The sequence below is a fragment of the Arthrobacter sp. P4_F10 genome, from assembly GCF_056401435.1.
In genome coordinates this window covers 1-56,475 of record NZ_JBFUJJ010000012.1, presented here as the reverse complement: position 1 = coordinate 56,475, position 56,475 = coordinate 1, and the positions used below count along the sequence as shown (strand labels likewise).

The 56,475-nt window shown below is 66.8% G+C and carries 54 protein-coding genes, 1 tRNA gene, 1 rRNA gene and 2 pseudogenes (1 of these 58 only partly in view); 25 read left to right on the top strand and 33 right to left on the bottom strand.

Annotated elements, in window-relative coordinates:
• Nucleotides 1–1,730, bottom strand: the 5' portion of a protein-coding gene (locus tag AC1DR1_RS13900) for a pyruvate carboxylase (protein WP_229992554.1). The gene continues 1,666 nt to the left of window position 1, outside the view; the window shows 1,730 of its 3,396 coding nt (coding positions 1–1,730); it begins with the start codon at nt 1,728–1,730; the stop codon falls past the left edge of the window.
• A 318-nt stretch (nt 1,731–2,048) separates the two neighbouring features.
• Between AC1DR1_RS13900 and AC1DR1_RS13895 the strand changes: the two genes are divergently transcribed.
• Nucleotides 2,049–2,924, top strand: coding sequence for a ParA family protein (locus AC1DR1_RS13895; protein ID WP_476992761.1), 876 nt, complete (start codon nt 2,049–2,051; stop codon nt 2,922–2,924).
• Nucleotides 2,925–3,017: 93 nt separating this feature from the next.
• Here the strand turns inward: AC1DR1_RS13895 and AC1DR1_RS13890 are convergent, their stop codons facing one another.
• From AC1DR1_RS13890 to gcvH, 5 genes are all read right to left on the bottom strand, one after another.
• Nucleotides 3,018–3,614, bottom strand: coding sequence for a MerR family transcriptional regulator (locus AC1DR1_RS13890; RefSeq protein ID WP_018772320.1), 597 nt, complete (start codon nt 3,612–3,614; stop codon nt 3,018–3,020).
• A 350-nt stretch (nt 3,615–3,964) separates the two neighbouring features.
• Entirely contained in the window at nt 3,965–4,468 is a 504-nt protein-coding gene (locus AC1DR1_RS13885; protein ID WP_229992552.1) for a bifunctional nuclease family protein, read from the bottom strand.
• Entirely contained in the window at nt 4,468–5,190 is a 723-nt protein-coding gene (gene ftsR / locus AC1DR1_RS13880) for a transcriptional regulator FtsR (protein WP_229992551.1), read from the bottom strand. Before ftsR ends, AC1DR1_RS13885 begins: the two co-directional genes overlap by 1 nt.
• Before the next feature lie 18 nt (nt 5,191–5,208).
• Complete coding sequence (locus tag AC1DR1_RS13875) at nt 5,209–5,685, bottom strand: FHA domain-containing protein (protein ID WP_229992550.1); 477 nt, start codon at nt 5,683–5,685, stop codon at nt 5,209–5,211.
• A gap of 159 nt (nt 5,686–5,844) precedes the next feature.
• A complete protein-coding gene (gene gcvH, locus AC1DR1_RS13870; protein WP_229992549.1) occupies nt 5,845–6,231 on the bottom strand; it encodes a glycine cleavage system protein GcvH in 387 nt (128 codons plus the stop codon).
• A gap of 196 nt (nt 6,232–6,427) precedes the next feature.
• On the opposite strand from gcvH, the gene AC1DR1_RS13865 reads away from it, so the two are divergent.
• Both AC1DR1_RS13865 and AC1DR1_RS13860 read left to right on the top strand, forming a co-directional pair.
• A complete protein-coding gene (locus tag AC1DR1_RS13865; protein WP_229992548.1) occupies nt 6,428–7,297 on the top strand; it encodes an Fpg/Nei family DNA glycosylase in 870 nt (289 codons plus the stop codon).
• Nucleotides 7,298–7,411: 114 nt separating this feature from the next.
• The gene (locus tag AC1DR1_RS13860) at nt 7,412–8,029 is read left to right on the top strand and encodes an adenylate kinase (RefSeq protein WP_229992579.1); all 618 of its coding nucleotides are present in this window, start codon (nt 7,412–7,414) and stop codon (nt 8,027–8,029) included.
• Between the two features lie 62 nt (nt 8,030–8,091).
• On the opposite strand, the gene AC1DR1_RS13855 is transcribed toward AC1DR1_RS13860, so the two are convergent.
• From AC1DR1_RS13855 to AC1DR1_RS13815, 9 genes are all read right to left on the bottom strand, one after another.
• Nucleotides 8,092–8,168 (bottom strand) — tRNA-Pro (locus AC1DR1_RS13855).
• 149 nt (nt 8,169–8,317) lie between these two features.
• Nucleotides 8,318–9,868, bottom strand: a complete 1,551-nt coding sequence (der, locus tag AC1DR1_RS13850) for a ribosome biogenesis GTPase Der (protein WP_229992547.1) — start codon at nt 9,866–9,868, stop codon at nt 8,318–8,320.
• Nucleotides 9,865–10,593: a lysophospholipid acyltransferase family protein gene (locus AC1DR1_RS13845; RefSeq protein WP_364743904.1), complete on the bottom strand. Its 729-nt coding sequence runs from the start codon at nt 10,591–10,593 to the stop codon at nt 9,865–9,867. Before AC1DR1_RS13845 ends, der begins: the two co-directional genes overlap by 4 nt.
• A gap of 25 nt (nt 10,594–10,618) precedes the next feature.
• Nucleotides 10,619–11,362: a (d)CMP kinase gene (cmk, locus tag AC1DR1_RS13840; RefSeq protein WP_229992546.1), complete on the bottom strand. Its 744-nt coding sequence runs from the start codon at nt 11,360–11,362 to the stop codon at nt 10,619–10,621.
• Nucleotides 11,362–12,471 carry a prephenate dehydrogenase gene (locus tag AC1DR1_RS13835; protein WP_476992760.1) on the bottom strand — a complete coding sequence of 370 codons (1,110 nt, stop codon included), beginning with the start codon at nt 12,469–12,471 and terminating at the stop codon, nt 11,362–11,364. The genes cmk and AC1DR1_RS13835 overlap by 1 nt, the downstream gene beginning before the upstream one ends.
• A 2-nt stretch (nt 12,472–12,473) precedes the next feature.
• A complete protein-coding gene (locus tag AC1DR1_RS13830) occupies nt 12,474–13,727 on the bottom strand; it encodes a pseudouridine synthase (RefSeq protein WP_476967220.1) in 1,254 nt (417 codons plus the stop codon).
• Between the two features lie 119 nt (nt 13,728–13,846).
• Nucleotides 13,847–14,452: an SMC-Scp complex subunit ScpB gene (gene scpB / locus AC1DR1_RS13825; RefSeq protein ID WP_229992577.1), complete on the bottom strand. Its 606-nt coding sequence runs from the start codon at nt 14,450–14,452 to the stop codon at nt 13,847–13,849.
• Between the two features lie 101 nt (nt 14,453–14,553).
• Nucleotides 14,554–15,447: a segregation and condensation protein A gene (locus AC1DR1_RS13820; protein ID WP_476967229.1), complete on the bottom strand. Its 894-nt coding sequence runs from the start codon at nt 15,445–15,447 to the stop codon at nt 14,554–14,556.
• 62 nt (nt 15,448–15,509) lie between these two features.
• Complete coding sequence (locus tag AC1DR1_RS13815; protein WP_476967219.1) at nt 15,510–16,409, bottom strand: ParA family protein; 900 nt, start codon at nt 16,407–16,409, stop codon at nt 15,510–15,512.
• Nucleotides 16,410–16,742: 333 nt separating this feature from the next.
• Between AC1DR1_RS13815 and AC1DR1_RS13810 the strand changes: the two genes are divergently transcribed.
• The 11 genes from AC1DR1_RS13810 (at nt 16,743) to AC1DR1_RS13760 (ending at nt 25,710) form a co-directional block, all read left to right on the top strand.
• On the top strand, nt 16,743–17,072 hold the full coding sequence (locus tag AC1DR1_RS13810; protein ID WP_229992541.1) for a hydrogenase maturation nickel metallochaperone HypA/HybF: 330 nt from the start codon (nt 16,743–16,745) through the stop codon (nt 17,070–17,072).
• Nucleotides 17,073–17,137: 65 nt separating this feature from the next.
• Nucleotides 17,138–17,953 (top strand): hydrogenase nickel incorporation protein HypB, encoded by an 816-nt coding sequence (gene hypB / locus AC1DR1_RS13805; protein WP_476992759.1) that lies wholly within the window; start codon nt 17,138–17,140, stop codon nt 17,951–17,953.
• Between the two features lie 57 nt (nt 17,954–18,010).
• Nucleotides 18,011–19,069, top strand: coding sequence for an NADH-quinone oxidoreductase subunit B family protein (locus AC1DR1_RS13800; RefSeq protein ID WP_229992539.1), 1,059 nt, complete (start codon nt 18,011–18,013; stop codon nt 19,067–19,069).
• A gap of 25 nt (nt 19,070–19,094) precedes the next feature.
• Nucleotides 19,095–20,888, top strand: a complete 1,794-nt coding sequence (locus tag AC1DR1_RS13795) for a nickel-dependent hydrogenase large subunit (protein ID WP_476992758.1) — start codon at nt 19,095–19,097, stop codon at nt 20,886–20,888.
• 6 nt (nt 20,889–20,894) lie between these two features.
• Nucleotides 20,895–21,860, top strand: a complete 966-nt coding sequence (locus tag AC1DR1_RS13790; RefSeq protein ID WP_476992757.1) for a NifU family protein — start codon at nt 20,895–20,897, stop codon at nt 21,858–21,860.
• Nucleotides 21,861–21,902: 42 nt separating this feature from the next.
• Nucleotides 21,903–22,619 carry a DUF5947 family protein gene (locus AC1DR1_RS13785; protein ID WP_476992756.1) on the top strand — a complete coding sequence of 239 codons (717 nt, stop codon included), beginning with the start codon at nt 21,903–21,905 and terminating at the stop codon, nt 22,617–22,619.
• Entirely contained in the window at nt 22,612–23,253 is a 642-nt protein-coding gene (locus AC1DR1_RS13780; RefSeq protein ID WP_229992535.1) for a DUF6084 family protein, read from the top strand. The genes AC1DR1_RS13785 and AC1DR1_RS13780 overlap by 8 nt, the downstream gene beginning before the upstream one ends.
• Nucleotides 23,250–24,743, top strand: coding sequence for a hypothetical protein (locus tag AC1DR1_RS13775; RefSeq protein ID WP_229992534.1), 1,494 nt, complete (start codon nt 23,250–23,252; stop codon nt 24,741–24,743). The genes AC1DR1_RS13780 and AC1DR1_RS13775 overlap by 4 nt, the downstream gene beginning before the upstream one ends.
• The gene (locus AC1DR1_RS13770; RefSeq protein WP_414645459.1) at nt 24,740–24,859 is read left to right on the top strand and encodes a DUF6893 family small protein; all 120 of its coding nucleotides are present in this window, start codon (nt 24,740–24,742) and stop codon (nt 24,857–24,859) included. Before AC1DR1_RS13775 ends, AC1DR1_RS13770 begins: the two co-directional genes overlap by 4 nt.
• A 7-nt stretch (nt 24,860–24,866) precedes the next feature.
• A complete protein-coding gene (locus AC1DR1_RS13765) occupies nt 24,867–25,439 on the top strand; it encodes a hydrogenase maturation protease (protein ID WP_476992755.1) in 573 nt (190 codons plus the stop codon).
• Between the two features lie 13 nt (nt 25,440–25,452).
• On the top strand, nt 25,453–25,710 hold the full coding sequence (locus AC1DR1_RS13760; RefSeq protein ID WP_476992754.1) for a HypC/HybG/HupF family hydrogenase formation chaperone: 258 nt from the start codon (nt 25,453–25,455) through the stop codon (nt 25,708–25,710).
• 28 nt (nt 25,711–25,738) lie between these two features.
• On the opposite strand, the gene AC1DR1_RS13755 is transcribed toward AC1DR1_RS13760, so the two are convergent.
• Nucleotides 25,739–26,512 (bottom strand): DUF6390 family protein, encoded by a 774-nt coding sequence (locus tag AC1DR1_RS13755; protein ID WP_229992531.1) that lies wholly within the window; start codon nt 26,510–26,512, stop codon nt 25,739–25,741.
• Nucleotides 26,513–26,725: 213 nt separating this feature from the next.
• Between AC1DR1_RS13755 and AC1DR1_RS13750 the strand changes: the two genes are divergently transcribed.
• From AC1DR1_RS13750 to AC1DR1_RS13740, 3 genes are read left to right on the top strand one after another with little or no spacing between them, the layout of a single operon-like run.
• Nucleotides 26,726–27,904, top strand: coding sequence for an ABC transporter substrate-binding protein (locus tag AC1DR1_RS13750; protein ID WP_476992753.1), 1,179 nt, complete (start codon nt 26,726–26,728; stop codon nt 27,902–27,904).
• Entirely contained in the window at nt 27,864–28,970 is a 1,107-nt protein-coding gene (locus AC1DR1_RS13745) for a FecCD family ABC transporter permease (RefSeq protein WP_476992752.1), read from the top strand. Before AC1DR1_RS13750 ends, AC1DR1_RS13745 begins: the two co-directional genes overlap by 41 nt.
• Nucleotides 28,963–29,712 carry an ABC transporter ATP-binding protein gene (locus tag AC1DR1_RS13740; RefSeq protein ID WP_229992528.1) on the top strand — a complete coding sequence of 250 codons (750 nt, stop codon included), beginning with the start codon at nt 28,963–28,965 and terminating at the stop codon, nt 29,710–29,712. Before AC1DR1_RS13745 ends, AC1DR1_RS13740 begins: the two co-directional genes overlap by 8 nt.
• Before the next feature lie 124 nt (nt 29,713–29,836).
• Here the strand turns inward: AC1DR1_RS13740 and AC1DR1_RS13735 are convergent, their stop codons facing one another.
• Nucleotides 29,837–31,195 (bottom strand): cation:dicarboxylate symporter family transporter, encoded by a 1,359-nt coding sequence (locus tag AC1DR1_RS13735; protein WP_229992527.1) that lies wholly within the window; start codon nt 31,193–31,195, stop codon nt 29,837–29,839.
• Between the two features lie 139 nt (nt 31,196–31,334).
• Here AC1DR1_RS13735 and AC1DR1_RS13730 point away from each other — a divergent pair, with 139 nt between their 5' ends.
• Together AC1DR1_RS13730 and AC1DR1_RS13725 are read left to right on the top strand one after the other, a co-directional pair.
• Entirely contained in the window at nt 31,335–33,011 is a 1,677-nt protein-coding gene (locus tag AC1DR1_RS13730; protein WP_476992751.1) for a sensor histidine kinase, read from the top strand.
• On the top strand, nt 33,008–33,727 hold the full coding sequence (locus tag AC1DR1_RS13725; RefSeq protein WP_476992750.1) for a response regulator: 720 nt from the start codon (nt 33,008–33,010) through the stop codon (nt 33,725–33,727). The genes AC1DR1_RS13730 and AC1DR1_RS13725 overlap by 4 nt, the downstream gene beginning before the upstream one ends.
• Before the next feature lie 79 nt (nt 33,728–33,806).
• Here the strand turns inward: AC1DR1_RS13725 and AC1DR1_RS13720 are convergent, their stop codons facing one another.
• Nucleotides 33,807–35,720: an AMP-binding protein gene (locus AC1DR1_RS13720; RefSeq protein ID WP_476992749.1), complete on the bottom strand. Its 1,914-nt coding sequence runs from the start codon at nt 35,718–35,720 to the stop codon at nt 33,807–33,809.
• Nucleotides 35,721–35,909: 189 nt separating this feature from the next.
• On the opposite strand from AC1DR1_RS13720, the gene AC1DR1_RS13715 reads away from it, so the two are divergent.
• The 4 genes from AC1DR1_RS13715 (at nt 35,910) to AC1DR1_RS13700 (ending at nt 40,186) form a co-directional block, all read left to right on the top strand.
• Nucleotides 35,910–36,569, top strand: coding sequence for a GntR family transcriptional regulator (locus AC1DR1_RS13715; protein WP_091564429.1), 660 nt, complete (start codon nt 35,910–35,912; stop codon nt 36,567–36,569).
• On the top strand, nt 36,562–38,082 hold the full coding sequence (locus tag AC1DR1_RS13710; protein WP_229992523.1) for an MmgE/PrpD family protein: 1,521 nt from the start codon (nt 36,562–36,564) through the stop codon (nt 38,080–38,082). Before AC1DR1_RS13715 ends, AC1DR1_RS13710 begins: the two co-directional genes overlap by 8 nt.
• Entirely contained in the window at nt 38,082–38,984 is a 903-nt protein-coding gene (gene prpB / locus AC1DR1_RS13705) for a methylisocitrate lyase (RefSeq protein ID WP_229992522.1), read from the top strand. Before AC1DR1_RS13710 ends, prpB begins: the two co-directional genes overlap by 1 nt.
• 62 nt (nt 38,985–39,046) lie before the next feature.
• On the top strand, nt 39,047–40,186 hold the full coding sequence (locus AC1DR1_RS13700) for a bifunctional 2-methylcitrate synthase/citrate synthase (RefSeq protein ID WP_229992521.1): 1,140 nt from the start codon (nt 39,047–39,049) through the stop codon (nt 40,184–40,186).
• 123 nt (nt 40,187–40,309) lie between these two features.
• On the opposite strand, the gene AC1DR1_RS13695 is transcribed toward AC1DR1_RS13700, so the two are convergent.
• From AC1DR1_RS13695 to AC1DR1_RS13630, 14 genes and pseudogenes are all read right to left on the bottom strand, one after another.
• Nucleotides 40,310–40,654, bottom strand: a complete 345-nt coding sequence (locus tag AC1DR1_RS13695; RefSeq protein ID WP_229992520.1) for a hypothetical protein — start codon at nt 40,652–40,654, stop codon at nt 40,310–40,312.
• 139 nt (nt 40,655–40,793) lie between these two features.
• Nucleotides 40,794–42,293, bottom strand: a complete 1,500-nt coding sequence (locus AC1DR1_RS13690) for a hypothetical protein (protein WP_476992748.1) — start codon at nt 42,291–42,293, stop codon at nt 40,794–40,796.
• Complete coding sequence (locus tag AC1DR1_RS13685) at nt 42,286–42,777, bottom strand: RNA polymerase sigma factor (RefSeq protein WP_229992518.1); 492 nt, start codon at nt 42,775–42,777, stop codon at nt 42,286–42,288. Before AC1DR1_RS13685 ends, AC1DR1_RS13690 begins: the two co-directional genes overlap by 8 nt.
• A gap of 86 nt (nt 42,778–42,863) precedes the next feature.
• Nucleotides 42,864–43,352, bottom strand: a complete 489-nt coding sequence (locus tag AC1DR1_RS13680; protein WP_476992747.1) for an 8-oxo-dGTP diphosphatase — start codon at nt 43,350–43,352, stop codon at nt 42,864–42,866.
• Between the two features lie 66 nt (nt 43,353–43,418).
• Nucleotides 43,419–44,468, bottom strand: coding sequence for a site-specific tyrosine recombinase XerD (gene xerD, locus AC1DR1_RS13675; RefSeq protein WP_476992746.1), 1,050 nt, complete (start codon nt 44,466–44,468; stop codon nt 43,419–43,421).
• Nucleotides 44,465–45,130 (bottom strand): NUDIX domain-containing protein, encoded by a 666-nt coding sequence (locus AC1DR1_RS13670; RefSeq protein ID WP_229992516.1) that lies wholly within the window; start codon nt 45,128–45,130, stop codon nt 44,465–44,467. Before AC1DR1_RS13670 ends, xerD begins: the two co-directional genes overlap by 4 nt.
• Nucleotides 45,131–45,157: 27 nt before the next feature.
• Entirely contained in the window at nt 45,158–46,939 is a 1,782-nt protein-coding gene (locus AC1DR1_RS13665; RefSeq protein WP_476967213.1) for a CTP synthase, read from the bottom strand.
• 100 nt (nt 46,940–47,039) lie between these two features.
• A complete protein-coding gene (recN, locus tag AC1DR1_RS13660) occupies nt 47,040–48,776 on the bottom strand; it encodes a DNA repair protein RecN (RefSeq protein WP_476992745.1) in 1,737 nt (578 codons plus the stop codon).
• A gap of 3 nt (nt 48,777–48,779) precedes the next feature.
• Nucleotides 48,780–49,805, bottom strand: a complete 1,026-nt coding sequence (locus tag AC1DR1_RS13655) for an NAD kinase (RefSeq protein WP_229992513.1) — start codon at nt 49,803–49,805, stop codon at nt 48,780–48,782.
• 22 nt (nt 49,806–49,827) lie between these two features.
• Nucleotides 49,828–50,640 carry a TlyA family RNA methyltransferase gene (locus AC1DR1_RS13650; protein WP_476992744.1) on the bottom strand — a complete coding sequence of 271 codons (813 nt, stop codon included), beginning with the start codon at nt 50,638–50,640 and terminating at the stop codon, nt 49,828–49,830.
• The gene (locus AC1DR1_RS13645) at nt 50,637–50,996 is read right to left on the bottom strand and encodes a hypothetical protein (protein WP_476992743.1); all 360 of its coding nucleotides are present in this window, start codon (nt 50,994–50,996) and stop codon (nt 50,637–50,639) included. Before AC1DR1_RS13645 ends, AC1DR1_RS13650 begins: the two co-directional genes overlap by 4 nt.
• Nucleotides 50,997–51,005: 9 nt before the next feature.
• Entirely contained in the window at nt 51,006–51,995 is a 990-nt protein-coding gene (locus AC1DR1_RS13640; protein WP_476992742.1) for an HAD-IIA family hydrolase, read from the bottom strand.
• Between the two features lie 4 nt (nt 51,996–51,999).
• A complete protein-coding gene (locus tag AC1DR1_RS13635; RefSeq protein ID WP_476992741.1) occupies nt 52,000–53,139 on the bottom strand; it encodes a hypothetical protein in 1,140 nt (379 codons plus the stop codon).
• Nucleotides 53,140–54,423: 1,284 nt separating this feature from the next.
• A pseudogene (locus AC1DR1_RS13630) lies at nt 54,424–54,558 on the bottom strand (transposase); the annotation flags it as partial.
• A 243-nt stretch (nt 54,559–54,801) separates the two neighbouring features.
• Between AC1DR1_RS13630 and AC1DR1_RS13625 the strand changes: the two are divergent.
• Together AC1DR1_RS13625 and AC1DR1_RS13620 are read left to right on the top strand one after the other, a co-directional pair.
• A complete protein-coding gene (locus tag AC1DR1_RS13625) occupies nt 54,802–55,383 on the top strand; it encodes a dihydrofolate reductase family protein (protein WP_229992575.1) in 582 nt (193 codons plus the stop codon).
• Between the two features lie 150 nt (nt 55,384–55,533).
• A pseudogene (locus AC1DR1_RS13620) lies at nt 55,534–55,782 on the top strand (transposase); the annotation flags it as partial.
• Nucleotides 55,783–56,075: 293 nt separating this feature from the next.
• Here the strand turns inward: AC1DR1_RS13620 and rrf are convergent.
• Nucleotides 56,076–56,192, bottom strand: a 5S ribosomal RNA gene (gene rrf / locus AC1DR1_RS13615).
• Nucleotides 56,193–56,475 lie beyond the last annotated feature (283 nt).

Sequence of the window (56,475 nt, the reverse complement as noted above, 5' to 3'; positions counted from 1 at the left end):
TAGGTTGCCCCGCCCCAGGCCTCGACCGACAGCAGCTCCGGGAGCAGCTTGGACTCGGCCGGACCGGCCGCCACGAGGTCGCGGGTGCGCACACGGGTGGCCAGCAGGGACTGGTGCGCGTCGCGGAAGGTGGTGTCCGTGACAGCCACGGCGTCCTGCGCGCGCAGGGCCCGCGCAAATCCTTCCGGGCCGAGCTCCAGGAGCCGCTGCCGGGACCCCGGCCGGGCCTCAGTGTCATCGAGGGCCGGAAGCTTGTCCGCCGGGTCCGTGTGGACCCGCAGTTCGCCGTTGGGCTTGTTGACGGTGACGTCGGCAAGCCAGGTCAGCAGCTTGGTGCCGCGGTCTGCGGAGACCCGCGCCTTCAGCAGCTGGGGCCGTTCGTCAATGAACGAAGTGGCCACATCCCCGGCGACAAAGTCGGCGTCGTCGAGGACGGCCTGCAGGAAGGAGATGTTGGTGGACACCCCGCGGATGCGGAATTCGGCGAGGGCGCGGCGGGCGCGGGCGACGGCGGCCGGGTAGTTGCGGCCGCGGCAGGTCAGCTTGACCAGCATCGAGTCGAAGTGCGGGCTGATCTCCGCACCCGAGTAGACGGTGCCGCCGTCGAGCCGGACACCGGCGCCGCCGGCCGAGCGGTAGCCGGTGATCTTGCCGACGTCGGGCCGGAAGCCGTTGGCCGGGTCCTCCGTGGTGATGCGGCACTGCAGGGCGGCGCCCTTGAGCTGGACGCTCTCCTGCGACAGGCCCAGATCCGCGAGGCTCTCACCGGCGGCGATGCGCAGCTGCGCCTGGACGAGGTCGACGTCGGTGACTTCCTCGGTGACGGTGTGCTCGACCTGGATGCGCGGGTTCATTTCAATGAACACGTGCTGGCCGGCGCGCTCCCCTACTGTGTCGACAAGGAATTCGACCGTACCGGCGTTGACGTAGTTCAGCGCCTTCGCGAACTTCACGGCGTCGCGGTACAGCGCCTGCCGGATGCCTTCGTCGAGGTTCGGGGCCGGTGCGATCTCCACCACTTTCTGGTGGCGGCGCTGGATGGAGCAGTCACGCTCGAAGAGGTGCATGATGTTGCCCTGGGCATCGGCCAGGATCTGGACCTCGATGTGCCGCGGGCGCAGGACGGCCTGCTCAAGGAACATGGTGGGGTCCCCGAACGCGGCGTCCGCTTCGCGCATGGCGGCCTGCAGGGCCTCCGGGAGCGCTTCGCGGGTGTCCACGCGGCGCATGCCGCGCCCGCCGCCACCGGCGACGGCCTTGGCGAAGATCGGGAAGCCGATCTCATCCGCGGCGGCGATCAGCTCGTCCATGTCCTTCGACGGCTGGCTGGACTTGAGCACCGGGACGCCGGCCTTGCGGGCGGCCTCCAGGGCGGCAACCTTGTTGCCCGCGAGTTCCAGGACCTCCGCCGGCGGGCCGACGAACGTGATGCCGGCCGCCTTCGCGGCCCGCGCCAGGCGCGGGTTCTCGGAGAGGAAGCCGTAGCCGGGGTAGATGGCGTCCGCCCCGGACTCCTTGGCGACCCGCACCACCTCGTCTACGTCGAGGTACGCCCGGACCGGGTGGCCCTCTTCGCCGATCAGATACGCCTCATCGGCCTTCTGGCGGTGAATAGAGTTGCGGTCCTCGTGGGGAAACACAGCGACAGTCTTGGCACCCAGCTCGTAGCTCGCGCGGAAAGCGCGAATCGCGATCTCGCCGCGGTTGGCCACCAGAATCTTAGAAAACATACTTCTCCTGCATCATCGCGGGCGTATCGGTAAGTGCTCACAGTGTCTAGGACCTGTGCGGGCAAACACAAATCATTGTGGCCACTGTCACAGCATTATCCGTCACGGACGCTGCGATGGGCAGGGCCCCGGCCATAGAGCTTTCCCCGCCGGCCCGGTTCGCGAGGTTCCGGCGCCCCCGCGCCGGATGAAACGGGATTCGCCGGAGCATCAACATATGATGAGTGGGTGGGTGGCGCATGCACGCCCCGGCTCCGAAGAACGCAGGAGCCGGCACGACCCCGTCTCGGCAACCGGCGTTAGGTATTGGTTTTTCAAGTGCAAGTAGTGAGCATCAGCAGCCTCAAAGGCGGTGTCGGCAAGACATCCGTGACCACTGGACTGGCATCGGCAGCATTGGCCGCCGGCATCCCCACCCTCGTCGTTGACCTTGACCCGCACGCTGACGCCAGCACCGCCCTCGGCGTGAGCCCGGACGATCAGCTCGATATCGGCAGGATGCTGAGGTCGCCCCGGCGGGCGCACCTGGCGGACAACGTGGTTCCCAGCGGCTGGGTGGAGCGCGCCAGGATCAACGGCGCCGCCAACGGCCGCGCCAATGGTAGAACGCAAGCCGGCGCTGCAACCTCAGTCCTCGACGTAGCCGTCGGCTCTGCCTACACCGGCATCTACGACCGGCCTGACCTGGGCCGCCGCGACCTCCGCCGGCTTTCCACTGTGCTGGCCGGCGCCACGAACTACGAACTCGTCCTGGTCGATTGTCCCCCGTCGCTGAACGGCCTGACCCGGATGGCCTGGTCCGCAAGCGACAAGGTGACCCTGGTGGCCGAACCCGGACTCTTCTCGGTGGCCGGCACGGAGCGCACCATGCGCGCCATCCAGCTGTTCCGGCAGGAATTCGCGCCCAATCTGTCCCCCGCCGGCATCGTGGCCAACCGGGTGCGCAGCGGCTCGGCCGAACACACGTTCCGGCTCTCGGAGATGGAATCCATGTTCGGCCAGCTGCTGCTGAGCCCGCACATCCCTGAGCAGGCCAACTGGCAGCAAATCCAKGGCGCGGCCCACTCCATCCACCACTGGCCCGGAGACTCGGCCAAGAATGCGGCCGGACTCTTCGATGCCCTGCTGCAGAACCTGCTGCATCCCAACGGCGCGGCCCCGGCCGGCACCGTCCGCGACCGCAGCCAGCGCTGACCAGCGACCGGCGCACCCGGGCGCAACGCTCAACGAACTGAGGCCGCCTCCCTGTCCGGGAGGCGGCCTCAGTCTTGTCTGTAACGGTGTGTGCTAGCCGATCTTGCGGGCCGCGCGGCGCTTGCTCAGTTCGTCGTCGGGAAAGGACTGGTCCGCGGCGTGTTCGCTGGGAAGGGCTGCGAGGCTTCCTTCAACTTCGCGCCACACACGGCCGACGGCGATGCCGAACACCCCCTGGCCGCCCTGGACGAGATCAATCACTTCATCCGCCGACGTGCACTCGTAGACGCTCGCACCGTCGCTCATCAGCGTGATCTGGGCGAGGTCTTCGACGCCGCGCTCCCGCAGGTGCTCCACGGCGGTGCGGATCTGCTGCAGGGAGACGCCGGTGTCCAGGAGCCGTTTGACTACTTTAAGGACCAGGATGTCGCGGAAACCGTAGAGCCGCTGGGAGCCGGAGCCGGCTGCGCCGCGGACGGCGGGCTCAACCAGTCCGGTGCGTGCCCAGTAGTCGAGTTGGCGGTAGGTGATGCCGGCCGCCTTGCAGGCGGTGGGCCCGCGGTAGCCCGCATCTTCGTCCAGAACGGGAAGATCCTCGGTGAACAGCAGGCCTTGGGCACCGCTGGCGGGCACAGCAACGCCGGCCGTTGCGGCCTGCTTCAGCTCGCCTGCTTCGCCTTTCGGACTCACGTGGACCCTCCTTGTTGTGGGTTCCCCTGGGTAAGTTGCATCGGCAGCATTATCTGTGAACAGCTGCACGACACAGGATGATGACTTCACCCGTGTAATTCAGCCGGGGCTGCACTTTCCAGTGTGACTTGCGCGGCTACCGTATGCAATGGGAACTTGTACCTCCGACGTTAGGCCTGCCAGGGCCCAAGGTCAAAGACGTTGGGGCTATTCGGCGGGCGTGTCGAAAGTTTCATCCTCGGCTTTAACGTTTGGCGCCGCCACAGCTGTCCCCGGCGTTTCAGAAACCTCACCCGTAACAGGCGCACCAACAACCCCGGCAGCCTCCTTGGCTCCGGTTGCCGGGCAGTTCAGCCGCCGAAGTCTTCCGGTTCGACGTCGTCGAGGAACTCGCGGAAGCGCCGCAGTTCGCCTTCCTCGTCCACGGCGGGTCCGGGATGCGTGTCCTCGCCCTCGTCGTGTTCGGTGATCCGGACGCCGGCCTCGTCCATGACGGCGTCGGCACACCAGATCCGGCACTTGGCGCGCAGGCCAAGCGCCAGGGCATCCGAGGCGCGGGAGCTTACGGTGGTTCCGTTCTCGAACTGCAGCTGCCCGTAGAAGATGTTGTCCTCCACTGCGACGATGTTGACGCTGACGATGCTGTGGCCGAGGGCCTCGACAACGTCCACCAGGAGGTCGTGGGTCATCGGCCGGGGCGGGACGACTCCCTGCTGGGCCAGGGCAATGGCGCTGGCTTCCGGAGTCCCGATCCAGATCGGCACGTGGCGCTCACCATGGATTTCCTTGAGCAGGACAAGCGGCTGGTTGGACGGCAACTCAATCCGCACGCCGACAATCTCCACCTCAATCATCAGATGTCCATCCTTGAGATGCGGTCATGGACCAGCGCCTGGTGCAGGGACAGGCAGAGGTCGCTGATTTCCCGGGCAGCCTCGGCGGCGCGGGCGTGGGAGGCCGCGTCTTTGCGGGACGTCAGCGTGGCCACTGCGCGTTCCACGAGCCCGAATTCGCGGTCGGCAGCCGCCTGGAACGGCCGCAGGTGGCGGGGCTCCAGGCCATGGCTCTCCAGCTGGACGCAAGCCCGCGCCACCTGCAGGGCGTGTTCGTCGAACTTGCCGTTCACGTGCCCGATCAGGCCGTAGCTCAAGAGGGATTCCAGCAGCGGGACGCTCGCCCCGGATTCAGCACGGAGCTGCTCCTCGCTGAGCCGGCGCGCACGGCTCTGCAGCTCGGTGGCGAGCTCCTCGGAGACGACCCGCGGGGAGAGCGTGACCCCTGCCGGCAGGTTTTCCGGCCGTTCGCCCCGGTCGATCGCGTCAAGGTAGTCCTTGATGACCTTTAGCGGCAGGTACTGGTCACGCTGGAGGGACAGAACGAAGCGCAGCCGTTCGACGTCGTTCTCGGAATACTGTCGGTAACCGGCAGGGGTCCGCTGCGGGTTGATGAGTCCCTTTTCCTCAAGGAACCGGATTTTTGACGCCGTCATGCTGGAAAAGTCGTCGCTCAGTTGAGCCAGGACTTCCCCGATGTTCAGAACCTGGGGTCCGCGCCGATCCGCATGTGCCGTGGCCACAGGCAGCTACCCCCGGAATCAGACGTTGCCTGCTGCGCGGGCAGGGCTGAGGTAGAAGGTGAGGCGGAACTTGCCGATCTGGACCTCGTTGCCGGACTTCAGTTCCACGGAGTCCACGCGGTCGTGGTTGACGTAGGTGCCGTTCAGGCTCCCGGTGTCCACTACCTCGAAGCTGCGCGCGGTGCGGCGGAATTCCACGTGCCTGCGGGACACGGTGACGTCGTCGAGGAAGATATCGGCGTCCGGGTGGCGGCCCGCCGTCGTGACGTCCGAGTCCAGCAGGAACCGCGCGCCGGCGTTGGGGCCGCTGTGTGCCACGAGCAGGGCCGATCCGAAGGGAAGGGCCTCGACCGCTACCCGCTCCTCGGCCGAGAGCTTCGGCGTGAAGTTGGGTTCATCGCGCACCGGAGTGAGGTTGATCGACGTGGTCTCCGAAGCTTTCACTCCACCCGTGCCGTAACCGTCACCGGTGTCGTTCCGTTCGTGCCCAAACATTGAGTCCTCCTCATTCGTTGCAGGTGTCCCCCCTGCAAACAACGCATGCCGTCCGGAAAAGCCTCGCAGTCCCGGTATTGAGGCCTTTCGGCGGGGCGCGGCTTGTTTTGTTATCCCAACAACACACTCCGGCGACCCCGGACCGAACGACCTCTGTCTTTAGCCTACCTGCTGTTCATACTCGGATGCACTGAGCAGGGACTCTACCGCGTCGGCTTCCGCGAGCTTGATTTCGATCAGCCAGCCGTCACCGTACGGATCCGAGTTAATAAGGGCGGAATCGGTGTCCAGAGCCTCGTTCCGGGCCACCACCTCGCCCGTCACGGGGGCGTAGATGTCGCTGACGCTCTTGGTGGATTCGACTTCTCCAACCACGTCATTGGCCTTGATGGTTGTCCCCACTTCAGGCATCTGGGCGTAGACGACATCCCCGAGGGCGTCCTGGGCAAAATCGGTGATGCCGACGCGCACAATCCCGTCAGCATTGGGGGCCGAAACCCATTCGTGTTCTGCGGTGTAGGACAGGTCTTCGGGAATGATGCTCATGACGGGCCTTTCATCGGGTCAATCACCTATGCGGCGGCAGTCGTTTGTTCTAGCCGCCGCTGAAAGTATAGGCATATCCGGCAGGGGCCGGGGAGGGATCTGAGAAGATGGTGCGATGTCAGAACATGCGCCGCTGTGTGTCAGGAACGTGAACAACCGGGGCGCCGGGACCCTCCGGACCCGCAGGGGCTAGGCCATGCCTGAGCTTCCGGAAGTTGCGGCCCTGACGGACTTTCTCCACGAGCACCTGCGCGGGGCAGTTGTGACGAAGATCCAGCTGGTCTCCTTCGCCGTGCTCAAGACGGCAGACCCCCTCTTCACCGACCTCGAGGGCAGGGCCGTCAGCGGGGTGCGGCGGTTCGGCAAGTTCGTCAGCATGGAAGCCGACGGGCTGCATTTTGTCTTCCACCTGGCGCGGGCCGGCTGGGTCCGCTTCACTGACACGCCCACCGACGCCCAGCTGAAAATGGGCAAGGGGCACATCGCGGTGCGGCTGACATTTTCCGGCGCTTCCGGCCCGGTGGGCATGGACCTGACCGAGGCGGGCACGAAAAAGAGCCTCGCGGTCTATGTGGTCCGCGATCCGAACGACGTTCCCGGCATCGCCGCGCTCGGACCGGATCCGTTCAGTCCAGACTTCGACGTCGACGCCTTGGCCGGGATCCTCGGTTCCAGTTCCCACCAGATCAAGGGCGTCCTGCGGAGCCAGAGCATTATTGCCGGGATTGGGAATGCGTACAGCGACGAGATCCTGCACGCCGCCAGGATCTCGCCTTTCGCCCTCGCCAAGTCCCTGGACCGGACGGACGTCCAGCGCCTCTACGACGCCGTCCACACCATTCTGGGCACGGCCGTGAAGGAAGCCCAAGGCAAGCCGCCCAACGAACTCAAGGACACCAAGCGGAGCCACATGAGGGTCCACGGCCGCACCGGCGAAGCGTGTCCGGTGTGCGGCGACACGGTTCGGGAGGTCTCCTTTGCGGACACCGCCCTGCAGTACTGCCCGACGTGCCAGACGAAGGGGAAGATCCTGGCCGACCGCCGGACTTCGCGCTTCCTGAAATAGGCGCTTCTTGAAACGGGCACCGGCGTCTGAATCCCTTGCGCTGGCGCCTCCTGAGCGAACACGATACAAGGACACCTTTCAACGGCGCCTGAGGGAGTTGTCTCCAAGATGCGAATGCTGATTATGGGTCCCCCGGGGTGCGGCAAGGGCACCCAGGCCGAACGTTTGTCCCGGCGCCTCGGCATCACCGTGGTGTCAACCGGCGAGGTATTCCGCGACCATGTGAGGAACCTGACGCCGCTGGGCCGGGAAGTCATTGTGCATCTGGATGCGGGCGACTTGGTGCCCGACACCCTGACGAACCGTGTGGTGCGTGAGCGGCTGAACCAGAAGGACGTCAGGGCAGGGTTCCTCTTGGACGGGTACCCCCGAAACACGGCTCAGCTGGCTGAACTCGACGTCATCCTTGCCGCCAACGGACAGGTTCTGGACGTTGCGGTCCAGCTGACGGTTGACGACGGCGAACTTGTCCGCCGAATGCTCCACCGCGCCACTTTGACCGGACGCAGCGACGATACCGAGGACGTCATCCGGCACCGTTTGGAGCTGTACCACCACGAGACTGAGCCTGTGGCCTCAGCATACTCACAGCGCGGGATCCTCCTGAGCGTCAACGGCATGGGAAGCGAGGATCAGATCTTCGGCCGGCTGCTCGCGGCGCTCCGCGCGTCCTTCCCCGCGGCCATACCCGATGCCAACACTGCCTCCATGGACGGAACGGCGCCGAACTGAGTCGCCCTCCAAAACAGAAAACCCCGCCATTCCTTCGTCAGGAATGGCGGGGTTTCGTCTGTTGGTCGGGCTGACAGGATTTGAACCTGCGACCCCTTGACCCCCAGTCAAGTGCGCTACCAAGCTGCGCTACAGCCCGCTGGTTCCACCGTTCTCCGCTGGGAAGTCTGCCCGGATTCGCTCCAGGTTTTCTTCCAAGCAGTCCGGCCGAACCACCTCCAAAAGCTTACACGATCCCGGAGGGTGCCTGTGACAATTTCATGCTGTCACGCCCAAGGTGTGTCGGAATTAACGTTTCTTGCCGCGCTTTTCACGTACACGCATGTTGACCTCGATCGGCGTGCCCTCGAAACCGAAGGTCTCGCGGAGGCGCCGGGTGATGAAGCGGCGGTATCCCGGATCCAGGAATCCGGTGGTGAACAGCACGAACTTCGGCGGCCGGCTGGACGCCTGGGTGCCGAACAGGATGCGCGGCTGCTTGCCGCCGCGGACCGGGTGCGGGTGCGCTGCCACGAGTTCGCCAAGGAACGCGTTGAGGCGTCCGGTGGGGATGCGCTTGTCCCAGTTCTCCAGGGCAATGTCCAGGGCCGGGACCAGCCGGTCCTTGTGCCAGCCAGTCAAGGCTGAGATGTTCACGCGAGGGGCCCAGGCGACGTGTGCCAGGTCCTGCTCGATTTCGCGTTCCAGGTAGCGGCGGCGTTCGTCGTCGAGGAGGTCCCATTTGTTGAAGGCGAGCACCAGGGCGCGGCCGGATTCGACGGCGAGCTGCAGGATGCGGACATCCTGCTCGCTGAGCACTTCGTCCACGGCCAGGAGCACGACGGCGACCTCAGCCTTTTCGAGCGCGCTCTGGGTGCGCAGGGAGGCGTAGAAGTCTGCGCCCTGGGCCATGTGCTGGCGGCGCCGGATGCCGGCGGTGTCCACGAAGCGCCACGTGCGGCCGCCGAGTTCGATGAATTCATCGACCGGGTCACGGGTGGTGCCGGCGGTGTTGTCCACCACCACGCGCTCGGAACCGGCGAGCTTGTTCAGCAGCGAGGACTTCCCGACGTTCGGGCGGCCGATCAGGGCGATGCGGCGGGGTCCGCCGGAGCGCTCGAGGCCCTCGATCAGGGAGTACTCCGGGAGGGTGTCCATGACGTGGTCCAGGAGGTCGGCCACGCCGCGGCCGTGCAGGGCCGAAACCGGGTACGGTTCGCCGAAGCCGAGGCCCCAGAGGGTTGCCGAATCGGCTTCCTGGGCGAAGTCGTCCACCTTGTTGGCCACCATGATGACCGGCTTCTTCGACTTACGCAGCATCTTCATGACGCCTTCGTCGGTCGCGGTTGCGCCCACGGCGGAGTCGACGACGAACAGGACGGCGTCCGCGAGTTCTACAGCCATCTCGGCCTGCTCCGCCACACGGGCGTGGATGCCGCGGGCATCGTGTTCCCACCCGCCGGTGTCCACTACCGTGAAGTTGCGGCCGTTCCAGTTCGCCGAGTACATGACGCGGTCGCGGGTGACGCCGGGGGTGTCCTCGACGACTGCCTCGCGGCGGCCCAGGATCCTGTTGACCAGGGTGGACTTGCCCACGTTGGGCCGGCCGATGATGGCCAGGACAGGATCCAGTTTGACCGGACCGTCAAAGTCCTGGTCGTCGAACTGGCCGCTCAGCAGCGCGGCGTCGTCCTCGTCCAGCTCGTAGTCGTCAAGGCCGGCCCGAAGGGAGGCCGCGCGTAGCTCCGCTTCGTCATCGTCCAGGGCGGCGAGGTGTTCAGCCACCTGGTCGGTGCCGGTGGGCGTGTATTCGTCTTCGCCGGCGCCAAAATTGCCGGAGGTTTGAGTCGTATCGCTCATTGCACTTTCCTTAGGTGGTGATCTGCCGGCGTCCCGGCTACTGCAACATGTCGTTCGTGCGGGGATTCCGCGTGGGGCAGGGACTGCCCGGTTCTTAGTACTGAGTCCTGGACATGGCGCGCTAGCGCGGCCCGGATTTCGGTTCCCGCCCTGTCCATTGAAACACGCCCGGTCTCACCGGGCCTGCGGCTGACGTTGATGGCACCGCCGAAGCTGACATGCAGCCGCCGGCGGGGCGGGGGAACCGTGTCCAGGTGTTCGCCGCCGATTCTGGTGCCCAGGATGGCGACGGGAACCACTGTGGCGCCGGAGTTGAGCGCCAGCCAGGCGACGCCGTTGTTGATCGCGGCTGCCTCACCGCTCCCCCGGGTGCCTTCGGGCAAAATCCCGACACACCGGCCGGCGTCGAGCAGGCTCCGGGCCGTGGCCAGAGCCGCACGGCCGCCGCGGCGGTCGACGGGCAGCTGGCCCGACGCCGCCAGCACGCGGCCGAGGAGCCCGGTGAACATCTCCTGCTTGACGAGGATGTGCATGGGCCGGGGCGAGGCGCCGTACATGACGGGTCCGTCGAGGAAGCTGATGTGGTTGCCCGCGAAGATGACAGGGCCGGCCGCCGGGACGTTGGACCGTCCGGTCACCGAGGTGCGGTAGACGAGGTGGTCCAGGATCCAGCCGACCGGCCGGCTCCACGCCGTCGTCCAATGGCCGGGCAGGGAGGCGTGCACGCCCGCCTGCCAATCTGCGCGCCCCTCAGTCACCGTGGACGGTCCGGTGTGGGACAGCGGTGTGGTTGACCACCGTGTCCACGATGTCGAGAGCGGCCTGAACCGTCTCGTCGAAGTCCAGCTCCGAGGAGTCGAGCGTGACGACGCCGTCGGCGGCTGTGGTGAAGTTCACAACGGTGGAGTCCCTGGCATCGCGGTGCGTGACCTGGGCTGCCAGTTGCTCGGCGTTCTGGCTCCCGCCCAGCTGGATGCCGCGGCGGCGCAGCCGGGCTTCCTCGCTGGCGGTCAGCAGCATCCGGACCTCGGCATGGGGCGCGACGACGGTGGTGATGTCCCGGCCCTCGACCACCATGCGGCGGTGGTGCTTTTCGATCAGCTCCCGCTGCCGGCGGATCAGTTCCGTACGTGCGCCCAGGGTAGTGGCGACGGCGCTGACGGCCGCGGAAATGGCCGGCTCCCGGATGGCGAGAGTGACATCGTGGCCGCCGACGCGGACGTACTCTTCCTGCGGACTCGTGCTGATTTCCAGCGGGAGCGCCTCAGAGGCGGACTCGACGGCCGCCCCGTCGTCCAGGTCCGTGCCGTTCTCCAGGCAGAACCACGTCAGGGCGCGGTACATCGCGCCTGTGTCGAGGTAGGCCAGCTTTAGCCGGCGGGCCACCTCTTTGCTGACGCTGGATTTGCCGGAGCCGGAGGGGCCGTCGATGGCCACCACGAGGCTTTTCCCGGGGCGGAGCACGTCCACTGTCTCGATGAGTTCCTGGGTCATTACTGGAGTACCCGCCATCCGCGGTCGTTGAGGGCTTCGATCAAAAGGTCGTGCTTATTGGGCAGGACGGAAATTTCCACCATGCCCACATTCTGTCCCGAGGAGTGGTCGAGGCGGAGGTCCTCGACGTTGACGCCGATCTCGCCGATCTCGGTCAGGAGCTTGGCGATCTGTCCCGGCGTGTCATCCACCAGGACCGTCAGCCACGAATAGGCCTGCGGGGGTCCGCCGTGCTTGCCCGGGATCCGGGACTGGCCGGCGTTGCCTTCGCTGATCAGCTGGGCAAGGTCCAGCCGGGCACCAGGAGCGGTCGGGGCCTCCAGAGTGCCGATCAGCCGGTTGAGGTCCTCGCGGACTCCGTGCAGGATCTCCACCACCTTGTCCGCGTTCGCGCCCAGGATCTGGACCCAGAGCGTGGGATCGCTCGCAGCGATCCGGGTGACGTCCCGCAGCCCGTTCCCGGCCAGGGAAAGGGCGTGCAGGGGCGTGCCCTGCAGGCGGCTGGCCACGAGCGAGGACATCACCTGCGGCAGATGTGAGACAAGCGCCACGGCTTCGTCGTGTTCGTCGGCGGCGAATTCGGACACGACGGCGCCGAGATCGCCGGCCAGCGAACGCGCCACCTGCAGGGACTCCGGCAGAGTCTCTTCCGCGGGGCACACGACCCACGGCATGGAGGTGAACAGCTCGCCGCGGGCTGCGACGGGGCCGGATTTCTCGCGCCCCGCCATGGGGTGGGTCCCCACGTAGCGGCCCACGTCGGCACCGCGGCTGCGGAGATCGGCCAGGATGGACGCCTTCACACTCGCGATGTCCACCACGACGGCGTGCGGGTAGTCCCGGAGCGCGCCGGCAACGACGTCCGCCGTGACATCCGGCGGCGCCGCCACTACGACGAGCTCCGGCTGGTCCCCGTCGAGGCGCGCCAGTGGCAGGCCGGCGCCGATGTCAACGGCGACGGCCCGGTTGGTCGGCGAGGGATCCGAGAGGAACACAGCGACACCGCGCCCCCGCAGCCCCAGCCCGATGCTGGTGCCCAGGAGCCCGGAGCCCAAGACGACCACCGGGCCGTTCAGGTGGCCGCGGCCGTGCGTGCGGAAAGCGGACATGCTTACAGCCCCACGGATGCCAGCAGGTGGCCGACTTCCTGCTTGCCGAGGTTGCGGATGCTGCCCTGGCGCTGGTCGCCCAGACCGATGGGGCCAACCTTGACGCGGACCAGGCGCAGCACGGGGAAGCCAACGGCGTCGAACATGCGCCGGACGATCCGGTTCTTACCCGAGTGGAGCACGACCTCGATCAGCACGTGGCCGGGGGTCGAGTCGACGAGCTTGAAGGAGTCCACCGAGGCGATACCGTCCTCGAGTTCGACGCCGGCCTTGAGTTCGGCGCCGATGCCCTGCGGGAACGGCCCGCGGACCTGCACGAGGTAGGTCTTGGGCACTTCGTAGGACGGGTGCGTCAGGCGGTTGGCAAGCTCGCCGTCGTTCGTCAGGAGCAGGAGCCCTTCCGTGGCGACGTCGAGCCGGCCCACGTGGAACAGGCGTTCGCCGTGGTGGTTGCGGACGAAATCGCTGATGCACGGGCGGCCATCCGGGTCCTCCATGGTGGAGACAACGCCCTTGGGCTTGTTGAAGACCATGTAGACCATGTTCTCGTCCAGCTGGATGCGCAGTCCGTCGACGTGGATCACTGCCGTTTTCGGGTCGACGCGCACGCCGAGCTCGGTGACCACCTGGCCGTCGACCTCGACGCGGCCTTCGGCAATCATTTCTTCGCAGACGCGCCGTGAGGCGACTCCGGCGGAGGCCATGACCTTCTGGAGGCGGGTGCCGTCGGCGTCGTGCAGCTCAGACTGCGGCACCTCGCGGCGCGGTCCGCGGTTGCGGACTGGCTTGCTCACCGGTCCGAGGTTCTGGCCGAAGCGTTCGCTGCCGAAGGCCCGGGGACCGGCGAACTTGGCGGCGCCGGTGCGCGGCTTGGGCTTGAGGGCACCGGGGGTGCCGGGGGTCTTGCCGAAGCCGGGCTTGCGGGCGGCGGCCTTGCGGGCTGCTTCCTTGCCAGATGGCGCTTTGGACTTCCAGTCAGCGGAGGCCTGGCGGGCAGCCGACGGCGCGCCGTCGGGACCCTGGAGGTCCGGATCGATGAAGGCCTCTTCGCGAGGCTTGGGGTGCTTGAAGGGGCGGTCTCCGCCGCCCTTGGAGAAGTCACGGCCTCCCTTGCCGCCGGCGGCGCGCGGTCCGCCGCCCTGGACCGGGCCGCGTGCGGTCTTGCCCTGGCCTCTGCTTTGTCCGGCACTGCTTTGTCCGGCACTGTTGCGTCCCGAACTGTTACGTGGTGAACCCTGGCGTCCCGCCTGTGTCATGACCCGTCCTTACGTTGGTGGCCCGCGGCCGCTGTCTCCCGACAACACCCGCCGGCCGGGCAAATTATTCTGCCCGGTGGATACTCTTGTGCAGACGTTGTGCCCGCACAAGATACTTCTTACATTCTTCCTGCGTCGTAGTACTCCTCGATGCCTTCCAGACCCGGAAGGTGGGGGGAAAGCTGTGGCAATTCAGCCACAGAGCCGATTCCCATCCGCTCAAGGAAATACGATGTCGTGCGGTACAGGATTGCCCCGGATTCGGGATCAGTTCCCGAGTCCTCGATCAGCCCCCGCTGCGTCAGCGTCCGCACGACAGAGTCGACGTTGACTCCTCGAATTGCAGACACCCGCGCCCTTGATACGGGCTGGCGGTATGCGATGACGGCGAGCGTTTCGAGCGCCGCCTGCGTCAGCCTGGCTGTTTGTCCTTCCAGCACGAATCCGCCAACGATCTCGGCGAACTCCGCGCGGGAATAGATCCGCCAGCCTCCGGCGATATTCCGCAATTCAAAACCCCGGGGGGCGGCATTGTTGCCGTCAGTTTTGCCAGTGTTGCTACTGGTGTTGGTGCTGTTCTGGCTGGCGACGTCCGCATCCGGGGCATTAACAGTATAGCCGTTATAATCACGCTGCAGTTCAGCCAGGAGGGACTCGACGACGTCGACCGTCAGGTCCAGTCCGGCGGCGAGGGCCATGGTTGTGGCCGGTTCGTCGATCACCATCAGGACGGCTTCGAGGGCCGCGCGGGCCCCGCCGGGCAGGCTCTCGACGTCCGGCCGCGTGTCCGGTTCGGCGTCCGGTTCGGTGTCCGGCAATCGTTCGTTCACGGCTGGTCCTCGTATTCTTCACTCAGGTTTTCGCTGCTCCACCCGTCGGCATCGGCCGTCCAGTGCACGGTCAGCTCGCCCAGCGGCAGCAGCTGGTCAAAGCCCACCGCGCGGTCGCGGAACAGTTCCAGCAGGGCCAGGAACCGCGCCACCACCACCAGCGTGGATTCGGCGTCGGCGATCAGCGCCCGGAACGTCAGCGGCGTCCCCAGCCGCAACCGGTTCCCCAGCAGCTCGGCCTGTTCCTTGACGCTCACGGGCGTACCGTGCAGGTGCGCGAGGCCTACTTCCGTGGGGGCGGCCTCCTTGGGCTTGAGGGCCGCCTCGGCCAGGGAAGCGAACTGCTCCGGGGTGTGCCGCCAAAGAAGTTCCGGAAGGAGGGCAGCAAAGTGTCCCTCCAGGGCAACCTGCCGGGGATACCGCCGGGCTTCGAGCTCAAGGGTGGAGCCGATCATGCCGGCCACGTGTTTGAAAGCCTTGTACTGCAGCAGCCGGGCGAACAGGAGGTCCCGGGCCTCCAGCAGGGCAATGTCCTCATCGTCCTCGACCTCGCCTGCGGGCAGCAGCCGGGCCGCTTTGAGGTCCAGGAGCGTGGCCGCAATCACCAGGAATTCGCTGGCCTCATCCAGTGCCCATTCCTCCCCCAGCTGCTGCAGGCCTCGAATGTACTTGATGAATTCGTCTGTGACCGTGGACAGCGCCACCTCGGTGATGTCCAGCTGATGCTTGGAGATCAGGCCGAGCAGGAGGTCGAACGGGCCGGTGAAGTTGGCGAGCCGCACTTCGAATCCGGGCTTCTTCCCGGACGACGCAGCCAGGTCAGGTGCTGCGGGGACGGCCGGGCCTGCGGACTGCGCGGAATCCGCGCGTGTGTCGAACTCCGCCGGCATGTCGAGAGTCGCCGGCATGTCGAGCTCCGCTGGCGGAGAGAAGGCGCCTGCCACGATCCTGGCTAGGGCGCGCCGCCGCGCGAGATCAGCTCTTTGGCCAGGCGGCGGTAGGCGTCGGCACCGACGTGGTTGCCCGCGTAGGTTGTGATGGGCTCGGCTGCAACCGTGGCGTCGGCGAACTTGATGGAGCGCTTGATGACGGTTTCGAAGACCTTGTCACCGAAGGCCTCCACCAGGCGGGCGATCACTTCCCGGCTGTGAAGGGTCCGCGCGTCGTACATCGTGGCGAGCACGCCGTCGACCTGCAGGCGCGGATTGAGGCGGTCCTGGACCTTGTCGATGGTTTCCACGAGCAGCGCGACGGCGCGCAGGGCGAAGAATTCACAGATGAGCGGGATGATGACGCCGTGGGCGGCGGTCAGCGCGTTGACCGTGAGGAGCCCGAGTGAGGGCTGGCAATCGATCAGGACGACGTCGTAATCGTCTTCGACCTTTTTCAGCGCACGGTCCAGGACCTGCTCGCGGGCCACTTCGTTGACCAGCTGCACCTCGGCGGCGGAGAGGTCGATGTTGGCAGGGAGCAGATCCACGTTTTCCACGCCGGTCTTCTGGATGGCGTCGCGGATGTCCACTTTGCGGTCCATCAGCACGTTGTAAACGGTGAGATCGAGCTCGTGCGGGTTAGTGCCCAGGCCGGCGGACAGGGCACCCTGCGGATCGAAGTCGACCAGGAGCACCCGGCGGCCGTATTCGGCCAGGGCTGCGGCGAGGTTGATCGTGGACGTGGTTTTGCCCACGCCGCCCTTCTGGTTCACCATGGCAATCACCCGCGCAGGACCGTGGGAAGACAGCGGTGCGGGCTCCGGAAAGTCGCGATGGGGCCGCCCGGTGGGACCCATAACGGCGTCTTCCAGGTCGAATTCGGTGCCTTCCAGAGTTGCTGAACCCTGCTCGCTGCTCACGTATCTATCCACACTTTCGATGACGGTGATTGTCGTGCTTCATATTGCCGCCTCCGGGCTCCCAGAGCCCAGCGCGTTCCTCCCAAGGTTACAGCGCCCGACACGGTATTCGCCGGACCTTGACACTGGCGCGGGCGCTGTGCCTTGACGTTCTGGTTGAAGTCGAAGGTTGCGGCCTCCGGCCGGGCACGACGGCCGGAGCACGCCGGCAGCTTTGGCGGGAGCGGCTACGGGAGGAAGACAGCCGGCGAGGGGCGGCTCCGAGCCTAGTGCAGGCATATTGAAGTTTGTACCCCGCGGGCCTACATTGAAACGACGAGGTGGCAGCAGCTCATGCACGAACTTGCGATTACCCAAAGTCTTGTGGAGGCGGTCCTGAACCGGACCGGCGACCGCCCCGTCACGGGCGTCAACCTGCGAATCGGCCCCTTGAGCGGTGTCCTGCCGGACGCAGTGCGCTTTTGCTTCGAAGTGGTTTCAGCTGACACGCCGCTGGCCGGGGCAGCCCTCACTATCGATGAATCCGAGGGCCGGGCCAGGTGCCGCAGCTGCCGCGACGAATTCGTCCTCGAGGACATATTTCTGCTCTGTCCGTGCGGCAGCGCCGATGTCGAAATCGTCAGCGGCCGGGAACTCCTGGTCACGTCGGTGGAGGTTGCATAGGTATGTGTGCGACGTGCGGATGCGGCGACGACGCCGGAACAAGGGTTTCCGACCTCGACGGAACGGTGCAGAATACGCTGCACGCTGCAGCAGCCCCGCACGAGCATCCGCATCCCCACGATCACGGGCACGAACATCCGCACGATCACGGGCCTGACGGGCACAGCCACGCGCCTGATGGACGGACGCTCATTTCCCTGGAGGAGAATCTTCTCGCCAAGAACGACCTCCTGGCCGCACGGAACCGGGGATGGCTGGAAGGACGCGGCATCCGGGCCTTCAATGTCATGAGTTCCCCCGGGGCCGGCAAGACCACGCTCCTGGTGCGGACCATCCGGGAACTGGCCGGAGAACTGGACATCGGTGTCGTCGAAGGCGACCAGGAGACCTCGCTGGACGCCGACCGGATCCGGTCCACGGGGCGGCCGGTGATCCAAATTAACACCGGAGCAGGCTGCCACCTGGATGCCGGGATGCTGCAGCGGGCCCTGGACGCACTGGACCCTGGACCCGGCTCCACAGTCTTCATCGAAAACGTGGGCAACCTGGTGTGCCCGGCATTGTTCGACCTCGGCGAATCGGCCAGGGTCGTCGTGATCTCAGTTACGGAGGGCGATGATAAACCGCAGAAATACCCCCACATGTTCCTGGCTGCCGACCTGGTGATCATCAACAAAGCAGACCTGCTCCCCTACGTGGAGTTCGACGTCGAGCGCTGCGTTGGCCAGGCGCGCCGGCTGAATCCCGGCGTCGACGTCCTGACCCTGTCAGCTACCACCGGCGAAGGCATGGATGGCTGGCTGGAGTGGATCCGGAAGAATCCCCACGCGGCGACGGCCGCCGTCGGGAGCGCACCGCGCTCCGGTGGACTACGCGTTTGACCTGCTGACGCAACATTCGAGCCGCAGCCGCAGGGCGGGGCTCCGAAGGAGGCAACGATGCCTACAGCTACTGCATTGAAAGCGGAAGAAACTTTGATCCACGTCCTGTGGATCAACGCCGGACTCAGCTGCGACGGTGACTCCGTGGCCCTGACGGCGGCAACCCAGCCCAGCGTCGAGGAGATAGCCCTCGGGGCGCTTCCCGGACTCCCCAAAATCGCCATGCACTGGCCGCTGATCGACTTCGAATGCGGCCCGCAGCAGGGAGCCGACGACTTCCTCGAGTGGTTCCGCAAGGCGGACCGCGGCGAGCTGGAGCCGTTCGTGCTGGTGGTGGAGGGGTCCATCCCGAATGAGAAGCTGCACGCCGCGGGCGGCTACTGGGCTGCCTTCGGCAACAACCTTGAGACCGGACAGCCGATCACCACCAGCGAGTGGTTGGACCGGCTGGCCCCCAAGGCGACGGCGATCATCGCGGCGGGAACCTGCGCGACCTACGGCGGCATCCATGCCATGGCCGGGAACCCCACCGGGGCCATGGGGGTGCCCGACTATCTCGGATATGACTGGCGGTCCAAGGCCGGAATCCCGATCGTGTGCGTCCCGGGCTGCCCCATCCAGCCGGACAACCTGTCAGAGACCATGACATATCTGCTGTATCAGGCCACCGGGCAGGCACCCATGATTCCCCTTGACGAGGCGCTCCGGCCAACGTGGCTGTTCGGCCAGACGGTGCACGAGGGATGCGACCGCGCCGGGTACTACGAACAGGGCGACTTCGCCACCGAATACGGGTCCCCGAAGTGCATCGTCAAACTCGGCTGCTGGGGACCTGTGGTCAAGTGCAACGTGCCCAAGCGTGGCTGGATGAACGGAATCGGCGGCTGCCCGAACGTGGGCGGCATCTGCATCGGCTGCACGATGCCGGGATTCCCGGACAAATTCATGCCGTTCATGGACGAACCTCCTGGCGGCAAACTGTCCACCGCGTCGGTCATGCCCTACGGCAAGACCATCAGGACACTGCGGAACATCACGAAGCACACGCTGGACCAGGAACCACGCTGGCGCAAACCCGGCAATGAACTGCTGACCGGCGCCAAGCGGACCTGGTAGGGACGCTAAGCAGAGAGGCAATGCAATGACTTCGACGATTCCGATGCCTTCGGCGGACGGTTCCGCGGGCGAAAACCTGGTGGAGATGGCCTGGGACCCGATCACGAGGATCGTCGGCAGCCTCGGCATCTATACCAAGGTCGACTTCAAGAACAACGAAGTGGTGGAATGCCACAGCACGTCATCGATATTCCGCGGCTATTCCATCTTCATGCGCGGCAAGGACCCCCGGGACGCCCACTTCATCACCAGCCGGATCTGCGGAATCTGTGGCGACAACCACGCCACGTGCTCCTGCTACGCGCAGAACATGGCCTACGGGGTGAAGCCTCCGCACCTCGGCGAATGGATCGTCAACCTGGGCGAGGCTGCCGAGTACATGTTCGACCACAACATCTTCCAGGAGAATCTGGTCGGCGTTGACTACTGCGAGAAGATGGTCTCCGAAACCAACCCGGCGGTGCTCGCCAAAGCCGAGAACACGCCGGCCCCGCACGCGGCCGAGCACGGCTACCGCACCATCGCGGACATCATGCGCTCGTTGAACCCGTTCACCGGGGAGTTCTACCGCGAGGCGCTGCAGGTGAGCCGGATGACCCGGGAAATGTTCTGTCTGATGGAGGGCCGGCATGTCCATCCCTCCACGCTTTACCCGGGCGGCGTGGGCACCGTGGCGACGATCCAACTGATGACGGACTACATCACCCGGCTCATGCGCTACGTGGAGTTCATGAAGAAGGTCGTGCCGATGCACGACGACCTGTTCGATTTCTTCTATGAGGCACTTCCCGGTTACGAGCAGGTGGGGCTGCGGCGCACCCTGCTGGGCTGCTGGGGTTCCTTCCAGGATCCGGAGTTCTGCAATTTCGCCTACAAGGACATGACGGAGTGGGGCCGGAAGATGTTCGTCACCCCCGGGGTGGTGGTGGACGGCAAACTCGTGACCACGGACCTGGTGCGGATCAACCTGGGGATCCGCATCATGCTGGGCTCGTCGTACTACGAGGACTGGGGCGACCAGGAAATGTTCGTCACCCGCGATCCGCTGGGCAACCCGGTGGACCGCCGGCACCCTTGGAACCAGCACACCAACCCGCGGCCGCAGAAGCGCGACCTGGAGGACAAGTACAGCTGGGTAATGTCGCCACGGTGGTCTGACGGCGAAAACAATCTGGCGCTGGATACCGGCGGCGGACCGCTTGCCCGGCTGTGGTCCACCGCCCTTGCTGGACTCGTCCAGACCGGCTACCTCAAGTCAACGGGCAGCAGCATCCAGATCGAGCTGCCCAAGACGGCGCTGAAGGGCCCGGTGACCCTGGAATGGAAGATCCCGCAGTGGAGCAACACGCTGGAGCGCAACCGGGCGCGGACCTATTTCCAGGCCTACGCGGCCGCCGCTGCACTGCACTTCGCCGAAAAGGCACTCGAGGAGATCCGGGCGGGCCGCACTAAGACCTGGGAGTCCTTTGAGGTGCCGGACGAAGCCATCAGTTGCGGCTTCACCGAAGCCGTCCGCGGCGTGCTCTCCCACCACATGGTGATCCGCGACGGCAAGATCGCCAACTATCATCCCTACCCGCCGACGCCATGGAACGCGAGCCCGCGCGACTCCGAGGGAACGCCGGGTCCGTACGAGGACGCGGTGCAGGGCCAGCCCATCTTCGAGGAGAACGACCGCGATCATTTCAAAGGCATCGACATCATGCGCACCGTCCGGAGCTTCGACCCCTGCCTGCCGTGCGGCGTCCACATGTACCTGGGGGACGGGCAGACGCTGGACCTGCTGCACTCCCCCACGCAGTCGCTCACCGGTGAGTAGCCCGCCATGGACCGGGAGAATCTGTTGGGCTCGGCCGGTGAACGGATCAGTTCGCTCCTCGATGCGCTGGGTTCCGGCGGTCCTGTGGCCCGGGACCGGGCAGAGGAACTGGTCCGGCAGGTAACGGAGCTGTACGGTGCCGGGCTGGAACGAATCCTGCATGTGCTGGATGCGCAGGGTGTGCTCGATTCTGGAACGGTGTCCGCTCTCACGTCGGACCCGTTGGTGTCCGGCCTGCTGCTGATCCACGGACTGCACCCCGTGGACCTGCCCGGGAGGGTCGCCGCCGCACTCGACTCAGTCCGGCCTTACCTCGGCTCGCATGGCGGGGATGTGGAGCTTCTCGGCATCAGCGAAGAAGGCGTCGTCCGGCTGAGGCTGCTGGGCAGCTGCCAGGGCTGTCCGTCGTCGTCGGTCACTCTCAAACTCGCCGTCGAGGACGCGATAGAAACCGCGGCGCCGGAGGTGACCGCCATCGAAGTGGAGGAGGCGGCCCCCGCCGCCGTACCTGCCCTGATCCCGGTCGGTGCCCTGCGCTCCAGGCTGGACGGCCACGACGGCGGCCCGTCCGACGCCGGCGCACCGGACTGGACGGCGCACGACGCCGCCACGCCGGCCTCCGTCACCTGGCAGGCGGTCCCGGCCCTCGCTGAACTCGAGTCCGGGAGCGTCGCGGGCTTCCTGGTGGCGGGCGTCGAGCTGCTCACGTGCCGGATCGGCCCGGACGTTTACGCGTTTGTGGACCGCTGCCCCCGTTGCACCCATTCCATGCCGGGCGCCTCGCTGCAGCGGGCACTGGCGGCCCCGGTGGGCGGCGGGCTGTTGCGCTGCCCGCACTGCCGCAGCCACTTCGACGTCCGGAAGGCCGGGGCCTGCCTCGAGGACAAGGCACTGCATCTTGATCCTCTACCACTGCTGCTCCGCGACGGTGTTCCCTCCGTGGCCGTTCCCACCACCGCGGACCCGCTGTGAGGTGCCGCAAATGAACGCCGAGGCACGGGAACGGAGCCGGGAATGACGGCGCCGCCGGGAACCGGGAGGGAGCCCACCGGCGGTTCAGGAGCCGGCGGAACGTCGGCGCTCTCCGTGCTCCGCCGGATAGCCTCCACCCGCCCGGCCCAGCCGGCCGGCGAGCGCTGCGAGATGTGCGCGGAGCCCATTCCGGAGGCCCACCAGCATGTGGTGGATCTGGAGAGCCGCTCCCTGCTGTGCACGTGCCGGCCCTGCTATCTGCTGTTCACGGACTCGTCGGCCCATCTGCGCTACCGTTCCGTCCCTGACCGCTACCTCTCATTCGAGCCCTTCGAGCTCGGGCAGGCCCAGTGGGACGAGCTGGAAATCCCGGTGGGACTGGCATTTTTCTTCTTCAACTCGGCGCTGGGCCGGACCGCTGCTTTCTACCCGAGCCCGGCGGGCGCCACGGAGTCGGAACTTCCCCTGAACGCCTGGGCATCGGTCCAAGCCGCCAACCCGGCAATCGCCATGCTCGCCCCCGACACGGAAGCCCTGCTGATCCGCTCCCCCGGCCCCGAGCGGGACCGGGCGGACTGCCATCTGGTCCCCATCGATACGTGCTACGAGCTGGTGGGCCGCCTGCGGCGGGTGTGGAAGGGCTTCGACGGCGGCCAGGAGTCCCGCCAGGAGCTCGCCGGCTTCTTCGACCGGATCAGCAGCCGCAGCAGGCCCGCCCCCGCTCCGGCCCAGGCAGAGCAGGAGGGACGCCATGGTTGACCTCGAATTCAGCGTGCTGGACATCACCCCCGAGCCCTACGCGGCCGCACCCCAGCTGACCGCGCGCCTGCGGATCCAGGAGCGAAGCGGCGCCGCCATCCACGCCATGGCCCTGCGCTGCCAGGTGCGGATCCTGGCCCAACGCCGCGGTTACGACGCCGACGAGGAAGCCGGGCTGCTGGAACTCTTCGGCAACCGCGGGCGGTGGCCCACCACCCTCAAGCCCTTCATGTGGATGCACAGCAGCGTCCTGGTGCAGGGATTTGCGGACAGCGTCGAGGTTGACCTGCCGCTCCCCTGCACCTTCGATTTCGAGGTCGCCGCGGCAAAGTACCTGAACTCCCTGCGGGACGGGACCGTTCCGCTGGAGTTCCTCTTCTCCGGGACAGTTTTCACGCGCGGCGCGGCGGGCTTCGGCGTCGAGCAGATTCCCTGGGACCGGGAAGCGCGGTACGCCCTGCCCGTGGCCGTCTGGCGCTCGCTGATAGACGCATTCTTCCCCAACCAGGGATGGATCCGCCTGGACCGCGACGTCCTGGCGGCCCTGGCCAGGTACAAGGCGGTCCACGGCCTGACTTCCTGGGAGGCGGCAATCGAGGGCCTGTTGGCCGGGGCGGGTGACCCGGTACCGTGAACGCCGGCCTCAGCCTGGCACGCGCCGTCGCCGACGCTGTCCTCTATGAGGGGTACCTCCTGTACCCGTACCGCGCCTCGTCCGCCAAGAACCAGGCCCGCTGGCAGTTCGGGGTGCTTGGGCCGCCGGGCGCGGCAGCCGCCGGCGCCGGTGAAGAGCCGGACATGGCAGCGGACTGCCTCCTCGAGCCGGGACCCGCAGCCCGGGTCGAAGTCCATCTTCGCTTCCTGCACCTGCAGACAAGGTCCGCCGAGCGCGCGGATGACGGCGGCTTCACACCCGTCGATGAACTCTTGGTCGGCCCGTCCCGGTGGCTCAGCTGGGACGAGGCCACGGATCAGGAGATCACGCTCGGGCCGTACAGCCTCGGCCAACTTGCCGCGGGCGTGCGCGCGCCGGTCAACGTCCCGGCGACCGAGGACATCGAGCCCTTACGGGACACCCGCGGCGCCACCGCCGGCAGGCTCGTACGCCGGCGTCGAACGCTCCGCGGGGAGCTGCGCCTGATGGCGACGCAAGTGGCGACACCGGTGCCGGCGGCAGGTCCGCTGTGGCGGCTCAGGGTCACGGTCGAAAACACGGCGGCAGCAACCACCGACAAGCGGTCCGCCATCGAGCTCTCGTTCATCGGAGCCCACGTCCTGCTCGCAGTCCACGACGCCGACTTCCTCTCGGTGATCGATCCGCCGCAGTGGGCGTCGGCGGCGGCGGCTTCGTGCCGCCAGCACCGCTGCTGGCCCGTGCTCGCCGGCCCCGAGGGGCAGCGCGATGTCCTGCTCCTGTCCCCGATCATCCTCTATGACCACCCCGCGGTGGCGCCGGAGAGCACCGTGGAACTGTTCGACGCGACGGAGATCGATGAAATCCTGACCCTCCGGGTGCTCACGCTGACCGATGAGGAAAAGGCGGAAGCCCGGTCAACCGATGCCCGGGCGGCAGCGATCATCGATCGCTGCGAAAACATGACAGCAGAGGAGCTCCAGCAGTTGCACGGCATCCTGCGGAACCCGCACGCCGGTTCGCCCCGCGGACCCGGGACGTCCGGGTACGACGAGTTCCCCGGCTTCGCCGTTCCGGAATATTCAGATTCGGAATTGTCCGTCCCTGAATTTTCCGTCCCGGGCAACGGCGCCGCCGCGAACACCGGCGCCGATACGCCGTGGTGGGATCCGGCCCGGGACGCAGCCGTGGATCCGGAATCGGACACCGTCTTCATCGACGGCGTCCAGGTCTCACGCGGCAGCCGGGTGCGGGTTGTTCCACTGCGCCGCGCCGATGCGCAGGACCTCTTCTTCGCCGGTAAATCGGGACGTGTCACAGGAGTCCACTTCGACGTCGACGGCGGAACGCACGTCGCGGTGGTCCTCGAAGCCGACCCGGCGGCCGAACTGCAGGAATGGTACGGCCGGTATCTGTATTTCGCCCCCGAGGAACTCGTGCCGCTCGCCGCGGCGCAGCCCCCGGACAACGGAAAGGAACCATCATCATGAAAGGTCTGGGCATCATGACCGTCGTGCTCCTGCTGGCCGCGGGCCTGGCAGTGGCCGTCGTCGGACTGCGTTCGATTCCGGACATCAAGCGCTACATGCGAATGCGCAGCATGTGAGCCCGCTGTGAGCAGGGTTCTCGTGGCGGGCGTGGGGAACGTGTTCCTCCGCGACGACGGATTCGGACCGGCCGTCGCCCGCCGCCTGGCGGAGGAGGCGTCAAGCCTGCCCGGCTGGGTGCCAGAGCACGTTCAGGTGAGGGACTACGGGGTCCGTGGGCTGCACCTCGCCTACGATCTCCTGGACGGGGTGGATGCGCTGGTGCTCGTGGATGTGCTTCCGGCCCCGGCGGACGGAAGCACAAGCGCCGGGACCCTCCGGATCCTCAAGATCCGGGCGGAGGATCTGGAACCCGGCGGACCGCTCACGCCGGCCGGCCTGCCGGTCAACCCGGAGTTCGATCCGCATGGCATGGACCCGCTGGCTGTCCTGCGCCGCCTCCGCATCCTGGGCGGATCGCTGCCGGAGACCTACCTGGTGGGTTGCATCGCGGGGCGAACAGACGACGGCATGGAGCTGACCGAGGACGTGTCCCGCGCCGTCCCGGCAGCCGTGGAGGCAGTGCGCACACTGGTCACGGCCCACATAACGTCCGCGGACGCAGCGACCGCGAGCGCCGGTTCGGATGAAGCAGGCTGAGGAGGAAGCGCGGATGTGCTTGGGAATACCGGGCCGGATCATCGAAGTGATCGACGGCTACAACGGGCAACTGGCCCTCGTGGATGTGGTAGGCGTGCAGCGAAAGATCAACATTGGGCTCCTCGACGACGGCCCGTTGGAGAGCGGTACGTGGGTCCTGATCCACATGGGCTTCGCCCTGGAGCGCGTGGACCAGGCTGGCGCCGACCGTGCCATGACGGGACTGGAGCTCATGGGACGGGGCCCGGACCCCACCGACAACGTCCCGTAGCCTGCGCTCCCCCCTTACTGTTCTGTATTCACTGTTCGAGTGCAATCGCGGCGCCGCGATGCTCCACGCCGGAGTTGGCGATCTTGAGGTGGCGCGCAAAGTAGTGCTGGAGCCGGTGGAGCTGCGCCGGCCCCAGCCGGTCGCACACCCAGTCCCAGTGGAGGGACACCATGTCGCCTGCCGTGAGGTCAGCGATGAAGCCGGACCCGGCCACGGCGTACTTGGCCGTCTCGATCACCGGTTCGCCGAGCGAGAGCGCCATCCCGTCCCAGACCAGGGGCCGGGAGCGCACCAGGGCGCTGTCCCCTTCGACGGCCACCACTTCGCCCCACCGGATGCGGCATTGGTCAAGGACGTTCAGGGCCGTGGATGAGCGCCGATCATCGCGCAACAGTCCAAGCCACGGATAGATTTCCAGCACATGGAAGCTGTGGTGCGGTACGCCGCCGGCCAGGACCCCTTCCATGAGATGCGGAAACTGATGGCCGGTCCGTGCTCGGAACCTGTCCTCCATGGAATTGCCGATGCTGCGCACACCCACGGAGTCCAGCAGCGTGTTTCCCACCCAGTAGGCCTCCACTACCGGGTAGTCAAGCGGGTCCGGGTTGCCCGTGGCACCGGCGATGAGCTCCAGATACGGCCAGGCGCCGGCGAACCCCTTGGCCAGTTCCCGCAGGCCCGCGTCCGTCACCCCCGACTGGCCATAGTGCAGCAGCGCATCGCTGTCCGGCGGCCCGCAGCTGCCCCGCGAATTCGGCGGATATGCGTACCGGACAAAGAGTTGAGCGCCATTGACTTGCATCCCGTGGCCTCGTTTCACAGGGGATATGTGCGAGGCTAGCACCGCCGCCCATCGGCAAACAATGTCCGCGTTGCCGGCATTGACACCCCTGCGCATTCGGCAGATGCTGTGAGGGAATGCCGTGCCTGGAACACTGTCGTGGCTGGAAACACTGCCATGGCTGGCGCGGAGCGAATGGCCGCTCGTGTGCGGTCCTTCCCGGGAGGTAGGCCGATGAACATCCCCGAAGCCAACCGACGATCAGTACTGGCAGCGGCCCTCTACGGCGGAGGGGCGCTGTTCCTCGCTTCCTGCGCCCCGGGAAGCACGCCGCCGCAGCCAACACCACTGTCAATGCCACCGGCAGGTACCTCGCCACCGGGTTCCGCCGCCGGTTCGGCCGGGATCCAGGTCACGGACCAGCGCGGGACCGTGCTGAGTTTCGACCGCCCGGTCACCCGGGTGGTGACCATTCCCATGCCGGCCGCCTCCCTGCTCGCCGCCGTCGACCAGGGCGCAAGCCATCTCGCCGGGATGCATAACGCCTCCTGGGTTGCCATGCGTGACGGCGCCATGGGCACCATGTACCCGGAGGCCCTGAATATTCCGCACGACATCGCCACTACCGATTTCACGCCCAATGTCGAAAGCATCCGGGCACTGAACCCGGACGTCGTGGTCCAGTGGAGCGATGCGCAACTTACGGCACCGCTGGAACAAGCCGGGATGAAGGTCCTGGGCATCACGAACACCGGTACGCAGCAGGATGTGGACACCTGGACCGCGCTGTTCGCGACGATGCTGGGGCACCCGGAGCGGGCCGCGCAGATGGAGGCGCGCAGCGACGAGCAACAGAGGTCCATCCAGGCCGAGGCCGCCTCCCGCGGCACCGGCGGCCCGGGCATCATCTACTTCAACAGGTTCAGCGGCGGGCTCAAGGTTGCCGGAAACGACAGCTACAACGACTTCTACATCAAGCTCATCGGCGGCCACAATCCAGCAACCGGCCCGCAGGGCCTCCAGGGCAAGGGCATGGTGGGGGTCGACGTCGAACAGGTCCTGGCATGGGATCCGGAGATCATCCTGCTGGGGAACTTCGACGACGCGATGCCCGCGGACGTCTACGGCAATCCGGTGTGGCAAAGCGTGTCCGCCGTGCGTTCCCGGCGCGTGTACAAGGTGCCGCTGGGCGGGTACCGTTGGGATCCCCCGGGCCAGGAGTCACCCCTGATGTGGCGCTGGCTCAGCGATATCAGTTTCCCCTCCGGCAGCCGGTCCGCGCTGAGGGACCAGACCAGCGACTACTTCGATTTCCTGTACCGCTACCGGCCATCAGCGCCGGAGACGGACAAGATCCTGTGGACTGAAGCCAATGGCATCTCGGCCAACTACCGGCAGTTCGATGCTTCGTGAGGCCCAGCCTCTGACCACGGGACACCTTGGCGGCCGCCGCGGACCGAGGCTGCGCCAGGTCATCGGTCCATGCCTGCTCTCAGCGGCCGTCCTGGCCGCCGTGTCGGCGCTTGCCCTCGCCAGCGGCCGCTACAACGTGTCCCTCGCCCATGTCGCGGAAATCCTGGCCTCCCGGATARTTCCCTTGGGCTCAAGCCTTCCCGCTGCCGAGGAAAACGTGGTGCTGCTGGTCAGGCTGCCCAGGGTCCTGCTGGCCCTGCTGGTGGGTGGTGGCCTCGCACTTGGCGGTGCGGCGCTGCAGGCCGTGTTCCGTAATCCCCTGGTCAGTCCGGAGGTCATCGGCGTTTCATCCGGTGCCTCCTTCGGTGGTGCCCTGGCCCTGCTGCTGGGCCTGGGTCCGGTGGCCCTCGTGGGCGGATCGTTCGGCTTCGGGCTGCTGGCACTGGCCATCGTCTTCCTCATCACGTCCGGCCGGGGCGGCACCCACATCCTCATGGTCGTCCTCGGAGGAATCGTCACGGCCTCGTTCTTCTCCGCCCTGGTGGCCCTGGTGACGTATCTGGCGGACCCGTTCACCACCCTTCCCGCAATCGTCTTCTGGCTGCTTGGCAGTGTCGCCACCGCAACCTGGGCGAAGGTACTGGTGGCCTTCATTCCGATTGCTGCCGGCGGCGTCGTCCTGCTGGCACTGCGGTGGCGGATCAATGTGCTCTCGCTCGGCGACGACGACGCCGCGGCCCTGGGCCTCCGGCCGCGTCCGCTGCGCTGGGCTGTCCTCTCCGCCGTGGCCCTCATGGTGGCAGGGGCCGTGGCCGTCAGCGGCGTCATCAGTTGGGTGGGGCTGGTCATCCCGCACCTGGCGCGGATGTGGGTGGGCCCGGACCACCGCGTCCTGCTGCCGGTCTCATTCCTGCTGGGCGGGGCGTACCTCATCGCCATAGACACCATTGCGCGCACCGCAACGGCCGGTGAAATCCCGTTAGGAGTCCTCACCGCCCTAATCGGGGCGCCGGTCTTCTTCGTGCTGTTGCGCCGGAACAGGGAGAGGATCTGGGACGGTGCTTGAACTACGCGGTGCCGGGTTTGGCTATTCACCGCAGAACTGGGTGTTCAAGGATCTGAGCTTCTCGGTGCCGCCGGGCACCGTGACGGCGGTCCTGGGGCCAAACGGCAGCGGCAAAACGACGCTGGTGCGCTGCGCGGCGGGCATGCTGGCCGTCCAGGAGGGGGCGGTGCGCCGGTCCGAGACGGCCGGCTATGTTCCCCAGGCGCGTGGCAGCACGTTCGGCTACCCGGCCCTGGACATGGTGGTCATGGGCCGTGCCCGCCACATCGGCGTCTTCCGCTCCCCCGGCACCCGGGACAGGGCTGCCGCCCTCCAGGCCATGGACCGGGTGGGGATCGCCGCCCTGGCCGACCGGCTGTTCCCGACCCTGAGCGGCGGCGAGCAGCAGCTGGTCCTCATTGCACGGGCCGTCGCGGGAGGTTCGCGGCTCCTTGTCCTGGATGAGCCGTCCACCGGGCTGGACCTGAAAAACCAGGTCCGGGTCCTCCAGCTCCTGAGGGAACTCGTGCGGAGCGGGATGTCGCTGCTGGTGAGCACCCATCACCCGGACCACGCCCTGTTCCTCGCAGACTCGGTGGTCCTCATGGGCGCCGAGGGGGTGGTGACTGGTCCTGCCGGGCCGCTACTCGCCGACGCGCAGCTCTCGGCGCTGTACGGCGTCCGTGTCAGCACACTGAACTACGACGACGCCGGGACGCCCCGCCGGACAGTGGTGACCCCATTCGGCGCAGACGAGCGCTGATCCGAACGCCAAAGCGCCCGGCAGCTTAGCTGCCGGGCGCTTTGGCGTCATCTGGCGGTTTGATGTCCGGTCCGGCCGCGGCCGGGGTTCAGGCCGCGGTTCAGGCCGGTGTCCGGCCTGGGGTTCAGGCGTGTGCCAGGACCGGCTGCGTCGGTTGTTCGACGGTTTCCTGCCCACCGATGTGGTCGGCGAGCATGGTCACTTCGTCGAACGGCTCGGCACCGGCGAGGACACGGTCCACGCGTCCGGCGTCGATCTCCTTGACCCAGGTGCCGATCAGCACCGTGGCGACGGCGTTGCCGGTGAAGTTGGTCAAGGCGCGGGCCTCGGACATGAACCGGTCGATGCCTACGATCATGCCCACGCCGCCCAGCAACTGAGGTGCATGCGCCTGGAGTCCAGCGGCCAGCGTGGCCAGGCCGGCGCCGGTGACGCCGGCGGCACCCTTGGAAGCGATGATCATGAAGACCAGCAGGGAAACCTGGGCACCAAGATCCAGCGGCGTGCCCATGGCGTTGGCGACGAAGAGCGCGGCCATGGTCAGGTAGATGGCGGTGCCGTCCAGGTTGAAGGAGTAGCCGGTGGGGACGGTGACGCCCACGACCGGCTTGGACACACCGAGGTGTTCCATCTTCGCGATCAGGCGGGGCAGCGCCGCTTCGGAGGAGGACGTCGAGAAGATCAGCAGGTATTCGCGGCCGAGGTACCTCATGAGCTTGAAGATGCTGACGCCTGCGACCACCTTGAGCAGGCCACCGAGGATCACGACGATGAACAGGGCACAGGTGACATAGAAGGCGCCCATCAGGGTCGCCATGCTGATGATGGCCTGGAAGCCGGTGGCACCGACAACTGCGGCGATCGCACCGAAGGCTCCGACCGGGGCCAGCCACATGATCATGATCAGGATGCGGAACACGAGGGCCTGTCCATAACCGACCGCCTTGAGGATCGGTGCTCCCTGAGGGCCCATCTTTTGCAGCGCGAAGCCGACCAGGATCGCGGCGAGGAGAGTCGGCAACACAGGAATGTCGCCCGGGATGATGCCGAGCAGGAAGTCAACGGTGCTGTCGACCGCCGCCTTCTTGTTCGGATCATAGGGGGCGAGCTTGAGGCCCTCGCCCGGGTGGATCAGGTTGCCCACCACGAGGCCGATCGCCAAGGCGAAGGTGGACATGACGACGAAGTAGGCAAGCGCCAGGCCGCCGACCTTGCCTACTGTGGCGGCCTTGGCGATCGAGCCGATGCCCAGCACGATCGTGCAGAAGATCACCGGAGCGATCATCATCTTGATGAGTTTGATGAAGCCGTCGCCCAGCGGTTTGAGGGATTTGCCGACCTCGGGGAACAGCAGACCGATAACGGCACCTGCAATCACGGCGACGATGACTGCAATGTAGAGGTAGTGGGACTTGTCCAGTCCCTTGCGCTTCTTGGCCGGGGCTGCGGCCGGTGCTGCTGACTCTCCTCGTTGAGAGGCCATGGTGTTCTCCTTGGATAGGCTGGACTTTCGTGAGCTTCCCGCTAGGGTCCGCTCGCGTCCGTTCTTGCGTGTACCCCCATCATTGATGACAAGGTGACGCGCATCACCCTTGCGTTCATATTGGTCATGGAAGGTGTTGATGATCCAGCGCTGGAGCATCGCCCGCAGGCTGTTTGTGGCCCAACTGCTGTTCGTGGTGGCCCTGACGGCCATCGTCGGCACGGCCACGTTCGTCGACGCGCGCGACCACGCCTACGACGAGGCCGGCCGCCGGATGGCCGGCATAGCCACGACGGTGGCCGACGCCCCCTTCGTCCTCGAGGCGGCGGGCGCCACCGACCCCACGGCCCTGCTCCAGCCGTATGCCCTCAAAATCATGAAGGATGCCGACGCCGATTTCGTCACGATCATGGCCCCGGACCGCACGCGGTGGACCCATCCGCGCGATGAGGAACTGGGCAAGCCGTATATCGGTTCGATCGATGCGGCCCTCAATGGCCAGGTGTTCACGGAGGTCACGGCCGGCACCCTCGGCCCCTCGGTGCGCACCATCGCCCCTGTCAAGGATGCGGACGGCAAGGTCCGGGCACTCGTGGCCGCTGGCGTGACCGTCCGGACCGTGGACGTGGCAGTCTCCGGCAGGCTGCCGGCGCTGCTGGCCATCGCTCTGGCGCTGCTGGTAGGCGGTTCCGTGGCGTCCTGGCTGCTCGGGCGCTACCTGCGCCGGGTGACCCGCGGCTGGGGCCCGGAGCAACTGGGCCAGCTCTTCGCGTACTACGAATCGGTGCTTCACTCGGTGCGTGAGGGCGTGATCCTCATCGACCCCAAGGGCAAAGTGGTGATGTACAACGATCAGGCCGCCGAACTGCTGGGGCTGAAGAAGCAGGCCTCCGACGCCGCTGCCGGCACGCATGCCCCCGGCGCGCCAGACGGCAGGCGCCCGGAGGCGCCCTCCCTCGCGGAGTTGCCGCTGGCACCCAGCCTTAAGGAACTCTTCGAATCCGGGCGTACCGCGCACGACGAGATCCACCTGACCGGCTCACGGATCCTGGTGGTCAACCAAGGCCCGGCGGTCGGACCCGCATCGGCCGGAGCCCGCCAGCGGGGAGCGGCTTCCGGCGCCCATGTTTACGGCACTGTGGCCACCATCCGGGACCGCACCGAAATCGAATCCCTGGGCAGCGAACTCGAAACCATGCACACGCTCTCCGACGCCCTGCGGGCACAGACGCATGAACATGCCAACCGGCTCCACACGATCGTCTCGCTCATGGAACTGGGGCGTACCCCCGAGGCGCTGGACTTCGCCACGAAGGATCTGGAACTCAGCCAGAGTCTGACGGATGACATTGTCAGCTCCATCGAGGAACCGGTGCTCGGCGCCCTGATCATGGGCAAGGCCGCCGAAGCGCACGAGCGCGGCGTCGAACTGATCCTGAACGCAGGCGGCTCCACGTCGGTGACCGGACTGGCCGTGCAGGATCTCGTAGCCATCCTTGGAAACCTGCTGGACAACGCCATCGACGCCGCGGCCGAGGCGCCGGCGCCCAGGCTCGTGGAGCTGACCGTCGAGTCCACCGGGTCCGCGCTGGAGATCACCGTGGAAGACAGCGGCCCGGGAATCGACCCCTCGGCCGTGGACGACATCTTCCGTCACGGCTTCAGCACCAAGACACCGGGACCTTTCGGACGTGGCCTCGGGCTGGCCCTGGTCCGCCAGGCAGTGCAGCGGCTGGGCGGTACCATGACAATCACCAGCCCGGCCGGGGCGCTCTTCCGCGTCACGCTGCCGGTCACAACAGAGGGACAGCCATGAGCGAGATCAGGGTGCTCGTCGTCGAAGACGAGCCCATCGCCGCCGCGGCGCACGCCGCCTACATTGAACGGCTGGACGGTTTCACCCTGGCCGGCTCCGCGCCGGACGGGCAGTCCGCGCTGCGCCTGCTCACGGATTTCGCGGCGGCGGGCAATCCGGTGGAGCTGGTACTGCTGGACATGAACCTCCCGRACCTGCACGGGCTGGACATCGCACGCCGGATGCGGGCGGCCGGGCTCTTCGCGGACATCATCGCCATCACCGCCGTGCGGGAACTGAATATCGTCCGCAGTGCTGTGGCCACCGGCGTGGTCCAATACCTGATCAAGCCGTTCACCTACGCAACGTTTGCGGACAAACTCGCCAGTTACCGGCAATTCCGCGAGCAGCTGGCCTCCCCTGTGACCGGAGTCGCGGGGGCCCGGGCGTCCCAAAGCGATGTGGACCAGGCCTTCGCCAGCCTGCGTGCCCCGTCCGAAGTGTCGCTGCCCAAGGGCCTGGCCGTATCCACGCTGGAATCCGTCCAGGACTACATCAAAGAGCAGGACGGGGCGGTCTCGGCCAGCGAAGTCATGGAGGCGCTCGGCATGTCCCGGGTCACCGCCCGGCGCTACCTCGAGTACCTCGCCGATGCCGGAACGGTCTCCCGCGCCGCACGCTACGGCGCCCCCGGCCGGCCGGAGAACGAATACCGCTGGTTACGGCCGCGGCCCTAAGCTTCACCGCTCCCCCGCGGTTCCTGTCATCGACATGGCACTTGGCGGCAATGATTCCCGGAAACACTGCCGCCAAGTGTCATCTCGACGGCGGGCCGGGGCGCAGGGTTACGAGCAGCCGGTCGATCACGCCGGCATCCTCGATCGTGGACGGCACCACGTAGGTCTCGCCGTCGGCGATCTGGCGCATGGTCTTGCGCAGGATCTTTCCGGAACGGGTCTTGGGCAGGGCGTCGACCACGGTGACGTGCTTGAAGTCCGCCACGGCCCCGATGTCGCGCCGGACCAGGGCAATCAGGTCCTTGGCCAGAAGGTCCTCGGGAATGTCCACACCGGATTTGAGGACCACGTAGCCGCTGGGACGCTGGCCCTTGAGCGGGTCGGCGAGGCCGATCACCGCGCATTCGGCGACCGCCGGGTGCTGGCCGATCACCTGTTCCATGGCGCCGGTGGAGAGCCGGTGTCCGGCGACGTTGATGATGTCATCGGTTCGGCCCATGACAAAGACATAGCCGTCCCCGTCCCGGTAGCCGGAGTCGCCGGTGGCGTAGTAGCCTTCGAACGCCTGCAGGTAGGAGGAAATGTAGCGTTCGTCGTTGCGCCACAGCGTGGTCAGGGTGCCCGGGGGCAGCGGAAGGCCCAGGACGATGTTCCCTTCCGTGCCGGCCTCGACGTCCCCGCCCCCGCCGTCGACGATGTTGAGCCGGAAGCCGGGCATCGGGACGCTCGGTGAACCGGCCTTAATCGGCAGACCGTCGAGGCCGCGGGGGTTGGCGCAGATGGCCCAGCCCGTCTCCGTCTGCCACCAGTGGTCGACCACCGGAACGCCGAGGACCCTGGAGGCCCAGTGGAAGGTGTCTGTGTCCAGCCGCTCGCCGGCCGCGAACAGGGTCCGCAGGCTGGAAATGTCGTACTTGTCCAGGAGCTGGCCCTCAGGGTCGGCTTTTCGGATGGCGCGCAGCGCGGTGGGCGCGGTGAACAGCACGTTGACCTTATGGTCCTCGATGACCCGCCAGAACGCGCCGGCGTCCGGTGTCCCCACCGGCTTACCTTCGTACAGCACCGTGGTGGCGCCGGCCAGCAGCGGCCCGTACACAATGTAGGAGTGGCCCACCACCCAGCCGACGTCCGAGGCGGTCCACATGACGTCCCCGGGGCCGACGTCGTAGATGTTTTCCATGGTCCACTTCAGGGCCACGGCATGGCCGCCGTTGTCCCGCACCACGCCCTTCGGCGCCCCGGTGGTGCCCGAGGTGTAGAGGATGTACAGCGGATCCGTGGCCGTGACATCCACCGGCGCGGCAGGCTCGGCGGTGGCCATCTCGGCGTCCCAATCGAGCCACCCGGGCTGTTCGGCCGCCATGGAGGCCATGGTGGACGCGAAGCCTTCCCTGGCTTTGACCAGCACCGGGATGTCCGGGGCGCCGGCGATGCCGAGGGCCTCGGCGACGGCGGGAAGGTATTCGATCCGGCGCGATGGCTCGATGCCGCCGGACGCCGTCACCACCGCCGCAGGGGCAGCGTCGCGGATGCGGGCGGCAAGTTCCTTGGGGGCGAAGCCGCCGAAGACCACCGAGTGCACGGCGCCGAGCCGTGCGGTGGCCAGCATCGCGATCACGGCCTCGGGGATCATCGGCATGTAGATCACCACGCGGTCGCCCTTGCCGACGCCGCTGCGGCGCAGGACACCGGCGAACCGGGCCACGAGGTCCGTCAGTTCCGCATACGTGTAGCTCTGCTGGATGCCCAACATCGCGGAATCGTAGACCAGGGCGTCCTGCGCACCCCGGCCCTGGGCAACGTGCCGGTCGAGGGCGTTGTAGGAAGTGTTCAGGACACCGTCCGGAAACCAGTCGTAGAGCGGTGCCCGGCCCGGATCGAGGGCCTGCCGCGGTGGCGTCTGCCAGGAGATCCCGTCCGCGGCCTCCAGCCAGAACTCCGCGGGGTGATCCAGGCTCCGCTCGTAGGCGGCCTGGTAGCTCTTGGTGACCATGACTTACATCCTGTCCACGACGTTGTGATGTAGCCCATGGTAAACCGGGGCGGACCGGCGTTACAAGGGCTTCTGTATACACAGCTCATCAATTTCCACCCCACGGACCGCAATTGCTGGGCAAAGCGACCCCGCGTGTATACACTGTTTATGTTCCACCGTTACGGAGCCACCACCGAAGGAGGCAGGATGCGCGCCAGCGACAAGGCCTACGCGGCCCTGCGCGACGACATCATCGAATGGCGCCTCCTGCCCGGAACCGTGCTCGCGGAAGTGGAGCAGTCGGAGCGCCTCGGCATCTCCCGCACCCCGCTGCGGGAGGCCCTGAGCCGGCTCACGGCCGAGGGCCTGACGACGACGGCGGGCGGCCGCGGCGTCGTCGTGACCGACATTTCCCTGGACGACATCGACGAACTGTTCGAACTGCGCGAAACCCTCGAAGGCAGGGCAGCAGCCCTGGCCGCCGAGCGCGGAGACCCCGCAACCTTCGAACAGCTCCGGCGCGAACTGCTCCAGGCACCGGAACTGATCGGCGGTCAGGATCCGGCTCTGCACGACTACTACGGGCTGGTCGGGCGGCTCGACGCGGCCATTGACGCCGCAATCTCCAACGCCTACCTCGTCCAGGCCATGCGCAGCCTGCGCGTCCACCTCGTGCGCGTCCGGCGCCTGGCCGCCGACGACGCCGCACGGCTCACCGCCGCCGCCGCAGAGCACGCCGCCATCGCCGAGGCGATCGCCGCAGGCAACCCGCGGCTGGCCGAGGCCGCCACTACGCTTCACCTGCACCGCAGCCTCTCACACGTCAAAGCCACTCATACACCTCAGCAAAAGGAGCACCATGGTTAAGGAACACCACGTCCGCGTTTACAAGAGCGAGGAAAACCTGGGCCGCGAGGACCAGCTCGCCTACAAGATCGCCAAGGTCGCCGCGGATCCCGTGGATGTCACCGATGAGGTCACCGACATGGTGATCAACCGGATCATCGACAACGCCTCGGTGGCGATCGCGTCGCTGAACCGTGCCCCGATCGTCGCTGCCCGGGCCCAGGCCCTCACTCACGGCCCCAGCACCGGCGGCAAGGGCTCGAAGGTCTTCGGCATCGAGGAACGCGTCTCCCCCGAATGGGCTGCCTGGGCCAACGGCGTCGCGGTCCGCGAACTCGACTACCACGACACTTTCCTGGCCGCGGACTACTCGCACCCGGGCGACAACATCCCCCCGATCCTGGCCGTCGCGCAGCACGTCGGTTCCAGCGGCCAGGACCTGATCCGCGGCATCGCCACCGGCTACGAGATCCAGGTCAACCTGGTCAAGGCCATCTGCCTGCACAAGCACAAGATCGACCACGTGGCGCACCTCGGCCCCTCCGCCGCGGCCGGCATCGGCACCCTGCTGGGACTCGACGTCGAGACCATCTTCCAGTCCGTCGGCCAGGGCCTGCACACAACCACCGCCACGCGGCAGTCCCGCAAGGGCGAAATCTCCACCTGGAAAGCCCACGCCCCCGCGTTCGCCGGCAAGATGGCCGTCGAATCCGCTGACCGCGCGATGCGCGGCCAGACCTCCCCGGTGCCGATCTACGAAGGCGAAGACGGCGTGATCGCCTGGATGCTGGACGGCCCGGACGCTTCCTACACCGTGCCGCTGCCCGAAGCTGGCGAGGCCAAGCGGGCCATTATGGACACCTACACCAAGGAACACTCCGCCGAATACCAGGCCCAGGCGTGGATCGACCTCGCCCGCAAGCTCAACGGCGAACACCCCGAAGTCACGGACCCTGCCAACGTCGAATCCGTGCTGATCAAGACCAGCCACCACACCCACTACGTGATCGGCTCCGGCGCCAACGACCCGCAGAAGTACGATCCCACGGCCAGCCGCGAGACGCTGGACCACTCGATCCCGTACATCTTCACCGTCGCCCTGCAGGACGGCACCTGGCACCACGTGGACTCCTACGCCCCGGAACGCGCCGCCCGCCCCGACACCGTGGAACTCTGGCACAAGGTCACTACGGTCGAGGACCCGGAATGGACCCGGCGCTACCACTCCCTGGACATCGCCGAGAAGGCCTTCGGCGGCACCGTGGAGATCACGCTCAAGGACGGTACCGTCATCACCGATGACATCGCGGTCGCCGATGCCCACCCGCTGGGCGCCCGCCCGTTCGCACGGGAGCAGTACGTCAACAAGTTCCGCACCCTCGCCGCCGGCCTTGTGGCCGACGAGGAGATCGAGCGCTTCCTCGCCGCTGCTGCCCGGCTCCCCGAGCTCGCCGCCGGCGAGCTGGACCAGCTGAACATCCGGGCGGCCGACGGCGTGATCGACCTCGCCGCCGCCCCGAAGGGACTCTTCTAATGTTGTATTCGAAGGTCACGCCGGAGCAGAAGCGGATCCGGTTCCGCGAACTCCTCGCCTCCGGCACCATCGCCCAGTTCCCCGGCGCGTTCAACCCGCTCTCGGCGCGGCTGATCGAGGAGAAGGGCTTCGCCGGGGTGTACATTTCCGGTGCCGTCCTCGCCAACGACCTCGGCCTGCCGGACATCGGGCTGACCACCCTCACCGAGGTCGCCACCCGCGCCGGGCAGATCGCCCGGATGACGGACCTGCCGGCAATCGTCGACGCTGACACCGGTTTTGGCGAGCCCATGAACGTGGCCCGCTCGGTCCAGGAGCTCGAGAACGCCGGCCTGGCCGGCTGCCACATCGAGGACCAGTTCAACCCCAAGCGCTGCGGCCACCTCGACGGCAAGAACGTTGTGGACCTGGACACCGCCACCAAGCGGATCCGGGCTGCGGCCGACGCCCGGCGTGACCCGAACTTCCTGATCATGGCCCGGACCGACATCCGCGCCACAGACGGCCTGCAGGCCACGCAGGAGCGCGCCCGGGCCCTGGTCGAGGCCGGTGCGGACGCGATTTTCCCCGAGGCGATGAAGGACCTGAGCGAGTTCCAGGCCATCCGCGACGCCGTCGACGTCCCGATCCTTGCCAACATGACCGAATTCGGGCAGAGTGCCCTGTTCACCGTGGAGGAGCTGGCCGGCGTCGGGGTCAATATGGTGATTTATCCGGTCACGCTGCTCCGTAGTGCCATGGGCGCTGCGGAGCGTACTCTGGAATCGATTAAGGCCGACGGAACCCAGGAGGCACAGGTTGGAAGCATGCTGACCCGTGCGCGTTTGTACGATCTCGTTGATTACGAGGCTTATAACCGTTTCGATACCGGAGTTTTCAATTTCCAGATCCCCGGTAAGTAAGCCCCGCATAGAACCTCCGGCATATGCCGGTATACAAGCGTTAGGAACAAAGGAGTTTCAGCATGGCTGAACAGGACATCAAAAAGGGCCTCGCCGGCGTCGTGGTTGACTACACCGCGGTCTCCAAGGTCAACCCGGACACCAACTCGCTGCTGTACCGCGGCTACCCCGTGCAGGAGCTGGCCGCCAAGTGCAGCTTCGAGGAGGTCGCCTACCTTTTGTGGAACGGCGAGCTGCCCACCACGGACCAGTTGGCGGAGTTCACTGCCAGGGAACGTGCCGGCCGCGCCCTGGATCCGGTTGTCAAACAGGTGATCGACGCGCTGCCCACCACCGCGCACCCCATGGATGTATGCCGGACCGCCACGTCGGTCATCGGCGCCCGGCACCCCCTGGCGGAGGATTCCTCGCGCGAGGCCAACCTGGCCAAGGCCGTTGACCTGTTCGCCGCGATGCCCGCCGTCGTGGCCTACGACCAGCGCCGCCGTCACGGCCAGGACCTCGTGGAGCCCCGCGAGGATCTGGGCTACGACGCCAACTTCCTCTGGATGACCTTCGGCGAGGAGGCCGTCCCCGAGGTAGTCGACGCTTTCAACGTCTCAATGATTTTGTACGCCGAGCACTCCTTCAATGCCTCCACCTTCACTGCCCGCGTGATCACCTCCACGCTCTCGGACCTGCACTCGGCCGTGACCGGGGCCATCGGCGCCCTCAAGGGCGCGCTGCACGGCGGCGCCAACGAGGCCGTCATGCACACCTTTGACGAGATCGGCATCAGGCCCGAGGAATCACTGGAGGACGCTCACGTCCGGGCCAAAGCCTGGATGGAAAACGCCCTGGCCCACAAGAAGAAGGTCATGGGCTTCGGCCACCGCGTCTACAAGCACGGCGACTCCCGCGTGCCCACCATGAAGTCCGCGCTGGACAAGATGATCGCCCATTATGGCCGGCCCGAGCTGCTGGGCCTCTACAACGGGCTCGAGACCGCGATGGACGAGGCGAAGGGGATCAAGCCGAACCTCGACTATCCGACCGGCCCCACGTACCACCTCATGGGCTTCGACACCGCCACCTTCACTCCCCTGTTCGTCGCCAGCCGCATCACCGGCTGGACGGCGCACATCATGGAGCAGCTGGATGCGAACTCCCTGATCCGTCCGTTGAGCGAGTACAACGGCGTCGAGGAGCGACACCTGGCGTAGCAGGGACTCCTGCAGAAAAAACGCGGGCAGAMAACRCGGACCGGTCACCCCCCAAAGGTGGCCGGTCCGCGTTGTCTGCCCGCGTTTTTTTCTGCCCGCTTTCTCCTGCCTGCGGCGTTGTGCCTAGCTGGCCTTGATTTTCAGCGACGTGATCATGCGCTTCGCGTTCACGTACTCCGGGGTCTGCATGTAGGCCCTTGCCGCTTCCAGCGAGGGGAACGTCTTGGCGCCCTTACGGTTTCCGGTCTGCTCGGAACCACCGCTGTTGACCTGGACGGCGTCGGCAAAGTAATAGAAAGGCGACTCTGCCGGACCACTGACCACGTTGTAGAACATGCAGGACTTTCCGTCCTTGCCCGCTACTCTGCCCGCGATGCCGTACGAAGCGGTGACGCGGCCCGGTTCCTGGAGGGCGCGGAAGGCAAAGCGGGGCGTGATGGTGTCAGCCGCGGCAGTGTTGTACGGCAACGCCAGCTCCACCGAGTCCAGGACACTGTAGGGAACCGGGTTCTGGCGGCAGCCGCCGAGCCCGTCAAACGGTTCGTCCAGGCTGATCGGTCTGACGGGTGCCGGTCACCCCTACGGGTGACCGGCCCACCGCATTTCGCTATCCTTGTGCCGGCAATTTCAGGCTGCGAATCATGCTCTTTAGTTTTGTGTACTCGGGTGTCCCCATGTAGGCCTTGGCCTCGGCCATGCTCTGGAACACCGGTTCGTCAAGACTCTTCGAGTCCCTGTCGGCGAAGGTCAGCGAACCCCTCGGTGCGCCGCTGACCACCGAATACATGAGGCAGCTGTTCATGAGCTGGCCGCTGGACTTGTCCACCAGGCCAACCTGGTAACTGAAGCCCTTCCCTACCGATGTCTGGTCGAGTACGCGGTAGGAAAACCGGACCTGCGCCGCGACCGCCCAATCGGAGCTGAGCGACGACGGTGCGGAGTCGAGCTCAGTGGCCGTGTATTTTTCCGGACCGCAGCCGCCTCCCAGCCCACCGCCCAAGCCGTAGTAGAGTCTCGCCACGCGCTTGCTGGACTCATCGAACACACCCACGCCGGTTGCCGGAAAATCTGGAGTGCCTGCTGGCTCGTCTTTCGCGGTCCAGCCCGCGGGGAGTTCGAAACTAACGCTCCCGTCCTTACTGACGAAGCGTCCGGCGGCAGCCACATTGACCGGATGCAGTGCCAAGGAAATCAGCATGCGCTTAGTGTCCTGGTAATCCTGCGTCTGCATGTAAGCCGTGGCCTCCGCAACGCTGTCGAAGGCCAGTGCGGCCTCCTCGCCGTCGGGCTTGAGCCACATGGTATCGCCGAAGTGTGCGAAGGGCATGTTGTCCGGGCCCAAGATGCTGTTGTACAGCCCGCACGTCGTGGTACCCGGAGCCAGCTCTGCGTCATTGAGGGCCATGGAACCATAGATTTTGTCTCCCTGGACGATCCGAAAGACAAACCCGGACGGGCCCCGGGGCATTTCCTTGAGTTTCTGCGCCTTTTGCGGAATGTCGACAATGACTGAGTCAAGGGTGGAGAACGGCTTGGGATCCGCGCAGACGGGTCCTCCCGTTCCGTCGTAGACCAGGCTGAGGGTTGACATCGTCTTGCCGGTGGAATTCTTCACCACGACGGTGTTGTAGGCGCCCCCGTCGATCGATTGCGGCGCCTGGGACACGGTCCAGCTCGCGGGGAGTTCAAACGTGGCCTGGCCAGTCGTGTCAGTGAAGGTAGTCCAGACAGCCGGAGCGGATGTTGCCGTTGGTGTCGGCGACGGCGTCACGCTCGCCGAGGCGGTCGCTGAAGCCGTCGGGGAGGCAACGGCCGTGGGAGCAACGGTGCTGGCCGGCTCCGGGGCCGTGGTGAGGGAACCCAGGTTGGTGGCGACCAGGACGCCGGCGGTGACGGCCGCCGCTGCCAGGGTCAGCACACCGCCCAGCCTGGCCCGCCGGTGCTTCCGGTCCGCCAGGGAGACGACATTGCGCGGCAGGCGATCGCTAAACGCGCCGGATTCGGCGAGCATCCGGCGCAGTGCTGCCTCGCCGTCGGGCACGGACGGATCGTTGTGCACGGGGTCCGTCGCGGAAATCATGTTCTTGATCGGATCCATCTCAGGCACCCATCTTCTGTGTCATCGTGTCAGCACTGACCGGCATTTGCTTGCGAAAAGCGGCCCGGGCCCGGTGCAGCCGGACCTTGGCGGCGGACTCGCTGCAGTGCAGCACGCCCGCGATGTCAGCGATACTCAATTCATCCCAGTAGGCGAGCTGGAGAATGTCCCGGTCCTTCTCCCGCAAACCGGCCAGGGCGTCCTGGACCGCCACGTTGTCCGAGCCGTCACCGAACCGGACAACGGCCGCGGAGCGCAGCTTGTCCTGCAGCGCCTGCTGCCGGTCCCGGCTACGGTACGCGTTCCCGATCAGGTTGCGGGCCACCGTCAGAAGCCACGCTGTATCCGTCCGCGGTGCGTCATCCCATTTCTGCCACACCACCCGGAAAACATCGGCGGCGAGTTCCTCCGCCAGCTCGGCTGATTCAACCCGCCGCCGCACAAATTTGTAGACCAGTGGGTAACTGTCTTTGTGAATGGCGATAAATGCCAATTCGCGCTCCGAAAGCACGCATCCCCCAAGTATGTTGTGTCCGAAACTGCTGGATAACTGTATTGTTTCCGGCCGCCGGCCCGGGGTTACACGCCCCGCAAAGAATATTCCGCGGAGGCCACGGTCTCGTTGTCGTCGTTCAGGGTGATGACGGCTTCCACAGTGCCTTCCCCCAATGCCAGCGGCAGCCAGTGCTCGGCATCCTGCCACATGCGCGCCAACGGCAGGGACGCGACCTGGAACCATTCCGGGATCATTTCCTGGCTTTCGACGGGTTCGCCACTCCAGCGGCGCGTGGTGAAAAGGCTGGTGGACATGTTCCATTCCGGCCGTGCGGGAAAGACGAATTCGATCAGCCCGGCAACGCGGAGGTCGTCCTCTATGACCACGATTCCGGCTTCCTCAAAGACTTCGCGGCAGGCAGCCTCGGCGTCGGACTCCCCCGGTTCCACGTGCCCGCCGAGCCCCACGATCTTTCCGACACCGAACCCGGTCTTCTTCGTACCGAGGAGGACCTGCGTGCCGGCAGCTCCGTCGCGTAGCAGGAAGCACAGAGTGACAGCTGTCGATTTCATGAATCCACCCTAGCGCCAGCCCCCGGGGCCGTCGGTGCCCGGCCGCAGGCGTGCCGCGGCGCGGATTTAACCCAGGGCGCGCGGATGCGCTGCGGCGTAGATCTCCCGCAGCGTATCGGCCGTCACCTGGGTGTAGACCTGCGTGGTGGTCACCGAGGCGTGCCCCAGCAGTTCCTGGACCACCCGGACATCGGCGCCACCCTCAAGCAGGTGGGTGGCGAAGGAGTGCCGAAGGGTGTGCGGCGAAACGTCTTTAGTGATGTTGGCCTTGTCCGCCGCCGCCTTCAAAATGGTCCAGGCGCTTTGCCGGCTGATCCTGCCGCCGCGGGCGTTGAGGAACAATGCAGGGGTGCCCTTGCCCTTGGCGGCCAGCAGGGGCCGGCCGCGGACAAGGTAGGCGTCGAGGGCGCGAGCTCCGTAGGATCCGAGCGGCACGAGGCGTTCCTTTGAGCCCTTGCCGAACAGCCTGACTATCGCCGGGCCGTCGCTTTCGCCGGCCTGTTCGGGCGTGTGCAGGGAGATGTCGTCCACATCCAGGCCCACGGCTTCGCTGATGCGGGCACCGGTGGAATAGAGGAACTCGAGCAGCGCGCGGTCGCGCAGGCCGGTGGCCGTATCCGTGCCGGCCGCCTCGAGGATCCGGGTGACCTCGTCGACGCTGATGGCCTTGGGCAGCCGCTTACCGGGCATGGGCGGGTGGACGTCACTGGCCGGATCGGCGGGAGTGACGCCTTCGAGGGCCCAGAACTTGTGGAGTCCGCGGACGGCCACCACCGTCCGGGCTGCCGAGCGGATGCCCAGGGCAGAGCCGCCGTCGGACCCGTCGGAGAGGGCCTGGACGAAGCCGGTGACGTCGTGCCGGGTGATCTCGGCGGGGCGTTCCCGGCCTGTGCTGGCGAGGTGCCTGGCGTACCGGGCCAGGTCCCGCCGGTAGGCGGAGAGGGTGTTGGCCGCGAGCCCCCGTTCCACGCCCATGTGCTGCAGATAGTCAGTTATGGCGCGGTCGATCGCTGTGAGCGGCCGGGTGGGCGGGCGTTCGGGAGCGGCTGCCTCCGCCGGCGCGGGGGCCTGAAGTTGCGCGGGGGCCGGAGGCTCGGCAATCAGCGCATCGGTCATTGGCGCTGGCTGGGATGGGCGGGCCAGGGCGCGTCGGCCGGGCGGAGGCTCTCGAAGTTGTCGGCGCGGGCGGCGGCAGCGGCCAGCACGCCGACGACGGCGGACGGGTTGTGCAGGCGGCCGTCAAGCACCGCCTGCACAGCCTCGTCCAGCGGGGTCCAGTGCAGTTCGATTTCGGCTTCCTCGTCGGTGCGGACGTGCCGCTCATGTCCCGGCACCTCGCTCAGCCCGCGGGCCAGGTAGATGCGGATGGCTTCGCTGGAGGATCCCGGGGAGTTGAAGAAGTCCGCCAGCACGTTCCAGCGCTCCGCCACGAGGTCCGCTTCCTCGGCCAGTTCGCGGGCGGCGCCGATGACGAAGTCCTCCCCTTCGACGTCCAGCAGCCCGGCGGGGATCTCCCAGAGGTCCATGCCGACGGGGTGCCGGTACTGCCGGAGCAGCAGCACGTCGCCGGCGTCGTTCATGGGAAGTATGGCCACCGCGCCGGGATGGTCGATGTAGTCCCGGACCAGGGTGTCGCCGTCGTCGTTGAGCTGGAAACTGTCGCTGACAACGTCCCAGATCCTGCCTTCGTAAACCTTCCGGGAAGACAAAAGACGGCGCGGGCTCGGCTCATCCGAAACCTGCCGTGCAGCATTGGGGGTCTCAGACATACCGGGCATCGCGCCGTCCTTTGATTCAGTTGGAAATTACTTGGACACTGCTGCCGACGAGGGCTTGGGCGCAGCAGCCGGGGCATCGGCCTTTGCACTGGCCGCAGGCACGCCGTTGGCGGCCCGCTGATGCCCAAGGGCAGCTTCGATCAGGCCCGCGAACAGGGGGTGCGGGCGCGTGGGCCGGGAGCTGAGCTCGGGGTGCGCCTGCGTGGCCACGTAGTACGGGTGCACGTCGCGGGGAAGTTCCACGAACTCGACCAGCTTGCCATCGGGCGACGTTCCAGAGAACGACAGGCCCTTGGCGGCAATCTGATCGCGGTACTTGTTGTTGACCTCGTAGCGGTGGCGGTGCCGTTCGCTGACCTTTGTGGTGCCGTAGGTCTCGGCGACGACGGAGCCTTCGTCAAGCTTGGCTTCGTACAGGCCCAGGCGCATGGTGCCGCCGAGGTCGCCCTTGCCGTCGACGATGTCCAACTGCTCTTCCATCGTGGCGATGACGGGGTACTTGGAATCCGGCTCGAACTCGGACGAAGACGCTCCCTCGAGGCCGACCACGTTGCGGGCGTACTCGATCACCATGCACTGCAGGCCTAGGCACAGGCCCAGGACCGGGAGCTTGGTTTCGCGGGCGTACTTCAGGGCGCCGAGCTTGCCTTCGAGGCCGCGAATGCCGAAGCCGCCCGGAACGCAGATGGCGTCGACGCCGGCCAGGGACTGCACGGCACCCTCGCGGGTTTCGCATTCGTCCGAGGGGACCCAGCGGATCTTGACCTTGGTGTCGTTGGCGAAGCCGCCGGCGCGCAGGGCCTCCGTGACGGACAGGTAGGCGTCCGGCAGGTCGATGTACTTGCCCACGAGCGCGATCTCAACTTCGTGCTTCGGGTTGTGGACGGCGTCGAGCAGCTTGTCCCAGCTGGTCCAGTCCACATCCTTGAACGGCAGGTCCAGGGCGCGGACGATGTACGAATCCAGGCCCTGGGAGTGCAGGGTCTTCGGGATGTCGTAGATGCTCGGTGCGTCCGGGCAGCCGATCACGGCGTCGATGTCAACGTCGCACATGCGGCCGATCTTGTCGCGCATCGGCTGCGGGACTTCGCGGTCCGAACGGATCACGATTGCCTCCGGCTGGATGCCGATGGAGCGCAGCGCGGCAACGGAGTGCTGCGTCGGCTTGGTCTTCAGCTCCTGCGACGGGCCGATGTACGGCACGAGGGACACGTGGAGGAAGAAGACATTTCCGCGGCCGATGTCCTGGCGGACCTGTCGTGCGGATTCCAGGAACGGCTGGGACTCAATGTCGCCCACCGTGCCGCCGATTTCGGTGATGATGACGTCCGGGGCGTTCTTGCCCTCGGCGGGAAGCCGCATGCGCCGCTTGATCTCATCGGTGATGTGCGGGATGACCTGGACGGTGTCGCCGAGGTATTCGCCGCGGCGTTCCTTGGCGATGACGGTCGAGTAGACCTGGCCGGTTGTGACGTTGGCCGATCCTTCGAGGTTTTCATCGAGGAAGCGCTCATAGTGGCCGATGTCCAGGTCCGTTTCGGCGCCGTCGTCAGTGACGAAGACTTCGCCGTGCTGGAAGGGGTTCATCGTGCCCGGATCCACGTTCAGATAGGGATCGAGCTTTTGCATTGTTACAGACAGACCACGTGCCCGCAGGAGGTGGCCGAGGCTCGAAGCCGTCAGTCCCTTACCGAGCGAGGACGCTACACCACCGGTGACGAAGATGTGTTTGGTCGTCTTGGACGAGCCCGGAAACCGGGAATTTACACGAGAGTTTGATCGCTGCACCACGGGGTTTGAGCTTATCATCAATTCGGCCTTCCACGGGCTCCTTGGCGGGATCCCAATGTGATTGTTGTCCTAGCAGCGGTCCCGGCGGGAATCCTTGCGGAGGTCCCCGGCGGCCCGCCTAGATTTGCGGCAGGAGTTTGGCGTCGTCCAGCAGCTCCTGGGCGTGGGCCTGCGCTGATTCCGAGTCCTCCTGGCCCGCCAGCATGCGGGCCAGCTCGCGGACGCGTTCGGCCTCGTCCAGCAGCTGCACGTCGCTGGAGGTGAAGCCCGTGGCCGTAGCGCCGTCAGCGCCCCGCACGGAGGTCTTGGTGACCCTGATGTGCTGGTTCGCGAACGCGGCCACCTGCGGCAGGTGGGTCACCACGAGGACCTGGACGTGCTGGGCCAGCATCGCCAGCCGGCGCCCTATCTCGACGGCGGCACGGCCACCCACGCCGGCGTCGACCTCGTCGAAGACGAACGTCGGGACGGGATCGACGGCGGCCAGCACTACTTCGATGGCGAGCATGACTCGGGAGAGTTCACCGCCCGAGGCGCCCTTGCCCAGCGGCCGGGCCGGCGCCCCGGAGTGAGGCTGCAGCAGGAACGAGATCTCATCGGCCCCGAACGGTCCCAGCTGGCCCGCGGATTCCACGTTGATCACCAGGGTGGCGTCTGCCATGGCCAGCGCGGTCAGCTCTGCACTGACCCGTGCGGAGAGATCCTTGGCGGCCTTCGTGCGCGCTTTGCTGATCGCGGCGGCCTTCTTCCGAAGCTCGGCTTCGGCCCGGGCAACCTCGGCGTCCAGCGATTCGATCCGGGTGGAGTCGTCCTGCAGTTCCTCGTGCCGGGCGCGGGCGGCCTCGGCCCAGACCAGCACCTCGTCGATGCTTGGCGCGTACTTGCGCACCAGCTTGGCCAGCGCGGCCCGGCGGTCCTCGATCTCGGCGAGCCGTTCCGGGCCCTCCGTGTCCAGGGCGGCCTGGTAGCTGGCGAGTTCCGCGGCGATGTCGTTGAGCAGGAAGCCGACCTCGGCCAGGCGCGCCGCGGCGGACCCCAGCTCCTCGTCGTGTTCGGCAACGTGCTCCAGGGTGCGCTTGGCGGCATCCACCAGGGTGGTGGCGTCGGCTTCTTCGCCGAAGTCCTCCGCGATGAGCGCCTGGTGGGCGGTGCTGGCTGCGATCCGCAGTTCCTCGACGTTGGCCAGTTTCACGGCCTCGGCCTTGAGGGCATCGTCCTCCCCCGGCTGCGGGTCCACGGCGTCGATCTCGGCCAGGGCAACCTGCAGCGACTCGGCCTCGCGGAGGCGTTCACGGGCGGCGCTGCGCAGGGCGTCCAGTTCGCCCTGGCTGGCGTGCCAGTGGGTGTAGAGGTCCTGGTAGGCGGCAAGCGTGCCCGCGAGGCTCTCGCCAGCGAATTTGTCCAGGCCGCAGCGTTGCGCCACCGGGCTCTTGAGCCGGATCTGGTCCGACTGCCCGTGCACCACCACGAGGGTTTCGCCGATTTCGGCCAGCACCCCGACCGGCGCGGCGCGTCCGCCCAGGTAGGCACGGCTGCGGCCGTCGGCTCCGACGCTGCGGGCAAGCAGCAGTTCCACGCCGCCGTCGAACTCCTCAACCTCCGCGCCGGCCTCGCGGGACCGCGCGACGGCGGCGTGGCCGGCGTCGAGCTTCAACACCGCCTCCGCGGAAGCGCTCTTCGCACCGCTGCGGACGGCACCGGCGTCGGACCTGGCACCGAGAAGCAGGCCGACGGCGGTGACCACCATGGTCTTGCCGGCACCGGTTTCACCGGTCACCACGCTGAGGCCCGGGCCCAGCGGCAGGATGGCGTCGGTGATGACACCGAGATCGCGGATACGCAGTTCTTCAAGCATGGTTCACTTCGCAGTCGAGGGATCGGGGGTGTCACCGGGATCCGTGTGGCCCGGCAAGGGCAGCGGCGGCATGGGACGGGGCGTGCGAATTATCGGGATGGGTCCGGTGTGGATGACCTCGGCCTGCGGCATGGGGCCGCGCCAGCCCTGGATCGGGAGCTCGAATTTGCGCACCAGCCTGCCGGAGAAGGGGGTCTGGTGCGTCCTGGCCAGCCGCACGGGCGTCGCGGAGCGGGTCACCTCGACGCGCGCGCCGGGCGGCAGATCCACCGAGCGGCGGCCGTCGCACCAGAGGACTCCCTGGGCATCGGTCCGGTTCAGGATCTCGACCGCAAGCCTGGACCGGGGCGAGACCACGAGCGGCTTCGCGAAGAGGGCATGGGCACTGATCGGCACGATCAGCAGGGCCTCGACCTCGGGCCACACCACAGGACCGCCGGCGGAAAACGCGTAGGCCGTGGAGCCTGTGGGCGTGGCCAGGACTACGCCGTCGCACCCGAATGAGGTCAGGGGGCGTTCGTCGACTTCCGTGACCACCTCCAGCATCCGTTCCCGGTTGCCCTTTTCGATCGCGGCCTCGTTGAGGGCCCACGTGTGCCAGATCTTCTGACCGCGGACCCAGACCTGGACGTCGATCGTCATGCGCTCCTCCACCGTGTAGTCACGGCTGGCGATCCACTCGACGGTCTGGGCGAGGTCCGCCCGCTCGCTCTCGGCCAGGAACCCCACGTGGCCGAGGTTGACCCCGAGCAGCGGCACGTCGACTTCACGGACGAGCTCGGCAGCGCGGAGGATGGTGCCGTCCCCGCCCAGCACCATGACGAGTTCTACCTCGGGCAGCTTCACATGGTCGTGAAGGACCTCGACGGGGTGGTCGAGCCGGCCGAAGAAGCGGACCATGTCCCCGAGCTCGTTCTCCTGCAGCACAGGGACCAGCCCGGATTCATGCAACAGGGCGCACGCTTCCCAGGCAGCCTTGAGGGACTCCTCGCGCCCTGTGTGGGCAAGGATGAGGACACGCCTGCTCATCGGGTTCCGCCTTCTGGTGGTACTAGTGGTTCGGCCAGATTGTTCCGAGCAACGCAGCAACAGCTGCGTCCCGCTCCTCGATCTTAGGCGGGACTTCCGACATCGCGCGTTTTATCCACAGGAAGTATTCGACATTGCCGTCCTGGCCCGGCAGCGGGCTTTGGGCCAGGCCGGACAAGACCAGGCCCGCATCCACGGCGGCGGCAGCCACCTTGCCCACGGCGAGCCGGCGTTCCCGTTCCGAGGTGACCACGCCGGTCCGGCCCAGCCGGTCCTTGCCGATCTCGAATTGTGGTTTGACCATGAGGACGAGGTCGCCGCCGGGCTCGGTGCAGGCCGCCAGCGGCGCCACCACGAGTGTCAGCGAGATGAAGGACAGATCCGCCACCGTCAACGCAGCCAGTCCGCCGATTTCCCCGGGCGTCATGTACCGCACGTTGAGGCCTTCGTGCACGGCAACGCGGGAGTCATTCCGGATTTCCGGCACCAGCTGGCCGTGCCCTACGTCCACGGCCACCACGTGGGCGGCTCCGCGCCGAAGCAACACATCCGTGAACCCGCCGGTCGAGGCACCGGCATCGAGGCACCGTTTGCCCGCGACGTCGACGGCGGGAAAGGCATCCAGCGCCCCGGCCAGCTTGTGCCCGGCGCGGCTGACGTAGCCGTCCTCGGCGGAGGCCATGACATCCAGCGCGGCCTCGTCCGGGACCTGCAGTGACGCCTTGGCGAGGACCTCGCCTCCGGAGCTCACCTTGCCCTCGGAAATCAGCCGGGCGGCATGCGTCCGGGACCTGGCGAGCCCCCGGCTGACGAGCGCCTGGTCTAGCCGACTCACGATCCCCCGTCCCCCGCGGCATGGATACGGCGCGCCACGCCGGCATGGGAAGCCACGTCTTCGTTCAGGGCCTCCAGCAAAGCATCATGCATGTCGGCATAGACTTCCCCGTGATCGGAAACGGGCGTTTGCCGCACGGCCGCAAGCCGGTCCAGCACAGCGCTGACGGCCGCGTCCTGGACGTGTGCCTGCTGTTCTGGTGCCTGCTGTTCTGGTGCCGCGTCCCCGGACGGTTCCGCCGGGAGCTGCCGCGCAGGCAGGTCCGGCCACGCGACGTCGGCCGCTGGGCTAGGCGGCTCCGCCTCAGCTGGCGGCTGGATTGGGGCCTGGTTTAGCTGCTGGTTCGGCTCGGTCATGTCTCCAGCCTAGTGATCGAGCCACTCGAGGACCGGAGCCAGTGCGTTGGTGGTCTCGGGGTTCGCTGCCCACCAGGCCGAGCAGGCGGCACGCCATGAATCGAGGTCGGCGGGGTCCCCGCTGATGTGGACGGACTGACCCCGTACGATCGCCGAGGCCGTGCCGCTGCGGAACCGCCCGGCGTCGTGCTCCACGGCCGGGTATGGCGCGTACAGGCCGGTCAGGTCATTGATGAGGAAATCGGGGCGTTCCATGGACTTCGCGGCGAGGATCGATTCCCTGGTGTCCACGCCTGTCAGCACAGCCACCGTGGCGAAGCCGGCGTTGTTGCCGCCGAGGATGTCGGTGTCCAGTCGGTCACCGACGACGAGCGGCCGGTCCGCGGCCAGCCGCTTGGCGGCGGTGTGGAACAGCGGCGCCTCGGGTTTGCCCGCCACGATCGGGCTCTTGCCGGTCGCGGCGGCCACGGCTGCCACGAGCGTCCCGTTACCGGGGGCGATTCCGCGCGCCTGAGGTATGGACCAATCAGTGTTGGTCGCCACCCAGAGGGCGCCGCCGGCGACGACGTACGACGCCTCGGCGAGGTCCTTCCATCCGATGTCCGGGCTAAAGCCCTGCACGACGGCGACGGGGTCATCCTCCGCGCCGCGGACGGGAACCAGACCGACCAGCTCAATTTCCTGGGCCAGCGCGGCGCTGCCCGTGATCAGCACGTGGGCCCCGGCCGGCAGCAGCGAGGCCAGCAGCGCTGCCGCCGCCTGCGAGGAACTCACCACCTGGTGGTCCTCGGCGGGGGCGCCGAGATCGCGCAGGTGTTGTGCAACCTGCGCCGGAGAACGGGATGCGTTGTTGGTGACGTAGCCCAGGCCGACGCCTACACCGGCGAGCCGGCGCAACGACTCCACGGCCCCGGGGATGGCATGGGGGCCGGCATAGACAACGCCGTCGAGGTCGGCGAGCAGGGCATCAAAGGTGGAGATCAGCGCAGTATCCGTCATGCGGTTAGTCCTCCACACGTTCACGCTGGGCAGGCTCTGAGTCGTCGACGAGTTCCTGATCCGCTTCAGCGTTCCGTTCCCCGTCGGCGTCATCTTCAGCTTCGGTGTCGGCTTCGGTGTCGGCTTCATCGAGCACGTCGGCTTCGACCGAATCCTGGTCGGACTCGGCGTCGTCGGACTCGAAGTAGTCGGCTTCGGCGTCGTCGGTGCTGCCGTCAATGGCATTGTCGTCGATGGAACTGTTGTCGCTCGCGCTGCCGTCGATCGCGTTCAGGCCGGCCGCTCCGGCTGCGGTGCCGGTGGCTTCTGCCGCGACAGCAGCCCCGGCGGCACGCGGGGCGCGCTCTTCGGTTCCGCCGTGCATGTCGGCATTCTCCTGCTCGCGGAGCCTGCGCTGCCGGTTCTCCTCGCGGGCCTCTTCTTCCTCGTCCCAGCCGAGATCGATGATGTCAGGGTCTTCGTCAGCCCCGAGCCCCAGTGCGTTTTCGGCCACGACGGCCTGCCGCTGCCACTTGTCGGCCTCGGCAGCGCGGCCGGCAGCCGTCAGTGCGTCAGCGTAGGCGCGGAACAGTCGCGGGCTGTAGGAAAAGGCGCGGTTGATGTCCAGCAGCGGAATTTCCAGCTCGGAAACCGCGGCGTCGAGCTGCCCGAGGTCGGTGCGGGCGCCGGCTGCCACGATAGCCAGCTCCACCTTGCCGGGGGCGTCCAGATCCTTGGCTTCGTCGGACCGGGCCATGTCCAGGGCGCGGTCCGGGCGGCCAAGGCCCCGCTCGCAGTCGGCCATGACCGGCAGGTGCATGTTGGAGCCGCTGATCCGTCGGTAGGTGCGGAATTCCCGGAGGGCTTCACCATAGTGGCCGGCCGCATAGGCGGTCAGGCCGACAGCTTCGCGGACGGACGCAAGGCGTCCGCCGCGGCGGCTGGCTGCCAGGGCATGCTGGAAGGCAAGCTCAGGTTCTTCGTCCAGAAGCCGTCCCGCCATGACGAGGTGGCGGGCCACCCATTCGGCGCTGGTGCCTTCGAGGGTCTTGATCTGGTGCTGGGTGGCGCGGTCAAGTTCCTTGCCCGTGACGTCCTCGTCGATCTGGGGTGAACGTTCCCGGTCGGGACGGTTGGCGCTGCGGAGATCGCGGGCATTGGGCACGCGTACCGGACGGTCTTCCGGACGGTCCCGCCCGTACTGACGCGGGCCTGAGTCGCCACGGTCGAAGCTCCGTGCCGGACGGTTCTCGCGGTTGCCGAACGGCTTGCGGTTGTCGCCGCTGCCATAAGGCTTGCGGTCACGGTCGCCGCCGCCGAAGCTGCGCTGTCCCCCGCCTTCACGCGGAGCACGATCACCATACGGCTTGCGGTCACGATCGCCACCGCCGCTATACGGCTTACGGTCGCCATAGGTCGGACGGCTATCGCCACCAAAGCTGCGCTGTCCCCCACCCTCACGCGGAGCACGATCACCATACGGCTTGCGGTCACGATCTCCACCGCCGCTATACGGCTTACGGTCGCCATAGGTCGGGCGGCTATCGCCGCCGAAGCTGCGCTGTCCACCGCCTTCACGCGGAGCACGATCACCATACGGCTTGCGGTCACGATCGCCACCGCCGCTATACGGCTTACGGTCACCATAGGACGGACGGCTATCGCCACCAAAGCTGCGCTGTCCCCCACCCTCACGCGGAGCACGATCACCATACGGCTTACGCTCACCGCCGGAATACGGCTTACGTTCGCTACCGCCGAACCCACGCTGATCCCCGCCCTCACGCGGAGTCCGCTCACCATACGGCTTACGGTCGCCATAGGACGGGCGGCTATCGCCACCGAAGCTGCGCTGTCCCCCACCCTCACGCGGAGCACGATCACCATACGGCTTACGCTCACCGCCGGAATACGGCTTACGTTCACTACCGCCGAACCCACGCTGATCCCCGCCCTCACGCGGAGCACGCTCACCATACGGCTTACGGTCACGGTCTTCCCTGGAACGGAACCCGCGAGGATCGCCGCCCGAGTTGCTCGTGCCGCGGAAAGGGGCTCCACCGGAACTGCGTCCGCCAGAGTTGTCGTGGGCCTTGCCGCCACGGTTGCCATCATTGTGCTCAGCCATGCTGGAATCCTCCTGTTGCGAGCTGACCACTGGCGCAATCGCAGCCGCYCTGTTCCGTGTTTCGTCTCCTACGCAACCCGAAATCAAGCGCTTCGAAGTCCGTACATCTCCCCCAATTCTAGGCGAGCAACCCGCCACCGGCTAACGGCAACCCCCAAGAGGGCACGTCGGTGGCGAGGCTCACAACGCCTCAGCAGCAGGGGCTCATGGGGCCGTTCAGGAACCAGGCTGAACGAGGCTCCCCCGGGATGGTGCGGGACGTGAGGGAACATGTCCAACTAGGTAGCAGCCGGGGGTAGAAAGGTAGCTAAATGGCTCTTCCTACCTGAGGTGGGGATGGGACAGTCCGCCGCCGATGAGCAGCATGCGTAGTCGGTAGTGCTTCCGGTTGCGGAAGCCGCGGGCAACGCGGCGGTGGAGTTCGATGAGGCCGTTGATCGCTTCGGTGCCGCCGGACCGGTCGACTGGGGCGACCTCGCCGGTGGCGCAGGCTACTTCGACCAGGCCCACTTCGGCCACGAGTTCCGGGCGTTCACCGGGCTCATGCCGACCCGGTACGTCGAAGTCTGGCGGCGATTCCTGCGCGAACATCCCGGCCACGCGCTGGACGGCTGGCCGCTGCCGGCCGACTAATTTCCTACTAGAGCGACAGCTCACGACACGCTAATGTGGGGGCACCCCAAAGCAGAGGAGAGCCCCGTGGGCAAGGTGGTCATGTACAGCTCGGTGTCGGTGGACGGCTTCGTCGCGGACGAGAATGACCAGCCCGGACTGCTGTTCGACTGGTTGTCCAACGGTGACGTCCCGTTGGACGAGAGCGGCGAGGTGAAGGTGTCTCAGACGTCCTACGACTACACCCGGCCGTACTGGGACCAGATCGGGGCGACAATCGTCGGCCGCCACGTCTTCGACATGACGGACGGCTGGGACGGGAAGCCTCCGAGCGGGATCGACCACGTGGTCGTCGTGACGCACCGGCCGCAGCCCGAGGGCTGGGACCCCGAGGCGCCGTTTCACTTCGTCGACGGCGTCGAGGCAGCCATGGCCAAGGCGCAAGAGCTTGCGGGTGACCGCATCGTCGAGGTCGCCGCTGGTGACGTCGGTGGCCAGATGCTTGCCGCGGGCCTGGTCGACGAGGTGCGCATGGACGTCGTACCCATCGTGTTCGGGTCCGGCAAGCGCTACTTCGGGTCGGTCCACGCACAGCACCTGTTGGAGGATCCCGACGTGGTGATTCAGGGCAACCGGGTGCTTCACCTGCGCTATCGGGTGCGCCGTTGACCGATCTGAGCGGGTACGCGAAGAAGTCCACTGCGAACGGTGACACAAGATCGGGCCTCCGGCTGCGGTTGCGCGTCGCTGCCCCGGGACCGACGCGCCAGCCAACATCCAGCCAGCGGTTACACCCTCAACTGTGAAGAGCCCGGGTCGGTCAGCGCAGGCGTTCCCGCTGCGCTGAGCGAGGTGATCACGCTGGGCCGAATGCTGAAGAAGCGCGCCGTCGACGTGCTGGCCTACTTCGACCGACCCGGCACCAGCAACGGCCCAACCGAGGCGATCAACGGACGACTCGAACACCTCCGCGGCTCCGCCCTCGGGTTCCGCAACCTCACCAACTACATCGCCAGATCGCTACTCGAGACCGGCGGCTTCAGGCCGCTGCTACATCCTGGATTGTGAAGAGCCCGGAAACCTAGGACCCTCCCTCACGTATCGCGGGACCTGTCCAGCCCCTCCCGCACGTCTTGGGTGTTCGACAGCGGCGCCGGGTCCCGGGTGCCTGCCGGCCCGTGCGGCAGCAGGCGAGGGAGCGTCCGGCAGGAGAAGCTGCAGGAAGACGTGAACGAGGCTCCCCCGGGATGGTGCGGGACGTGAGGGAGCAGGTCCAACTAGGTAGCAGCCGGGGTAGAAAGGTAGCTTAAATGCGGGAGGACCCCCGACCTGTGGTTGGGGGTCCTCGACCGTGAATGGTGTTCCGGCGGTGACCTACTCTCCCACACCCTCCCGGGTGCAGTACCATCGGCGCTGTGGGTCTTAGCTTCCGGGTTCGGGATGGGACCGGGCGTTTCCCCCACGCTATGACCGCCGTAACCCTGTGTCCGCACCCGCCGGCGCCTGGTGGCGTGGGGGTGGGAAATCTGTGGTTACAACATCTGTGGTGTTGTTATTTTGTTGTCGGTTCCTGTGCAACAGTGCCGTCGGTGACGGGTTTGTTGTTTGGGAACCACATAGTGGACGCAAGCAGTCTTGTTTCTTTGTACCCTTCCCGGGGTGTGAACGTCTTTTGAATCCGTTCACGGGATGGGTGTGTGGTGTAAGTTATCGGCCTATTAGTACCGGTCAGCTTCACGAGTCGTTAGTCCTCGCTTCCAC

What these genes read in the sequence shown, in the direction of transcription:
- AC1DR1_RS13655 (WP_229992513.1), bottom strand. Translation starts at nt 49,805, where the DNA reads ATGAGCAGGCGTGTCCTCATCCTTGCCCACACAGGGCGCGAGGAGTCC.
- AC1DR1_RS13865 (WP_229992548.1), top strand. Translation starts at nt 6,428, where the DNA reads ATGCCTGAGCTTCCGGAAGTTGCGGCCCTGACGGACTTTCTCCACGAG.
- prpB (WP_229992522.1), top strand. Translation starts at nt 38,082, where the DNA reads ATGTTGTATTCGAAGGTCACGCCGGAGCAGAAGCGGATCCGGTTCCGC.
- AC1DR1_RS13760 (WP_476992754.1), top strand. Translation starts at nt 25,453, where the DNA reads ATGTGCTTGGGAATACCGGGCCGGATCATCGAAGTGATCGACGGCTAC.
- AC1DR1_RS13795 (WP_476992758.1), top strand. Translation starts at nt 19,095, where the DNA reads ATGACTTCGACGATTCCGATGCCTTCGGCGGACGGTTCCGCGGGCGAA.
- scpB (WP_229992577.1), bottom strand. Translation starts at nt 14,452, where the DNA reads ATGGTGATCGACGAACCGGCCACAACCATGGCCCTCGCCGCCGGACTG.
- AC1DR1_RS13830 (WP_476967220.1), bottom strand. Translation starts at nt 13,727, where the DNA reads ATGACACAGGCGGGACGCCAGGGTTCACCACGTAACAGTTCGGGACGC.
- AC1DR1_RS13755 (WP_229992531.1), bottom strand. Translation starts at nt 26,512, where the DNA reads ATGCAAGTCAATGGCGCTCAACTCTTTGTCCGGTACGCATATCCGCCG.
- AC1DR1_RS13790 (WP_476992757.1), top strand. Translation starts at nt 20,895, where the DNA reads ATGGACCGGGAGAATCTGTTGGGCTCGGCCGGTGAACGGATCAGTTCG.
- AC1DR1_RS13750 (WP_476992753.1), top strand. Translation starts at nt 26,726, where the DNA reads ATGAACATCCCCGAAGCCAACCGACGATCAGTACTGGCAGCGGCCCTC.
- recN (WP_476992745.1), bottom strand. Translation starts at nt 48,776, where the DNA reads ATGCTTGAAGAACTGCGTATCCGCGATCTCGGTGTCATCACCGACGCC.
- AC1DR1_RS13780 (WP_229992535.1), top strand. Translation starts at nt 22,612, where the DNA reads ATGGTTGACCTCGAATTCAGCGTGCTGGACATCACCCCCGAGCCCTAC.
- AC1DR1_RS13670 (WP_229992516.1), bottom strand. Translation starts at nt 45,130, where the DNA reads ATGCCCGGTATGTCTGAGACCCCCAATGCTGCACGGCAGGTTTCGGAT.
- AC1DR1_RS13640 (WP_476992742.1), bottom strand. Translation starts at nt 51,995, where the DNA reads ATGACGGATACTGCGCTGATCTCCACCTTTGATGCCCTGCTCGCCGAC.
- AC1DR1_RS13860 (WP_229992579.1), top strand. Translation starts at nt 7,412, where the DNA reads ATGCTGATTATGGGTCCCCCGGGGTGCGGCAAGGGCACCCAGGCCGAA.
- AC1DR1_RS13700 (WP_229992521.1), top strand. Translation starts at nt 39,047, where the DNA reads ATGGCTGAACAGGACATCAAAAAGGGCCTCGCCGGCGTCGTGGTTGAC.
- AC1DR1_RS13785 (WP_476992756.1), top strand. Translation starts at nt 21,903, where the DNA reads ATGACGGCGCCGCCGGGAACCGGGAGGGAGCCCACCGGCGGTTCAGGA.
- AC1DR1_RS13885 (WP_229992552.1), bottom strand. Translation starts at nt 4,468, where the DNA reads ATGATTGAGGTGGAGATTGTCGGCGTGCGGATTGAGTTGCCGTCCAAC.
- AC1DR1_RS13730 (WP_476992751.1), top strand. Translation starts at nt 31,335, where the DNA reads ATGATCCAGCGCTGGAGCATCGCCCGCAGGCTGTTTGTGGCCCAACTG.
- cmk (WP_229992546.1), bottom strand. Translation starts at nt 11,362, where the DNA reads ATGACCCAGGAACTCATCGAGACAGTGGACGTGCTCCGCCCCGGGAAA.
- xerD (WP_476992746.1), bottom strand. Translation starts at nt 44,468, where the DNA reads ATGACCGATGCGCTGATTGCCGAGCCTCCGGCCCCCGCGCAACTTCAG.
- AC1DR1_RS13710 (WP_229992523.1), top strand. Translation starts at nt 36,562, where the DNA reads ATGGTTAAGGAACACCACGTCCGCGTTTACAAGAGCGAGGAAAACCTG.
- AC1DR1_RS13645 (WP_476992743.1), bottom strand. Translation starts at nt 50,996, where the DNA reads ATGACCGAGCCGAACCAGCAGCTAAACCAGGCCCCAATCCAGCCGCCA.
- AC1DR1_RS13835 (WP_476992760.1), bottom strand. Translation starts at nt 12,471, where the DNA reads ATGTCCGCTTTCCGCACGCACGGCCGCGGCCACCTGAACGGCCCGGTG.
- AC1DR1_RS13680 (WP_476992747.1), bottom strand. Translation starts at nt 43,352, where the DNA reads ATGAAATCGACAGCTGTCACTCTGTGCTTCCTGCTACGCGACGGAGCT.
- AC1DR1_RS13820 (WP_476967229.1), bottom strand. Translation starts at nt 15,447, where the DNA reads ATGCCGGCGGAGTTCGACACACGCGCGGATTCCGCGCAGTCCGCAGGC.
- AC1DR1_RS13665 (WP_476967213.1), bottom strand. Translation starts at nt 46,939, where the DNA reads ATGATAAGCTCAAACCCCGTGGTGCAGCGATCAAACTCTCGTGTAAAT.
- AC1DR1_RS13720 (WP_476992749.1), bottom strand. Translation starts at nt 35,720, where the DNA reads ATGGTCACCAAGAGCTACCAGGCCGCCTACGAGCGGAGCCTGGATCAC.
- AC1DR1_RS13715 (WP_091564429.1), top strand. Translation starts at nt 35,910, where the DNA reads ATGCGCGCCAGCGACAAGGCCTACGCGGCCCTGCGCGACGACATCATC.
- AC1DR1_RS13875 (WP_229992550.1), bottom strand. Translation starts at nt 5,685, where the DNA reads ATGTTTGGGCACGAACGGAACGACACCGGTGACGGTTACGGCACGGGT.
- AC1DR1_RS13810 (WP_229992541.1), top strand. Translation starts at nt 16,743, where the DNA reads ATGCACGAACTTGCGATTACCCAAAGTCTTGTGGAGGCGGTCCTGAAC.
- AC1DR1_RS13770 (WP_414645459.1), top strand. Translation starts at nt 24,740, where the DNA reads ATGAAAGGTCTGGGCATCATGACCGTCGTGCTCCTGCTGGCCGCGGGC.
- AC1DR1_RS13735 (WP_229992527.1), bottom strand. Translation starts at nt 31,195, where the DNA reads ATGGCCTCTCAACGAGGAGAGTCAGCAGCACCGGCCGCAGCCCCGGCC.
- der (WP_229992547.1), bottom strand. Translation starts at nt 9,868, where the DNA reads ATGAGCGATACGACTCAAACCTCCGGCAATTTTGGCGCCGGCGAAGAC.
- AC1DR1_RS13800 (WP_229992539.1), top strand. Translation starts at nt 18,011, where the DNA reads ATGCCTACAGCTACTGCATTGAAAGCGGAAGAAACTTTGATCCACGTC.
- gcvH (WP_229992549.1), bottom strand. Translation starts at nt 6,231, where the DNA reads ATGAGCATCATTCCCGAAGACCTGTCCTACACCGCAGAACACGAATGG.